Source organism: Kaistella polysaccharea (assembly GCF_020410745.1).
GTDB lineage: Bacteria > Bacteroidota > Bacteroidia > Flavobacteriales > Weeksellaceae > Kaistella > Kaistella polysaccharea.
On the sequence record NZ_CP084528.1, the window covers coordinates 2,479,873 to 2,537,543 of the forward strand.

The 57,671-nt window shown below is 36.7% G+C and carries 55 protein-coding genes and 2 pseudogenes (2 of these 57 only partly in view); 38 read left to right on the plus strand and 19 right to left on the minus strand.

Features of this window, described 5'->3' with window-relative positions; all coding sequences use genetic code 11:
* From LC814_RS11480 to LC814_RS11505, 6 genes are all read right to left on the minus strand, one after another.
* Positions 1-550, minus strand: the 5' portion of a protein-coding gene (locus LC814_RS11480) for a tetratricopeptide repeat protein (RefSeq protein WP_226064063.1). 167 nt of this gene lie to the left of the window's left edge; the window shows 550 of its 717 coding nt (coding positions 1-550); the start codon lies at positions 548-550; its stop codon lies off the left edge, out of view.
* A 118-nt stretch (positions 551-668) separates the two neighbouring features.
* The gene (locus LC814_RS11485) at positions 669-1,676 is read right to left on the minus strand and encodes a vWA domain-containing protein (RefSeq protein WP_226064064.1); all 1,008 of its coding nucleotides are present in this window, start codon (positions 1,674-1,676) and stop codon (positions 669-671) included.
* 221 nt (positions 1,677-1,897) lie between these two features.
* Positions 1,898-2,902 (minus strand): vWA domain-containing protein, encoded by a 1,005-nt coding sequence (locus LC814_RS11490; protein WP_226064065.1) that lies wholly within the window; start codon positions 2,900-2,902, stop codon positions 1,898-1,900.
* 10 nt (positions 2,903-2,912) lie between these two features.
* A complete protein-coding gene (locus LC814_RS11495; protein ID WP_375373409.1) occupies positions 2,913-3,812 on the minus strand; it encodes a BatD family protein in 900 nt (299 codons plus the stop codon).
* Positions 3,813-4,676, minus strand: coding sequence for a DUF58 domain-containing protein (locus LC814_RS11500; RefSeq protein ID WP_226064068.1), 864 nt, complete (start codon positions 4,674-4,676; stop codon positions 3,813-3,815).
* Positions 4,677-4,693: 17 nt separating this feature from the next.
* Entirely contained in the window at positions 4,694-5,698 is a 1,005-nt protein-coding gene (locus LC814_RS11505) for an AAA family ATPase (RefSeq protein WP_226064069.1), read from the minus strand.
* A 288-nt stretch (positions 5,699-5,986) separates the two neighbouring features.
* On the opposite strand from LC814_RS11505, the gene LC814_RS11510 reads away from it, so the two are divergent.
* From LC814_RS11510 to LC814_RS11525, 4 genes are all read left to right on the plus strand, one after another.
* The gene (locus LC814_RS11510; RefSeq protein WP_226064070.1) at positions 5,987-6,457 is read left to right on the plus strand and encodes a DinB family protein; all 471 of its coding nucleotides are present in this window, start codon (positions 5,987-5,989) and stop codon (positions 6,455-6,457) included.
* 63 nt (positions 6,458-6,520) lie between these two features.
* On the plus strand, positions 6,521-7,264 hold the full coding sequence (gene rlmB, locus LC814_RS11515) for a 23S rRNA (guanosine(2251)-2'-O)-methyltransferase RlmB (RefSeq protein ID WP_226064071.1): 744 nt from the start codon (positions 6,521-6,523) through the stop codon (positions 7,262-7,264).
* A gap of 89 nt (positions 7,265-7,353) precedes the next feature.
* A complete protein-coding gene (locus tag LC814_RS11520; RefSeq protein WP_226064072.1) occupies positions 7,354-7,803 on the plus strand; it encodes a hypothetical protein in 450 nt (149 codons plus the stop codon).
* 22 nt (positions 7,804-7,825) lie between these two features.
* A complete protein-coding gene (locus LC814_RS11525) occupies positions 7,826-8,344 on the plus strand; it encodes a nitroreductase family protein (RefSeq protein WP_226064073.1) in 519 nt (172 codons plus the stop codon).
* Positions 8,345-8,428: 84 nt separating this feature from the next.
* Here the strand turns inward: LC814_RS11525 and hemB are convergent, their stop codons facing one another.
* Positions 8,429-9,421, minus strand: coding sequence for a porphobilinogen synthase (gene hemB / locus LC814_RS11530; RefSeq protein ID WP_226064074.1), 993 nt, complete (start codon positions 9,419-9,421; stop codon positions 8,429-8,431).
* A gap of 122 nt (positions 9,422-9,543) precedes the next feature.
* Between hemB and LC814_RS11535 the strand changes: the two genes are divergently transcribed.
* The 7 genes from LC814_RS11535 (at position 9,544) to LC814_RS11565 (ending at position 17,351) form a co-directional block, all read left to right on the plus strand.
* Entirely contained in the window at positions 9,544-9,897 is a 354-nt protein-coding gene (locus LC814_RS11535; RefSeq protein ID WP_226064075.1) for a T9SS type A sorting domain-containing protein, read from the plus strand.
* Between the two features lie 98 nt (positions 9,898-9,995).
* Positions 9,996-11,258, plus strand: coding sequence for an NAD(P)/FAD-dependent oxidoreductase (locus tag LC814_RS11540; protein WP_226064076.1), 1,263 nt, complete (start codon positions 9,996-9,998; stop codon positions 11,256-11,258).
* Positions 11,255-11,935, plus strand: coding sequence for a tRNA (guanosine(37)-N1)-methyltransferase TrmD (trmD, locus tag LC814_RS11545; RefSeq protein WP_226064077.1), 681 nt, complete (start codon positions 11,255-11,257; stop codon positions 11,933-11,935). Before LC814_RS11540 ends, trmD begins: the two co-directional genes overlap by 4 nt.
* A gap of 62 nt (positions 11,936-11,997) precedes the next feature.
* Positions 11,998-12,942 carry an endonuclease/exonuclease/phosphatase family protein gene (locus LC814_RS11550; protein ID WP_226064078.1) on the plus strand — a complete coding sequence of 315 codons (945 nt, stop codon included), beginning with the start codon at positions 11,998-12,000 and terminating at the stop codon, positions 12,940-12,942.
* Positions 12,943-12,981: 39 nt separating this feature from the next.
* Entirely contained in the window at positions 12,982-13,452 is a 471-nt protein-coding gene (locus LC814_RS11555) for an Lrp/AsnC ligand binding domain-containing protein (RefSeq protein WP_039343443.1), read from the plus strand.
* Between the two features lie 141 nt (positions 13,453-13,593).
* Positions 13,594-14,592 carry a deoxyribose-phosphate aldolase gene (gene deoC / locus LC814_RS11560; RefSeq protein ID WP_226064079.1) on the plus strand — a complete coding sequence of 333 codons (999 nt, stop codon included), beginning with the start codon at positions 13,594-13,596 and terminating at the stop codon, positions 14,590-14,592.
* A 365-nt stretch (positions 14,593-14,957) separates the two neighbouring features.
* On the plus strand, positions 14,958-17,351 hold the full coding sequence (locus tag LC814_RS11565; RefSeq protein WP_226064080.1) for an aldehyde dehydrogenase family protein: 2,394 nt from the start codon (positions 14,958-14,960) through the stop codon (positions 17,349-17,351).
* A gap of 65 nt (positions 17,352-17,416) precedes the next feature.
* On the opposite strand, the gene LC814_RS11570 is transcribed toward LC814_RS11565, so the two are convergent.
* A complete protein-coding gene (locus LC814_RS11570) occupies positions 17,417-17,746 on the minus strand; it encodes a hypothetical protein (protein WP_226064081.1) in 330 nt (109 codons plus the stop codon).
* A gap of 120 nt (positions 17,747-17,866) precedes the next feature.
* Between LC814_RS11570 and LC814_RS11575 the strand changes: the two genes are divergently transcribed.
* Positions 17,867-18,730: a glycoside hydrolase family 25 protein gene (locus LC814_RS11575; protein WP_226064082.1), complete on the plus strand. Its 864-nt coding sequence runs from the start codon at positions 17,867-17,869 to the stop codon at positions 18,728-18,730.
* A gap of 50 nt (positions 18,731-18,780) precedes the next feature.
* Here the strand turns inward: LC814_RS11575 and LC814_RS11580 are convergent, their stop codons facing one another.
* Positions 18,781-19,959: a thioredoxin family protein gene (locus tag LC814_RS11580; RefSeq protein WP_226064083.1), complete on the minus strand. Its 1,179-nt coding sequence runs from the start codon at positions 19,957-19,959 to the stop codon at positions 18,781-18,783.
* A 186-nt stretch (positions 19,960-20,145) separates the two neighbouring features.
* Complete coding sequence (locus LC814_RS11585; RefSeq protein ID WP_226064085.1) at positions 20,146-20,589, minus strand: ferritin-like domain-containing protein; 444 nt, start codon at positions 20,587-20,589, stop codon at positions 20,146-20,148.
* A 224-nt stretch (positions 20,590-20,813) separates the two neighbouring features.
* Between LC814_RS11585 and LC814_RS11590 the strand changes: the two genes are divergently transcribed.
* The 8 genes and pseudogenes from LC814_RS11590 (at position 20,814) to rpoN (ending at position 32,190) form a co-directional block, all read left to right on the plus strand.
* Positions 20,814-22,691, plus strand: coding sequence for an ABC-F family ATP-binding cassette domain-containing protein (locus LC814_RS11590; protein WP_226064087.1), 1,878 nt, complete (start codon positions 20,814-20,816; stop codon positions 22,689-22,691).
* Between the two features lie 16 nt (positions 22,692-22,707).
* Positions 22,708-24,084: an APC family permease gene (locus LC814_RS11595; protein ID WP_226064089.1), complete on the plus strand. Its 1,377-nt coding sequence runs from the start codon at positions 22,708-22,710 to the stop codon at positions 24,082-24,084.
* A gap of 146 nt (positions 24,085-24,230) precedes the next feature.
* On the plus strand, positions 24,231-26,468 hold the full coding sequence (locus LC814_RS11600; RefSeq protein ID WP_226064091.1) for a TonB-dependent siderophore receptor: 2,238 nt from the start codon (positions 24,231-24,233) through the stop codon (positions 26,466-26,468).
* Between the two features lie 96 nt (positions 26,469-26,564).
* Entirely contained in the window at positions 26,565-27,083 is a 519-nt protein-coding gene (locus LC814_RS11605) for a hypothetical protein (RefSeq protein ID WP_226064093.1), read from the plus strand.
* 288 nt (positions 27,084-27,371) lie between these two features.
* Positions 27,372-27,914: pseudogene (locus LC814_RS11610) on the plus strand (30S ribosomal protein S16); the annotation flags it as partial.
* 313 nt (positions 27,915-28,227) lie between these two features.
* Positions 28,228-28,770 (plus strand): ribosome maturation factor RimM, encoded by a 543-nt coding sequence (gene rimM / locus LC814_RS11615; RefSeq protein WP_226064096.1) that lies wholly within the window; start codon positions 28,228-28,230, stop codon positions 28,768-28,770.
* 430 nt (positions 28,771-29,200) lie between these two features.
* The gene (asnS, locus tag LC814_RS11620) at positions 29,201-30,646 is read left to right on the plus strand and encodes an asparagine--tRNA ligase (RefSeq protein WP_226064097.1); all 1,446 of its coding nucleotides are present in this window, start codon (positions 29,201-29,203) and stop codon (positions 30,644-30,646) included.
* Between the two features lie 68 nt (positions 30,647-30,714).
* Positions 30,715-32,190: an RNA polymerase factor sigma-54 gene (rpoN, locus tag LC814_RS11625; RefSeq protein ID WP_226064099.1), complete on the plus strand. Its 1,476-nt coding sequence runs from the start codon at positions 30,715-30,717 to the stop codon at positions 32,188-32,190.
* Positions 32,191-32,230: 40 nt separating this feature from the next.
* Here rpoN and LC814_RS11630 read toward each other — a convergent pair whose 3' ends face one another.
* Both LC814_RS11630 and LC814_RS11635 read right to left on the minus strand, forming a co-directional pair.
* Positions 32,231-32,902, minus strand: coding sequence for a DUF8845 family protein (locus LC814_RS11630; protein ID WP_226064100.1), 672 nt, complete (start codon positions 32,900-32,902; stop codon positions 32,231-32,233).
* Positions 32,895-33,389 (minus strand): RNA polymerase sigma factor, encoded by a 495-nt coding sequence (locus tag LC814_RS11635; protein WP_226064101.1) that lies wholly within the window; start codon positions 33,387-33,389, stop codon positions 32,895-32,897. Before LC814_RS11635 ends, LC814_RS11630 begins: the two co-directional genes overlap by 8 nt.
* 138 nt (positions 33,390-33,527) lie before the next feature.
* On the opposite strand from LC814_RS11635, the pseudogene lptB reads away from it, so the two are divergent.
* The 5 genes and pseudogenes from lptB to LC814_RS11660 all read left to right on the plus strand — a co-directional run.
* Positions 33,528-34,253: pseudogene (gene lptB, locus LC814_RS11640) on the plus strand (LPS export ABC transporter ATP-binding protein); the annotation flags it as partial.
* 513 nt (positions 34,254-34,766) lie between these two features.
* On the plus strand, positions 34,767-36,494 hold the full coding sequence (locus LC814_RS11645; protein ID WP_226065822.1) for an ABC transporter ATP-binding protein: 1,728 nt from the start codon (positions 34,767-34,769) through the stop codon (positions 36,492-36,494).
* Positions 36,495-36,511: 17 nt separating this feature from the next.
* Positions 36,512-37,096, plus strand: a complete 585-nt coding sequence (locus LC814_RS11650) for a hypothetical protein (protein ID WP_226064103.1) — start codon at positions 36,512-36,514, stop codon at positions 37,094-37,096.
* A 6-nt stretch (positions 37,097-37,102) separates the two neighbouring features.
* Positions 37,103-37,750, plus strand: coding sequence for an HD domain-containing protein (locus tag LC814_RS11655; RefSeq protein WP_226064104.1), 648 nt, complete (start codon positions 37,103-37,105; stop codon positions 37,748-37,750).
* A gap of 56 nt (positions 37,751-37,806) precedes the next feature.
* Positions 37,807-38,436, plus strand: coding sequence for a hypothetical protein (locus tag LC814_RS11660; RefSeq protein WP_226064105.1), 630 nt, complete (start codon positions 37,807-37,809; stop codon positions 38,434-38,436).
* 1 nt (position 38,437) lies between these two features.
* Here the strand turns inward: LC814_RS11660 and LC814_RS11665 are convergent, their stop codons facing one another.
* The 4 genes from LC814_RS11665 to LC814_RS11680 all read right to left on the minus strand — a co-directional run bounded on the left by LC814_RS11665 (position 38,438) and on the right by LC814_RS11680 (position 43,020).
* Positions 38,438-39,634, minus strand: coding sequence for an efflux RND transporter periplasmic adaptor subunit (locus LC814_RS11665; RefSeq protein WP_226064106.1), 1,197 nt, complete (start codon positions 39,632-39,634; stop codon positions 38,438-38,440).
* A 29-nt stretch (positions 39,635-39,663) separates the two neighbouring features.
* Positions 39,664-40,935, minus strand: a complete 1,272-nt coding sequence (locus tag LC814_RS11670; protein ID WP_226064108.1) for an ABC transporter permease — start codon at positions 40,933-40,935, stop codon at positions 39,664-39,666.
* Positions 40,936-41,047: 112 nt separating this feature from the next.
* Positions 41,048-42,277, minus strand: coding sequence for an ABC transporter permease (locus LC814_RS11675; RefSeq protein ID WP_226064109.1), 1,230 nt, complete (start codon positions 42,275-42,277; stop codon positions 41,048-41,050).
* A gap of 50 nt (positions 42,278-42,327) precedes the next feature.
* Complete coding sequence (locus tag LC814_RS11680; RefSeq protein WP_226064111.1) at positions 42,328-43,020, minus strand: ABC transporter ATP-binding protein; 693 nt, start codon at positions 43,018-43,020, stop codon at positions 42,328-42,330.
* Positions 43,021-43,649: 629 nt separating this feature from the next.
* Here LC814_RS11680 and LC814_RS11685 point away from each other — a divergent pair.
* The 10 genes from LC814_RS11685 (at position 43,650) to LC814_RS11730 (ending at position 54,033) form a co-directional block, all read left to right on the plus strand.
* Positions 43,650-44,981 (plus strand): phage tail-like protein, encoded by a 1,332-nt coding sequence (locus LC814_RS11685; RefSeq protein WP_226064112.1) that lies wholly within the window; start codon positions 43,650-43,652, stop codon positions 44,979-44,981.
* A gap of 24 nt (positions 44,982-45,005) precedes the next feature.
* Complete coding sequence (locus LC814_RS11690; protein WP_226064114.1) at positions 45,006-45,557, plus strand: phage tail-like protein; 552 nt, start codon at positions 45,006-45,008, stop codon at positions 45,555-45,557.
* Between the two features lie 423 nt (positions 45,558-45,980).
* A complete protein-coding gene (locus LC814_RS11695) occupies positions 45,981-46,955 on the plus strand; it encodes a ribonucleotide-diphosphate reductase subunit beta (protein ID WP_226064115.1) in 975 nt (324 codons plus the stop codon).
* A 357-nt stretch (positions 46,956-47,312) separates the two neighbouring features.
* Positions 47,313-48,968 (plus strand): ribonucleoside-diphosphate reductase subunit alpha, encoded by a 1,656-nt coding sequence (locus LC814_RS11700; RefSeq protein ID WP_226064116.1) that lies wholly within the window; start codon positions 47,313-47,315, stop codon positions 48,966-48,968.
* Between the two features lie 133 nt (positions 48,969-49,101).
* Entirely contained in the window at positions 49,102-49,968 is an 867-nt protein-coding gene (locus LC814_RS11705; protein WP_226064117.1) for a DUF72 domain-containing protein, read from the plus strand.
* 97 nt (positions 49,969-50,065) lie between these two features.
* Positions 50,066-50,500, plus strand: coding sequence for an RrF2 family transcriptional regulator (locus LC814_RS11710; protein ID WP_226064118.1), 435 nt, complete (start codon positions 50,066-50,068; stop codon positions 50,498-50,500).
* Between the two features lie 47 nt (positions 50,501-50,547).
* Positions 50,548-52,299 (plus strand): cbb3-type cytochrome c oxidase subunit I, encoded by a 1,752-nt coding sequence (locus LC814_RS11715; protein ID WP_226064119.1) that lies wholly within the window; start codon positions 50,548-50,550, stop codon positions 52,297-52,299.
* Between the two features lie 9 nt (positions 52,300-52,308).
* Complete coding sequence (locus tag LC814_RS11720) at positions 52,309-53,301, plus strand: cbb3-type cytochrome c oxidase subunit II (protein WP_226064120.1); 993 nt, start codon at positions 52,309-52,311, stop codon at positions 53,299-53,301.
* Between the two features lie 34 nt (positions 53,302-53,335).
* Positions 53,336-53,596 carry a hypothetical protein gene (locus LC814_RS11725; RefSeq protein ID WP_226064121.1) on the plus strand — a complete coding sequence of 87 codons (261 nt, stop codon included), beginning with the start codon at positions 53,336-53,338 and terminating at the stop codon, positions 53,594-53,596.
* Between the two features lie 17 nt (positions 53,597-53,613).
* Positions 53,614-54,033, plus strand: coding sequence for a cytochrome C (locus LC814_RS11730; protein ID WP_226064122.1), 420 nt, complete (start codon positions 53,614-53,616; stop codon positions 54,031-54,033).
* 62 nt (positions 54,034-54,095) lie between these two features.
* On the opposite strand, the gene LC814_RS11735 is transcribed toward LC814_RS11730, so the two are convergent.
* On the minus strand, positions 54,096-54,392 hold the full coding sequence (locus tag LC814_RS11735) for a hypothetical protein (RefSeq protein WP_226064123.1): 297 nt from the start codon (positions 54,390-54,392) through the stop codon (positions 54,096-54,098).
* Positions 54,393-54,500: 108 nt separating this feature from the next.
* Between LC814_RS11735 and LC814_RS11740 the strand changes: the two genes are divergently transcribed.
* From LC814_RS11740 to LC814_RS11750, 3 genes are all read left to right on the plus strand, one after another.
* Positions 54,501-55,058 (plus strand): RNA polymerase sigma factor, encoded by a 558-nt coding sequence (locus LC814_RS11740; protein WP_226064125.1) that lies wholly within the window; start codon positions 54,501-54,503, stop codon positions 55,056-55,058.
* Positions 55,059-55,106: 48 nt separating this feature from the next.
* Entirely contained in the window at positions 55,107-55,973 is an 867-nt protein-coding gene (lipA, locus tag LC814_RS11745; protein ID WP_226064126.1) for a lipoyl synthase, read from the plus strand.
* A 101-nt stretch (positions 55,974-56,074) separates the two neighbouring features.
* Positions 56,075-56,914 carry a dienelactone hydrolase family protein gene (locus tag LC814_RS11750; protein WP_226064127.1) on the plus strand — a complete coding sequence of 280 codons (840 nt, stop codon included), beginning with the start codon at positions 56,075-56,077 and terminating at the stop codon, positions 56,912-56,914.
* Positions 56,915-56,982: 68 nt separating this feature from the next.
* Here LC814_RS11750 and LC814_RS11755 read toward each other — a convergent pair whose 3' ends face one another.
* Together LC814_RS11755 and LC814_RS11760 are read right to left on the minus strand one after the other, a co-directional pair.
* The gene (locus LC814_RS11755; protein WP_226064128.1) at positions 56,983-57,459 is read right to left on the minus strand and encodes a Dps family protein; all 477 of its coding nucleotides are present in this window, start codon (positions 57,457-57,459) and stop codon (positions 56,983-56,985) included.
* Positions 57,460-57,482: 23 nt separating this feature from the next.
* On the minus strand, positions 57,483-57,671 hold the end of the coding sequence (locus LC814_RS11760) for a pyridoxamine 5'-phosphate oxidase family protein (RefSeq protein ID WP_226064129.1). It continues 318 nt past the right edge of the window; the window shows 189 of its 507 coding nt (coding positions 319-507); the start codon falls outside the window, past its right edge — the gene reads right to left on this strand; the stop codon is at positions 57,483-57,485.

Below are 57,671 nucleotides of genomic sequence, written 5' to 3' on the forward strand. Positions count from 1 at the left end.
CTTCACCTTCACCTTTTCCCTGTTGGCCCGCACCATCTTGTTTTTCGGGCTGATCACCTTTTTCGTTGCCCTTATTTTTATCTTTGTTTTGGTCGTCGCCACCGCCGCCGCCAGAATTATTTTTCTCTTTTTTCTGCTGCTCCTTTTCTTTTTCTTTCAACATCGCAATTTCGTAGTTTTTACGAATTGATTCGTTATAAGGATCTTGTTTAAGGGATTGTTTATAAAGTTCTGCAGCTTTTTTTGAATCTTGCTGCTGCATGTAAGCGTTTCCTAAATTATAAAGGGCGGCACTTTTGTCGGGTAAGGTTGAGGCAATCTTCTCTGCTTTTTCAAATTCTGCTTTTGCTTCGTCATACATCTCTCTTTTGTAAAGTGCATTCCCAAGATTATAGTGCGCAGTGAACTCTTTCTCATTCAACTTTGCTGCTTCCATGTATTTTGAGGAGGCAGATTCATAGTTTTTTTGATCGAATTCCTGATTGCCTTTGAATACGAGCGTTTTATAATTTTCCTGTGCTGATAAAAATGCAGCACCGAAAGTTATCATTAATGTTGAAAAAAGTAAATTTAGATTCATCACTGCAAAAATATTCCTTTATATGTTAAAGTCTATGGAGTGAATTGTTAAAGTTGGGTTAAAATATGACAAATCAGGGTGTTTCGTCCTACATATTGAATTCTCGGCGGGGATTTAATAGGAAAATCAGGAGAAAAAAGAATATAGAAATTGCCAGAAAATATTGATAATAGTGAATTGCATTATTTGATTTTACGACACTTTCTGAGGACGATGCTGCCATTTTCAAACCATCAATAATTTGCGAGGTTGAACTCTCCAGATTATTTCCGTCTACATAAGAGCCGCCAGTTTCATTTGCGATGTTTTTCAGGGCTAAAGTTTGACGTTTCGAAATTACCGTTTGGCCGTTGCTATCGGTTTTATATCCCATCAGTTGACCGAAAACGTATTCTGGTATTGGTGCTCCTTCCTCGGATCCAATTCCGACAGTAATTACTGAAATTCCTTCTTTTTTAGCCAATTTAACCGCAGATTTCTCATTGCCTTCATTATCTTCTCCATCGCTCAAAAGAATTACTTTTCGGGCACCTGGCGGAATATTTTTAAATTTCTCTACTACCGTTTGCATTCCTTTTAAAAAGTCGGTTCCCTGCGTTTTCACAATACTGGTTTCCACACCTCCGAGGTAAGTTTCAACCGCCGTAAAATCTGTAGTTAAAGGCATGATTGAGGTTGCATCGCCTGCGAAAACAACAATGCCGACTTTATCGTTGGTCATTTTACTCATGGTGTTGATGATGATATTTTTCGCTTCGTCTAAACGGTTTGGCGCAATATCCTGCGCATTCATAGAATTAGAAACATCCAGCATGAAAATAACATTATTCATTTTCTGCTTGCTTTTCACTTCTTCGGAACCGCTGAGAATATCAACAATCGAGAGAATCAGAAAGAGCGTACCCAACAAATACAAGATAGGTAAAAACTTCGAAAATGATGATTTTTTGGTAAATAAATCGTCTTGAAATCTTATTTCTGCGAAGATTGATTTTCTGCTATTTTTCCATTTTACATATTGAAACATTATCATTCCGAGCAACGGCAAAAGCAGTAGCAAAAGTAAATACCAGTTATTTCCTAAAGACCAATTCATTTTTTTTATTTTAAGAATTATTGCAATTCCTAAAGTTTTTTCCCATTTATTTCAATTAAAATCTAAATCTCATTTCTGCGGGAAACAAAATTTCTTTTATTTTAGCCCCGATTGCAGCGGCATCCCCCGCACCCGATTTTTCGGGAAGGGGATAAAGCGGAAAGCGGGACGGCCTTCCGAAGAAGTCAAGATGATATTGCTCCTAAAATTGATCATTTTTTTTAACTTAAAAATTTGTAAAAAACCCATCGCATCAGGGCGTCTAATAGTAACGTTACCAAAGCAATCCAGAGGAAAACCCGGAAATATTCCTGATAATTATAGAGTTTCGTCATCTTCAAATCAGATTTTTCAAGCTGATTAATTTCATTGTACACTTCTTCTAAGCTTTCATTGGAAGTCGCTCGGAAGTATTTTCCGCCTGTTGTTTGTGCAATTTCCCGCAAAACGGGTTCATCGATTTTCACTTCAGCTTCTGTAAAAACAAGATCGCCAAAGGGATCAGTTCCAGTCGGCATTAGAGCGTAACCGTTGGTCCCAATTCCTATGGAATACACTTTTATATCATTGCTTCTCGCCAGCTCCGACCCAACTTGCGTTGGCATCGCATTTTCGATGGTATTTACGCCATCTGTCATTAAAATGATAATTTTCGATTTTGCTTTGCTGTTTTTTAAATGCGTTACTGCTACAGAAAGTCCTTCGCCAATCGCAGTTCCTGGTTGAAGTTCGAGCGGATTGAGTTGATCTAATTCCTCCAAAACCACTGCGTGATCGGAAGTTACGGGAACTTTCGTAAAAGCTTCGCCGGAATAAATAACCAAGCCAATTCCGTCGCCGGGGCGTTGATTAACAAACTTTTTAGCAATTGTTTTCAGCGCAGTTAGGCGGTCAGGTTCTAAATCTTTGGCAAGCATACTTAAAGAAACATCGACGGATAACATAATATCGATTCCCTGATTTTCGTCTTGATTTTGGGAAATCGTGAAGGAGCGTGGGCGCGCCATGGCAATAATAAGCGCTGAAAGAATAATGTATTTTGAAATTATAAGAAGAAATAAAACAAAAACGATCCCTTTGTTTTCCTGCATGTTTTGCGTGGATGGAACGGTAATTCCTGTTGGCGCTTTTTTGCGCCAATCTTTGATGAAGAGTGGGATAAAAACTGCAAAAAGCAGCAAAAACCACGGACTGTAAAATTCAAAATTTAAAAAATCAAAAGTCATATTCTTCTTTTTACACGCCGTTTCTTAAATTCTCGGCTTCCAAATCTTTGGAAGATGTTTTTACAAAACTTTTTAAACGGTCAAAATCCTGTGTCATATTTTGCTGGTCAGGGAAAATTTTTGCAAATTTCACCAAATCACCGCGGGAGAAAATATCTTCTATTATTTTTTCATTTTCAGGAGATATTGCATTGTTTATTTTAAGTACATCGATTAAATCATCGGTTAAAAGTACATCTGCGGGAATTTGATATTGTTTGGTGATAAAGTTTCTTGAAATATCCAGAAGTTCTACATAAAAAAGTCTGTAGTTGCCGGTTTCTATATAATTTTTTTTCTTCAGTTGTTCAAGTTGTTTCAAAGTTTGATTGGTCATGACCACCGGCGATGATTTTTTACGTTTCGCATACTTTATCAATTGATAAATTACGAATAATAACGCGATCAGAATCAGCGCTCCCAGAATATACCATTTATACAATTGCCAGTAGTCGCGAACATCTAGAGTAACTTCTTTGTTTTTCATGATGTCGTTAATAACATCGCCTTTCTGCGCGGTGTTAATCACTTCGATATCATAAGGAATGGTGTGGTAAAGCTTTCCACCAATTTTAAAATCAAGTGCGGGAATTGTAAATTTACCTTCTTCAAAAACTGCAAATTCTATGATTCTTTCGTAAGAATCAACTTTCTTATCAATACTGTCATTGATTTCCTCAAAATGGAAAGGCAGAAGTTCATTTTGTGCTGCGGCCTGCACATCTTTTGCTTGCAGATTAGTAATTTGTATGCGCAAAGTGCCTGGTTCGCCCAAAGCCAAAGTTTCTTTGTCAAGCTTTGAACTGAGGGTTTGTGAAAAGGCAAATACGCTGCTCAGTAAAAACAGGATGATTTGTAATTTTTTCAAAATCTATCTTTTTCTAAAATATTTGTACAGTGATTGTGCATAATCATCTCCTGTATTAATATTTATTAAACCAGCCGAAGAACTTTCGAAATCTTCGGTCAATTGTTTTAATTTTTGTTTTTTATTTTCGGCAAATTCGTAGCGCCATCTCGCACTGGCAGTATTTGCCCAAATTTGTTTCCCCGTTTCAGCATCTTTAAAAAGAGCATAACCAACATCGGGAATTTCATTGTCTTTTGAATCGAAAACCCGTAATCCCAACATTTGATGTTTTCTGGAAGCGACGCGCAACATTTTTAAATCATATTCATCTTCAAAATCGGAAAATAAAAAGATAAGTGATTTTCTCTTGAAAATAGTCATCATGTAGGTAAGCGCAGTTTCAATTTTAGCCACGGCTGGAACATAATCCACGGTGAGTAGCGTACTTATAATTGCTAAAATATGTTTTCGTCCTTTCTGGGGTGGAATTACTTTATACACCTTATCTGCGAACAAAATCAATCCAACTTTATCATTGTTTCCTGCTGCTGAAAAACCCAGACTAGCAGCGATTTCAGCGACGAATTCTCTTTTCAGCTGCGTTTGAGTTCCGTAATCCATCGATGCAGAAATATCAACCAAAAGCATCATTGTTAATTCCCGTTCTTCTTCCATTACTTTTACAAATGGTTCCCGGAAACGCGCGGTTTTATTCCAGTCGATTCTGCGGATTTCATCGCCAAACTGGTAAGGACGAACTTCTGAGAAAGTCATTCCCTGACCTTTGAACGCGCTGTGATATTGACCCATCAAAGTTGCTTCGGACTTTTTCTTAGTCCGAATTTCAATCTGTTTTACTTTTTTGATGATGTCTTTGATCTGCATTACCAGAATTTAATAGTTTAAGGCGCCTGAATTTTACCCAGTATTTTTTCAATAATATCATCAGAGGTTATTTCTTCAGCTTCCGCTTCGAAACTTAAACCGATACGATGACGCAAAACATCTTTTGCAATTTCTTTTACATCTTCAGGGATTACGAAAGCTCGGTTTTTCAAAAATGCCATTGCTCTCGCTGCAATTGATAAGTTGATCGAAGCACGAGGCGACGCCCCAAAACTGATGTAATTTTTTAATTCTGATAAACCATATTTATCTGGAAAACGCGTTGCGAAAACCATATCAAGAATATATTTTTCTATTTTTTCATCCAGGTAAATTTGGTTGATAAGTTTTTTCGCTTCGGTTATATTTTCTAAAGAAATGACAGGTTTTATTTCAGGTTGATGGGAACTTGCCACCATTTTCATGATTTGTCTTTCTGCTTCAAAATCAGGGTAGGTGATGGTACATTTCAGCATGAACCGGTCACTTTGTGCTTCCGGAAGCATATAAGTTCCTTCCTGATCAATCGGGTTTTGGGTGGCTAATACGAGAAAGGGTTTTGGCAGATTCATTGTTTCATCGCCAATCGTTACCTGTTTTTCCTGCATCGCTTCTAACAGCGCAGACTGTACTTTTGAAGGTGCCCGGTTGATCTCATCAGCCAGAACAAAATTAGCGAAAATAGGTCCTCTTTTTATAGAGAAATCATTGTCTTTAATGCTGTAAATCTGTGTTCCGACGACATCAGCGGGTAATAAATCAGGTGTGAATTGTATTCTGGAAAAATGACCTTGCACCGCGTCGGCTAAAGTTTTAATTGCCAAGGTTTTTGCCAAGCCCGGAACTCCTTCCAGCAAGACGTGACCATTTCCCAGTAAACCTATTAATAAACGGTCTACCATATATTCCTGTCCGATAATTGCTTTGTTGATTTCTTGTCTTAAAAGGGAAAAAAAGTAATTCTGTTCTCTTACTTTTTCTGTTAGTTGTCTTATATCTTCTGCTTGATTGATTTCTGACATAGGTTTGTAGAATTTTAAAGTGTAAATTTCCAATAAATACGCACACCAATCAACACAATTAATGCCAATGCAAAGTTAAAGTTTGTTAATGTTCCCTGATAATGAGTACTTCGATGAGTTGGCCAAAAAAAAATCATCAATATTTTTAAAGATTTACAAAAAGGTTTTCATTAAAAAATTTAAGATTTTTCCATTAAAAGTTGAGGAGGTGAAATATGATAAATAATTGAAAAGCTTGTCATTTTCAGTTAATTACTCTAATTTTGAGAACCTAAAACAACTGCACAAATGAATTACCACTTTCAGGCACACCGGCAAGTTCGTTTGAATCTGCTGGAGATTTTACGGGAAACCTCGCAACGTGACCTCGTTTTAATTCCTGATGGCTTTAATAATAATATGTACTGGAATATTGCACACGTTGTTGCGACGCAACAGCTGCTCTGCTATTACCTGAGTGGAAACCCTTTCCGCATTGATAAATATTGGATTGAAACTTATAAAAAAGGAACATTACCCAACCTTAATGTTCAACAGTCTGAAGTCGATGATTTGGCATATCTATTAACTGAAACCTCTAAAATTTTAATTAAGGATTACGATGCTGATTTCTTTTCAGATTATACGCCGTACACCACAAGTTTTGGATTGGATTTGAAAAACATTCAGGATGCCATCATCTTTAATAATATGCACGAAACCCAGCATTTAGGATATGTAATGGCGCAAAAAAGGGCGATTTTGGGAGAGCAGTTTTAGAATTGTAAATTTGCCGAAAATTAGGGACAAATAAATGTGGCCCTTCCACCAACAATTAAATTAATGAAAGAAGATTTTATATTTGGGTTAAGACCTGTAATAGAAGCCCTGGAAGCAGGGAAAACAGTAGATAAGGTATTTCTGCAAAATGCTTTGCAAGGACCGATTTATGCAGAACTGAAAGCGTTATTGAGTGAGCATAAAATTCGTCCTAATTTTGTGCCGATTGAAAAATTAAATCGCTTTACCCGAAAGAATCATCAAGGTGTGGTTGCCTTCATATCGGATGTTCCTTTTCATAAAATAGAGAATGTGTTACCTGAAATTTTTGAAACAGGTAGAACACCCTTTCTCTTAATTTTAGATCGCTTAACTGATGTTAGGAATTTTGGTGCAATTTGCCGAACCGCAGAATGTGTGGGTGTAGATGCTGTCATAATTCCAGAAAAAGGTGGTGCGCCGTTAAACTCTGATGCGATCAAAACTTCTGCAGGAGCCATTTATAATCTTAAAATTTGTAAGGAAAAAAATCTTGCACATGCAGTAGATTTTCTTCAGCAATCTGGCGTTCAGGTTTTTTCTGCGACAGAAAAAGCACAGAAATTGGTTTATGATTTAGATTATACACAACCTTGCGCAATCGTTATGGGTAATGAAGAAACTGGAATTTCAAAAGATGTTCTTCATCATTCAGATGAAAAAATAAAACTACCGATTGCGGGAAAAACACAGTCACTGAATGTCTCAGTTGCTTGTGGTGCTATTCTGTACGAAGCGATGCGACAAAGAATGATTCCTGTAATTTAGAAATAACCCGCTTTATTTTTTTAGGTCTTAAATTTGTAGACAGCTCTATTTCAAAAGAATTTTTATCTTTAATTAAAATATGAAGCGGTATGCAGAAAAGTACCATTGTAAAAAGCGATGTTCGCAGTCACATTAGAAATTTAATTGTTCAGAAAATTGAAAAGCTAGAACGCTTTATGGAGTTTACTTTAGAGGCAAGCCGCGAGGTTAAAAAAACGCCAAAATATGATTCTATAAGAGAAGAAATACAGGAGGAAATTTACCATCTTCAAAAACAGATGGTGGCGCTAAAACTTCTGCTCCGAAATTTGGGAAAAGTTTTAAATAGTCCTACGGAAAGAGTACAGGTTGGTTCAATTGTTTTCACCAATAAAGCACGGTTTTATATTTCAGTTTCATTAGGCGAATTCTTTTTTGAAGGCGATCGTTTTTATGCTATTTCTGAAGAAAGTCCCATGGCAAAAACCATGTTTGGTAAAAAGCCAGGTGATGAATTTATTCTCAATAATATCAGCCAAGTTATTGAACAGATTTGGTAAAGTATTTATTTTAAAATTTTAAATGAAAGATTCGCAGGTTTTAAGAACCATTATTGAAAGTAGGAAAAGTACTTTTCCGAAATCCTATAATCAAGGTCCGATTGATAAAGATGTTCTAGAAGAAATCCTAACTTCCGCGAAGTTTGCGCCCAATCATAAACGAACAAAGCCGTGGCGTTTTAGAGTTTTTGAAGGGAAAGAAAAAGCTGAACTTGGGGAAAAATTAGCAGAGATTTATAAGGAAATTACGCCCGCCTCCAATTTTTTAGAAAAAAAGTATCTGGATATTACGCATAAAATTGAGCTTGCCAGTGCGGTTGTAACGCTGAACGTAAACTTCAGCATACTGGTACCGGAATGGGAAGAGGTCGCCGCTGCAGCAATGGGAGTGCAGAATATGTACTTGACCGCAACTGCTCTGGATATCGGATGTTACTGGAGTACACCAAATATGATTCACCATCTCGCCGACTATCTTGGTCTGGAAGAAAATCAAAAATGTTTGGGACTTTTTTACTTAGGGAATATTCAACACAATTAGCTGAAGGTCAGTGGTACAGTTTAAAATTATTAAAAATGTAAAGAGCTTCTAGTTACAGAAGCTCTTTACATTTTTTAACGAAACCTAATTATTTAGAAGGATTGCAGCTTCTTTTGCAGCGTACGTAAATATCATATCTGCGCCCGCGCGTTTGATGCACGTTAAGCTTTCGATAATTGCTTTATCATTATCTAACCAACCGTTTTGTGCGGCGGCTTTTAGCATGGCGTATTCGCCGCTCACATTGTAAACCGCAATTGGTAAATCAATCATATCTCGCACTTTCGAAACGATATCCAAATAGGGCATTCCGGGTTTTATCATGATAATGTCTGCTCCTTCAGCAACATCTTTTAAAACTTCATCCAAAGCTTCGCGGGAATTGTGAAAATCCATTTGATAGGTTTTTTTATCTTTCGGAATTTCAGCATCGTCTTTCGGCGCGGAATCCAGAGCAGTTCGGAAAGGTCCGTAAAATGAACTTGCGTACTTTGCAGCATAGCTTAGAATTCCTACATCGGTGAATCCATTTTCCTCTAATCCTTTACGGATTGCGCCGACACGGCCGTCCATCATGTCGCTTGGTGCCATAATATCTGCTCCCGCTTCTGCAAGAGAGATTGACATTTTTACCAATGCATCATTGGTCGCATCATTATCTATTTTTCCTTTTGTGATAATACCGTCGTGTCCGTACATGGAGTAAGGATCTAAGGCGATATCTGGCATAATTACCATCTCTGGAACGGCATCTTTTATGGCTTTAATGGTATTTTGCATTAATCCGTTCTGATTCCAGGATTCTTTGCCGGTATTATCCTTCAAATTTTCCGAAACCTTCATGTATAAATTAACTCCCTTTACTCCTAAAGAAAATAATTCTTCGCATTCTTTTACAGTGAGATCAATCGACCGCCTGAAAATCCCGGGCATTGCCGAAATTGCTTCTTTATTCTGCGATCCTTCCATTACAAAAATGGGCATCACCAAGTCGTTGGTTGTAAGTACAGTTTCCTGAACAAGAGCTCTTAAAGCAGGTGTTGTTCGTAGGCGTCTATTTCTTGAGTAGATAATCATGTTGTTGGAATAATATTTGATTTATCGAGTGCAAATTTAACTATACTTTAATGAAAAACTATTGAATTATAACTTGAATTTCATACTTTTGTATAATAAATAGATCAAAAAAAAATTTATAAGTGAAAAAATTTTTATCTTTTATAATGTTTATAGGCTTTTTAACAGTGGGTACAAATACAGTTTGTGCGCAATCTGCTGAACGAAGCTTTGCAACTCATCAGAAAATCGATGAAGGGATGTTGGTTGTTTATCCAAATCCTGCCCGCGATTTTATGATGCTTAAATCTAAAGATTCATCTTTAAGAATAAAATCAGTAACCTTTTATTCTATTTTAGGAATGCAGGTTGCCGAATTTCAAATTAATAAGACTTCCGAGGAGATTAGACTGGACCGTTTGCGACCTGGAAAGTATCTCATGAGATATGTACTGAGTGATAATACACAGAAAGTAATGCAAATCGTGAAACAATAAAATTAAATCCTTGGAAAATATTTCAAGGATTTTTTTTTCTTTTCAGTTTAGTTATTTAGAATTAATATAGATTGTAAAAAATTCGTATTTTTGTAAGTATGGAAGCAAGAGAAAAAATAGTAATTGTGGGCGGTGGTTTTGCGGGACTACAATTGGCAAAAGCTCTTAATAATAAGAGAAAAAAAGTGATGGTCATCGATAAGGTAAACCATCACATGTTTCAGCCTCTTTTCTATCAGGTTGCGTGCGGACGAATTGAACCCAGCAACATCTCCTTTCCTTTCCGGAAAATATTTCAACGCTCACACAACATACAGTTCCGACTTACCGATGTGCAGAAAATCCTTCCCGAACAGAATAAAATCATTACCACTGAATCTGAATTTACCTATGATAAATTGGTGATTGCAACAGGTTGTAAAACAAATTTTTTCGGAAATGAAAAAATGGAAAGTTTAACTTACGGGATGAAAACCACACAAGAAGCAATTTCAATTCGTAATAATGTGCTTCTTACTTTTGAAAAATTAATTAGTGAACGCCGGCGAACCGACGATGGAAACTGGAATATTGTTATTGTAGGAAGCGGACCAACCGGAGTTGAACTCGCTGGAGCATTTGCAGAAATGAAAAAAGATATTCTGCCGCGCGATTATCCGCATATGAATTTCAATGATTTAAAAATTATTCTGATCAGTTCTACCGAAACTCCTTTACAAACAATGAGTGAAGAAGCACAGGCAAAATCTGATCAATATCTTCACGAGTTGGGAGTAGAGTTTTTGAGAGGGGAAATGGTAACGGATTATAACGGTGACATTGTCTCGATGCAGAGTGGAAAGACTATTCCAACGAACAATGTGATCTGGGCTGCTGGAGTTACCGGAAATATTATTGACGGATTGAATCCTAAAAATATTATCAGAAACCGTTTTGTGACAGACCGTTATAACCGTGTAAAGGGATACGAAAATATTTTTGCGATTGGCGATATTGCCCACATGGAAACTCCAAATTATCCGACGGGGCATCCGCAGGTTGCGAATGTTGCTATTAATCAGGGTAAAAATTTAGGAAGTAATATTCTTAAGAAATTATTAAAAGATTGGAAAGAATATGAATACGTGGATCGTGGCAGTATGGCGACCATCGGTAAACATCGTGCAGTGGTAGATCTTCCAAATCTTAAATTTCAGGGTTTAATTGCCTGGTATTTCTGGATGTTTTTACATTTAATGCTCATTCTGAGTGTGCGAAATAAAATAGCAATTTTCTTCAACTGGATGTGGAGTTACATTAATAAAGATTCCTCGCTACGTTTGATTATTATTCCTACTAAAAAGAACAATACCGAGCAATGAGAATAGATATTGTAAGTGTATTGCCGGAGCTGATGCAGAGTCCGTTCGAAACTTCTATACTTAAAAGAGCAGTTGATAAAGGTTTGGTTGAAATTCATTTCCATCATATACGAGAATGGGGGATTGGAAAACACCGACAGATCGACGATGAGCCATATGGTGGCGGTGCTGGAATGGTCATGTTAATTGAACCTTTGGATAAATGTTTGTCTGAATTGAAATCGCAACGCATTTACGATGAAGTTATTTATTTAACGCCGGACGGGGATACGCTTACACAACGAATTTCGAATACTTTATCCATTCAAAAAAATCTTATCTTTCTTTGTGGACATTATAAAGGAATTGATCAGCGCGTGCGCGATCTTCATATCACCAAAGAGATTTCTATTGGTGATTACGTTCTTACTGGTGGTGAACTGGCAGCTTGCGTCTTAGCGGATTCTGTAATTAGATTACTGCCCGGTGTTCTGAACGATGAGCAATCTGCACTGACAGACAGTTTTCAAGATGATTTATTATCTCCACCTATTTATACCAGACCAGCAGAATATAAAGGATTAAAAGTCCCAGATATATTACTGAGTGGAAATTCGAAAAAAATCGAAGAATGGCATTATGAAGAAGCTTTGCGTATAACCCGAGAAAAACGACCTGATCTTCTGGGTGAGCAGTAATTACTCCTCAGTTACTGCTGTACTTCCCAACACACAATACGAAACAAATGACGTCGAATAAAATGAATAGAGAGATTATCTCCTTCTATAATGTGGAAAATTTGTTTACGCCCGATCCACCACCCAAACATAAACTTGATCCTACTGAGTCTGGACTTCAGAATTGGGATGAAAGAAAATATCAAAATAAAATTTTTAAAATTGCCAGTGTTTTTCATTTAATTGAAGAGCGCGAAGGCATATTGCCGATGATGATTGGCTTGTCGGAAATTCAGGGCCGGAAACCCTTGGAAGATTTGATAGCGCTTGAACCCTTTAATTCAAATTACGGAATTGTTCACTACAACTCAATGGACGAACGGGGCGTAGATGTGGCGCTTATTTACGACAAAGAAAAAATTGAAGTCATTTCCTCCGAACCATTATCTTATTTTTTCACGGTAGAGAAATCTGATTATGAATATTACGATACCACGAGAGACGTTTTGTTTTGTAGAGTGAAGTTTCAAAATACGATTATTAATGTTTTCGTGCTTCACCTACCGTCAAAAAGAGAGAAAGACGTTAATAAATCAAAAAGAGAATATATTCTGAGCGATCTAAAAGTAAAAATAGATGAAATTATTAAAGAATCTTCCGAACCAGTTCTCATCTTTGGCGATTTTAATGAAAACCCAGATGAGGAAATGATCTCTAATTTTATTTATGATAAAGATTTCAACAAAATATTAATAAATCCATTTGCTGAATTATTTCAAAACGAAAAATTTTCTACATATCATTACAAAAGTGGCTTACTTTTTGACCAAATGATGCTGACCCATGATTTTATAGATGAAAACTTCCCTTTAACAATAAATGAAGCAAAAGTTTTTAACCACGAAAAATTACAGAATTGGGATCAGAAATTTTCGGGTAGACCATTTAGAACGTTTGCAGGTACAAGATATTTAGGAGGATATAGTGATCACTTTCCGATTTTAATTATCTTTAACACGAAAATGTAATGAGTAGAAATTTTCAATTATGAAGCAAAAATTTAAAAAATGAAGAACGCAGTTAGCACCCAATATCATTTAGACAACATTGACAAAGAAATCATCTATATGTTGATGGACAATGCGAAAACTTCTCTTGCGCATATTTCTAAAAATGTAGGAATTTCTACGACTGCGGTTCACCAGCGTATCAAAAAACTGGAGCAGGCGGGCGTTATAGAGAATTCTATTTCTTTTTTAAATCCTCGCAAAATAGGGTTTAATGTAGTTTCTTACATTGGTGTTTTTCTAGAACAACCCAGTCATTATCACGATGCAGTAAAAGCGTTGCAGGACGTGAACGAAGTTGTAGAGGCACATTACACCACAGGAAATTACACCATTTTTCTTAAAGTGCTTTGTCGCGATAATGATCATTTGATGCAGATTTTAAATAAACTTCAAAAACTGAAAGGCGTAACCCGAACAGAGACCTTTATCTCTCTGGAACAGAGTATCAGCCGGCAATTAAGAGTTTAAAAAACAATAATTCTAATTTTAAAGTATGCTTTTTCAGAGGCATACTTTTTTGATTAAAAGACTTCAATTCAATTAAAGATAAATGGTTAATTTTGCCATATATAATCACCTAAATATATTTTCTAATCAAATCTAAATTTCATGCAAAAGACATTAGAAAAAAATCATATCAATACGATGCAGATGAGCACGCTGAAAAGGAATGAAGGATTGCCTTTTAATACCAAATATTTCGACGCAATAAATATTAACCGAAGTGCAATCGACCGCCGTGTTTCTACATTAGGTGGAAGACGCAGTGTGAAGAAAGAATTTCAGGCCGCCTGGCTTTTGAAAGCGATTTCTATGATCGACCTTACGACTTTGGCGGGAGACGATACGCGAGGTAATGTTTTGCGTTTGTGCGAGAAAGCCAAGAATCCTGTTCGTCAGGATATTTTGCGAGTTTTAGAAATGCAAGATGCGAACCTTACGACCGGTGCAGTATGCGTTTATCACAATCTAATTCCATACGCTAAAGAAGCTTTGAAAGGAACTTCGATTCCTATTGCTGCAGTTTCTACGGGTTTTCCCGCTGGTAAAATTTCGCTTGAAGATAAAATTACAGAGATTAAAAAATCGGTTGCAGCCGGCGCTTCCGAAATAGATATCGTTATCTCCCGTGACTTGGTTTTAGAATCAAAATGGCAGGAATTATATAACGAAATTAGACTGTGTCGCGAAGCTTGTGGCGATGCGCACATGAAAACTATTTTGGCGACGGGCGAAATTCCCACATATACCAAAGTAGCAAAAGCTTCTTGGGTGGCCATGATGGCGGGTTCAGATTTCATCAAAACATCAACTGGGAAAGAGTCGGTTAACGCAACTTTATCGGTGAGTTTGGTCATGATTCGTTGCATTCGCGATTATTACGAATTAACCGGAATAAAAATCGGATATAAGCCTGCAGGCGGAATTCAAAAAGCAAAACAAGCCTTGGATTATTTAATTTTAATCAAAGAAGAATTAGGAACCGACTGGTTAACGCCCGAACTATTTCGTTTTGGCGCCAGTTCACTTTTGGGCGATATCGAACGGCAGTTGGAGCATTTTGTAACAGGACGATACAGCGCAGGATTCAGACATCCGATGGCATAATTTTGTGCTAAGTCTATCGAAGTGCGATTACTGAGCCTGTCGAAATACGGTTACTGAGCTTGTCGAAGTACGGTTACTGAGCTTGTCGAAGTACGGTTACAGAGCTTGTCGAAGTAGGGCGCACATTTCCGTCTTCCACTCCCGCTTTTTTGTTCCACTTCGTTACACAAAAAGAGCTCCGTTCAAGCCGGGGCGCAGGTAAAACAAAAAATAAGACAGTATTATAAAAAGAAAAAGTTAGATTTTTAACAGAGCAAAATAACTTCTCTTTTTTGCTTTTTTGAAAAACTTAAAAAATAAAAACTTTTGTGACTTTTGTGGTTCATTAACATATCACGAAATCATCACATCAACACCTCATCAAAATGGAAATCAAAGAAATATACGACACCATGGTTTACGGTCCCGCTCCGGAAAGCGCAGCTTCTGCTGTGGAATTTTTAGAAAATCATAACAGAAATTTCGACTTGTTCATTGGCGGAGAATGGGTAAAACCGCATTCAAAAAAATATATGGATTCAAATAATCCATCAAATAAAGAGTTTTTAGCAAAAATTGCGGAAGCTGATGAAACTGATGTTGACAAAGCCGTTATGGCTGCAAATAGCGCACTATCCGAATGGGTTGCGATTGGTGGATTCGAACGCGCGAAATATTTATATGCTATTGCAAGACAAATTCAGAAACATTCTAGATTGTTTGCTGTTTTGGAAACTTTAGACAATGGAAAGCCAATTCGCGAAACCAGAGATATCGATATTCCGATCGTTGCCAGACATTTTTATCACCATGCGGGTTGGGCGAAATTAATGGATAGCGAATTCAGAGATTACCAGGAAGTTGGGGTTGTCGGACAAATCATTCCGTGGAACTTTCCCTTAATGATGCTTTCCTGGAAAGTCGCTCCAGCTTTAGCAATGGGAAATACCATTGTTTTAAAACCAGCTGAATACACTTCTTTAACCGCTTTGCTTTTTGCAGAGATTTGTGAAAAAGTTGGGCTTCCAAAAGGAGTTGTAAATATCGTAACAGGTCGTGGAACGGTTGCCGGAAATGCTTTGGTAAATCATAAAGACATTCAGAAAGTGGCGTTCACAGGTTCTACGAAAGTGGGCAAAACCTTACGAACAAATATTGCGGGAACAGGAAAGAAAATTTCCTTAGAATTGGGCGGAAAATCTCCATTCATCGTTTTCGAAGATGCTGATTTAGATTCTGCTGTTGAAGGAATTGTTGATGCGATCTGGTTCAATCAAGGACAGGTTTGTTGTGCAGGTTCAAGACTTTTAATTCAGGAATCAGTTTCAGAGGTTTTCTACAAAAAACTTCGCGCAAGAATGGAAACTTTGCGCATCGGCGATCCCATGGACAAAGCAGTAGATATGGGTTCCATTGTTGATCCAATTCAATTGAAAACAATTAAAGAAATGGTGCAAATCGGCATCGACGAAGGTTGTACGATTTACCAACCGAAAAACGGACTTCCAGAAAATGGCTGGTTTTATCCACCCACATTATTTACCGATGTTCCGACAAGCGCAGTAATTGCACAGGAAGAAATCTTCGGACCGGTTTTAGTGGCAATGACTTTCCGTTCACATTCTGAAGCGGTGGCTTTGGCAAACAATACAAGATACGGTTTAGCTTCAAGTGTCTGGACCGAAAATATTAATCTAGCTTTAGATATTGCACCGAAAATTAAAGCCGGAAGTGTTTGGGTAAACTGTACGAATCAATTTGATGCAGCTGCAGGATTTGGTGGTTACAGAGAATCTGGTTTTGGTAGAGAAGGTGGAAAAGAAGGTTTGTATGAATACATGAAACCGAAGGTAGAGGCAGAATTTACTTCAAAACCAATTTTACCCAAAACTGAGAAACCGAAAGAGGATAAAAAACCAAAAAATAGTTTAGCAGAAATCGACCGTACTACAAAAATGTATATCGGTGGAAAACAAGCTCGTCCAGATGGAGGTTACAGTATGGAAATTAAAAATGCTTTTGGGGAATATATCGGTGAAGTTTCAGAAGGGAACAGAAAAGATATTCGAAATGCCGTTGAAGCAGCACACGCAGAAAAATCTTGGGGCGGAATGACCGGTCATTCCAGAGCGCAAGTTTTATATTATATAGCTGAAAATTTAGCAATCCGTTCTGAAGAATTTGCTGAAAGGATTGTCGAAATGACCAATCAATCTTTAGAATCTGCACAGGATGAGGTTGAAAAATCAATCGAAAGAATTTACACTTACGCCGCTTACGCTGATAAATATGATGGCGCAGCACATTCTACCGTTCAGCGCATGATTACTTTAGCAATGCCTGAGGCAATCGGAGTTATGGCAATTATTTGTCCGGATGAAAATCCTCTTTTAGGTTTTATCTCTACTGTAATTCCGGCAATTGCGATGGGAAATAGAGTAGTGGTTATTCCATCTGAAAAACATCCGTTCTCTGCGACCGATTTCTATCAAATTTTGGAAACGTCAGATGTTCCTGCGGGAACCGTAAATATAGTAACCGGATCAAAAGAAGAATTAGCCAGTGAACTCGCGAAACATTATAATGTCGAAGGAATTTGGTATTTCGGAACTGCGGAAGGAAGTAAAAATATCGAACTATTATCCACCGATTCTATGAAGCGTTCTTGGGTAAATTTCGGTAAATACAGAAACTGGTTGAATTCAGCGCACGGAGAAGGTCAGGAATTCTTAAGACACGCCACAGAAATTAAAAACATCTGGATTCCGTACGGAGCTTAATTTTTTAAGACAAAAAATGAAAAACCATGCATTTTGCATGGTTTTTTTGTTAAACGGATGTAAAGCTATTTCGTTTCTTTTTTGACATAATCTTTAGTGTCTTCAAAACCTTCCTTCACTGCTTTTCCACCTTTTTTAGCGGTTTTACCAGTCCACTTTGTTGCTCTTTTTACGCCTTTCTTAGTTGCCTTCGCACCTTTTTTTGCCGTTTTACTCGTCCATTTAACTCCATCTTTCGCTGTTTCACCACTCCATTTTGCGCCATCTTCAACCGCATTTCCTACCGCCTTTGTATCTTTTTTAAACTCTTGTTTTACAGTAGGTTTTGTTTTTTGCGCCGAAACCGTCACTGCAAATAAAACGATGGGTACTAAAAATAATAACTTCGCTTTCATCTTGATTCATTTAATTGTTAAGTTATTTAAAATTCTCATATATCAAGCCAATGACCATTTAAATATATTTTTAACTAGAAATTAACGCGTTCGATTTTAAAAGAATATTTTTGCAAATCCATGGCGAAGAGAACTATCAAAAGAAAAACAACCCGAAAAATTCATAAAAATCGTAAAAGACATTTTCTTTTGCGACGGGAAATTCTATTGTTATTTTTATCGCTGGCTTTATTCGGAACTGGCTTTTATTTGAAGGAAAAAATCTCTTTTTATTACGCCATGTATTTCAATAAGTTTGAGCATAAAAAACTTTCAAACTCCGAAAAAGAAGAAAATAGGATCAATCGTATTATTGGTGATTATGCTGATAAAACTTTCGGGTTGGATGTTTCTCATTACCAACGGAAAGAAGATATAAAATGGGATAGTTTAAGCATTGGAAACCGCTCCATCCCAATTAAATTTGTTGTATTGCGCGCGACTATGGGAAATAGATCAGCGGACAAACATTTCGATGAGTTCTGGCAACTTTCGAAAAAACACGAACTCATACGTGGTGCTTATCATTTTTACAGAGCCGACGAAGATCCAGTTTTGCAGGCAAATAATTTCCTTGAAAATGTAAAATTAGAGTCGGGAGATTTACCGCCGATTCTAGATATTGAGAAAATTCCCAGGCGAAAATCTACTAAAAAATTAATTGAAGATTTAAAAATTTGGTGCCGGATTGTAGAAGAAGCTTACGGCGTAAAACCAATTATTTATTCGTATTACCACTATCACAAAGATTTTCTAAAAGGCGAGTTTGATGATTATCCGCTTTGGTTGGCAAACTACAATGATGTACCGCAACCTACGCCCGACAGCGATTGGGAAATTTGGCAGTTTACCGAAAACGGAATCGTTTACGGGATCAACACCAAAGTTGATCTAAATGTCTTCAATGGAAATATGTGGTCTCTAAAAAGACTCACTTTAGATTAACAAAAAAAGGATGCTGTTGAGCATCCTTTTTTATATATTTCGTTTTGAATTTATTTAACCTTATCCAGTAAAGCCTGCGTTTCCGCAAATTCTTCACCTTCCTTTTTTGCCAATTCAACTGCTTTCGTTGCCCAGATTTTGGTGTTCGCCTTATCTCCTAATTTAAAATAAAGGTTAGCAACGGTATCTGTATTTGCATATCCTTCTTTCAGTTTTACCGATTGTTTTGCCCATAGCAACGCTTTTTCCAAAGCTGATTTATCGGTAGCATTTTCAAAAAAGTTCCAGGAAATAGAATTAAGCTCATCCGAGGAAAATCCAGGTGCTGTTCCATCTTTGTAATATTCCATTGACAATTTTTGGTACTGATCTTTGTCTTTGTTAAGGGATGCAACTCTAATCTTTGATTTTAGGAGTAATGGTTTCACTTCTGCCTCAGACATTGTTTTTCTGGCTTCTGTAACATACTTTTTCTCATCAAGAATTTTTGTTGTTTTATCGTAAGAATTATTGAACAAAGCATTTAACTGAAAATTCTTCAATGTTTTATTGTAATTATCTTCCGGCATCACTTTTACCATTTCGTCTTTGCGGTTAACAAATACTGGATAAAGCGGAGAATTACTGTCTTTTGTTAATGAAAAAAGAATTGAAAAATCTTCTGGAGTCAAAGGTTCCGCTTTTTTTCCTGCAAAGTAAGTTGCAGCAGCTTTCACCGCCAAGTCGGGATCGGCAAAAGAAAATACTTTAATAAAACTTTTCAGAAATTCCGGGTCTTTATCGCCAGCTTCAAATTTTTTCTTAAGTGCTCCCATTTGCTTCGCAGGATCAACGGCGTCTTTTCCAACTTCGATGAATTCTGGCGCATCATAATAAGAAGTTACGCGGTGAATTAACTCACCATCGCCGTTGATGAATAGATAGGTAGGATAGGCTCTAACATTATACTTTTTTGCCAAGTCGATGCCTTCGCCTTTTTCCATATCAATTTTGGAGTTGATGAAATTAGCGTTATAAAACTCACCTACTTTCGGTTGGGGAAACACGTTTTTCGCCATCATTTTACAGGGTCCACACCAAGTCGTATAAGCGTCGACAAAAAGTAATTTATTCTCTTTCTTAGCAATAGCCAGAAGATCGTTGAAGGTTTTATTTTCCTCAAATTTCATTCCCTGTGCAAAGGTGATGATGCTGAAAAGCATTAATAATAGCAATGATATTTTTTTCATTTATTAAATTTTATTTGGTTCACAAAACTAATCAATTCTGTTAGAAGATAATTGAATTTTTACAGATAGCAAAGTTTCTTCGGTAACGGATTAGTATTGTTTCATAGATTAGTAGTATCAAGTAATTCGTCAAAATAAAAGTCGCTTCCGTGTGAAGAAGCGACCTTACCATTGCATTTGCTATTATTAAGAAGAAAAATCTTCCATTGATTTAAGTGACATCAGTGCTTTATCTACTGATTCTTTCTGTTTTCTGACCATGTCTTTTACATCTTGCGGTATAACTGTATCGTTGAGTACTTCGCCGTATTCTTCAGAAAATGCTTTCTCACCTCTAATACATTCATCATAAATTGCCTGATCGCCAGTTGCAAAAGCATCTCTAATTGCAATCCAGGTTCGGTGCAAATCGCCGACGATGCTCGTTCCTTTGTCAGGTTCTCCACCATATTTTGAAATCAGTGCTTTTATTTCGTGGCCGAAATCGTAACGATTCTGAGCTTGATTTTCGAAATACGATTTTAAAGCGGTATGTTCAATTTTCTCTGCCGCTTCCTTATATCCTTTTTCCGCATCGTAATTTTTAGTTAATAAATCATTCAATACACTTACTACTTTGTCGTTTTCCATTGTAAATATTTTTTAATGTTAATGGTTATGTAGTAACAGAAAACATTCCAATAATTAGAAAATGGTAAGATTTAACACAGTTTAACTTTAAAAATTTTTTACAAAAATAAAATAGCTGCTTTTTTATTCTGCCAAATTTTGAAATGTCTTTTAAATCTTCTTCATAAATCTCTCATCAATTTTCAGTACTTTTGCACCTTCAAAAATCACTCTTTCAATATATAATGAATTACATTTCAGCCGAAAACCTTACGAAATCTTACGGAGTTAAAACCCTTTTCAAAGACATCACTTTCCATATCAATGAAGGTGATAAAATTGCGATTGTTGCAAAAAATGGCTCCGGAAAATCAACTTTGCTAAAAATATTAATGGGTAAAGAAATTGCCGATTCAGGCACGGTTGTCATTAATAAAGATATTCAAGTCGTTTTATTTGATCAGGAAATTGATTTTGAAGGTGAGCTGAATGTGGAAGAATTTATGATGACTTTAGATTCTGCGCCCATTATGGCGTTGAAAAATTATCACCATGCACTCTTGTCTGAAGATCCTGATGATATGGATAAGGCGCTAAATGAAATGGAAATTCACGAAGCCTGGGATTTGGAAAACGAAATGAGTCAGATTTTATCTCAACTAAAAATCACCGATCTGACTTCTAAAATGAAAACGCTTTCCGGCGGTCAGATTAAAAGAGTTGCGCTTGCAAAACTATTGGTAGAAACGCGCGCCCAGCATCGTCATACTTTGTTGATTATGGATGAGCCAACCAATCACCTCGATGTTGATATGGTAGAGTGGCTGGAAAATTATCTTTCTAAAGCAATGGTGACTTTGCTTCTTGTAACGCACGACCGGTATTTTCTGGATGCGGTTTGCGATATCATCTGGGAGATTGAAGATTATACTTTATATGTTCATAACGGAAGTTATGGCACTTATCTGGAAAATAAAATCATTCGGGAAGACAATATGAATTCTACGATTGATAAAGCGCAAAACCTTTACCGCAAGGAATTGGAATGGATGCGCCGTCAACCCAAAGCGCGTACGACGAAATCGAAATCACGACAGGATGATTTTTATGAAACTGAAAAAGTAGCAAAAACTGATACCAGAAAAGAGAAACTTGAACTGGATTTTGAGATGAAACGGTTGGGTCAAAAAATTCTTGAACTTCATCACATCAGCAAAAGTTTCGGTGATAATTTATTACTTAAAGATTTTTCATATCAGTTTCAGCGTGGTGAAAAGGTCGGAATTGTCGGAAAAAATGGAGCCGGAAAATCAACACTTTTAAACATAATTCAAGGTTTAGAACCTTATGATAAAGGTGAGATCGAAACTGGAGAAACCATTAAATTCGGTTACTTTTCTCAAAAAGGATTAAAATATAAAGAAGATCAGCGGGTAATTGACTTTATCAAAGATATTTCAGAAAATTTCCCTTTGGCCAACGGAAGAACAATTTCTGCTTCACAGTTTTTACGATTGTTCTTGTTTGATGACCAAACGCAATATGCACCGATTTCAAAACTTTCTGGTGGTGAGAAACGTCGTCTTCATTTAATGCACGTATTGTATCAGAATCCCAATTTCTTAATTTTCGATGAGCCGACCAATGATTTGGATTTACCAACTTTAACGGTTCTAGAAAATTTCCTTTTGCAGTTTCAGGGAAGTTTAATTATTGTTTCTCACGATAGATATTTCATGGATCGTATTGTAGATCACGTTCTGGCTTTTGAAGGCGATGGCGTGATTAAAGATTTTGTAGGTAATTTCTCCGAATACCGTGAAAAGAAATCTCAGGATCAAAGTAAAAAGGTCGCAGCTCCAATAGTCGAAGCTCCGAAAAAAGTTGCAGCTGGGAAAACGGTAGACGTTGCTCCTGCAAAAAAACTTTCTTTTAAAGAGCAACAAGAATTAAAGGAGATTGATAAAGAAATGCCGAAACTGGAAAAAAACCGCGCGGAAATTTTGGAAAAGCTGAATAATGAAACTGATTACGAAAAAATTGCCGAGTTTTCTAAAAATTTAGAAACAATTGCGGATCAACTGCAGAATTTAGAAATGCGTTGGTTAGAACTTCAGGACTAAATATTTTTCTGTAAAAATGAGCAACGATCAGAAATTAGAAGCCAAGTACGGATTATTTACAGCCATTTCTATGGTGATCGGCCAAGTGATTGGTTCCGGTATTTTCTTTAAAGTTGATGACGTGCTTCTTGCGACACAGGGAAATATATTGGCCGGACTTTTAGGTTTTATCATTGTTGGGATCAGTGTGGTCTTTGCAGGAATTTCAATGGCCAATTATGCGGAAATATTACCAAAAGAGGGCGGAATTCTAAGTTACGTAAATTATAGATTCGGTGATACAGCAGCTTATTTTGTAGGCTGGATGTACATGAGTTTATTTTATCCCGCACTAACTGCCGTATTATTTACAGTTTCCGGAATTTATATCGCGCACTTATTGGCTGAGTTTATGAATTTTTCGCCTACAGCTTTACACTTTGGTCTCATCGGTTTTGTGAATTTAGTAATCTTTTTCTTTGTTAATATTTTACGGCCCAGAAGCAGTGGAATTTTTCAGCAGATGACAACGGTGCTTAAAGTTTTGCCTTTAATTTTCATCGCTTCTTTAGGTATTTTAAGTTTAATTAAAGGCGATGTAAGTGAAGTAAACACTTTCTCCCAAGTTGGTAGCGGAATGCAGAATCAATCTTTTATCCTTTTGGTTGCCGCGAGTTTTATACCGATTTCATTTGCCTTTGATGGTTGGTATATTGCCACCCAGATTTCTGGTGAGATTAAAAATTCCAGTAAAAACCTACCGAAAGCATTAATTATAGGGACAATTTCCGTGATGGTGATTTACATTTCTTATTATTTAGGAATTGTTTTTCGCATGAGCGGCGAAGAAATCATTCAACTGAAAGATACCTACATCACCGAATTTGCGAGAAAAATTGCGTCAAATTCGGGCGCATTACTCATGCAGTTATTTATTATTATCTCTGTTTTAGGTACGTCGAATGGTTTACTTCTAGCGACGATACGGGTTCCGTATCAATTTTCAAATCTAGAAAAATCAAAGAAATTTCTTAATCTCCATAAAGTGAATGAAAAAACCAAAATGCCTGTTAACAGTGCAATATTTGGTACAGTTATTATCATTTTTTATCTCATCATTTATTACTTTACGAATTCAATTTCATTTTTTACAGAGAGGAATTTTGACATTTCTGCAATTCCTATTATTTTTATTTATCTGGTTAATGGTGCTTTGTTCCTGGGTCTATTTCAGCTTTTTCGAAAAAAAATATTTTCCCGCAATTCATTTCTAAAAAAAGTGATGGCCATCATTGCGGTGTTAGGAATAGTCATCGTTTTGTTTGGGACTGCGAGTACGCCAAATGGAATTGCTTATTTTCTAATCAATATTATTTTCCTCCTTACGGGCTTTCTGCTCATGAAAAAAAAGTGATAAATATCACCTCTTTCAAATTTACTTCATTCTCAGTGAATTAAACCCTTGTTTTTATTTAGAATAGTTCAAAATAATTTGTTCACCTTGTTGATAATATTTATTTTTGCACCGTTATTTTAATTCAGTCTAAATAAAAACGTCCCATGAAAAAACAGAAAATTTCTCTTGGTGTTTTAATGATTGCTGCGTCTATGAACGCGCAGATGAAATTTGAGCCCGAGACTGACACTATCAGAATTCAACAAATTGAAGATATTAATCTTCACAAAACAGGTAATCCAAATAAGGCACGTTTGCTGTCTTCCAAATCGAATTTAACGATTATGGAAAATCCGCAACCTGTAGCCATCGTAACGCACGAAATTATCGAGCAGCAACAAGCGAAACAATTGAGTGACGTCTTGCAAAATGTAAACGGTCTTTATATTACCTCTTCCCGAGGAAATTCTCAGGACACCTTTGGTGGTCGTGGATTTATTTTCGGAAATGATAATATTTTCAAAAATGGTTCCCGCGTAAATAGCGGTGTTTTCCCCGAAGTTTCTGGCTTGGAAAGAGTAGAAGTTCTGAAAGGTGGAAATGCTATGCTCTATGGAAATGTAGGAGCAGGTGGCGTAGTTAATTTAATTACGAAAAAGCCTAAATTCGAGGCTGGCGGAACGGTAGGTTTTAGCGCAGGAAGCTGGAACAGTTATAAACCTACAGTTGATTTTTACGGACCTTTGTCGGAGAATATTGCTTTTAGAGTTAACGGCGCTTACGAAACAGCGCAGAGTTTCCGAGATGTTGTAGAATCCCAGAAATACTATTTTAATCCGTCTTTTGTCTTTAATATTGGAGATAATTCCCAGCTTTTAGTGGAGGCTGATTATCTGAAAAATGATTTTACGCCAGATTTTGGTATTGGCTCTATTACGAATAAAGATGGCTCTTACGCTCTGAATAATTTATTGTCCAGAAATGCCTTCGTAGGAACTGACTGGCAATATCAAAATGTTGAACAGGCGACAACAGGAATTACTTTTAACCATCAGTTTAACGATTTTTGGACCGTAAATGCAATTGCCTCTTATCAGAATTACACCAAAGACTATTTTTCTACCGAAAGAGTGCAGTGGGAATACGATGACGCAAACAGGATTAAATGGGACAGACCTATGGGTAAAAGTTACGCGGAACAAAATTATACAGCCTTGCAGATTAACCTGAACGGAGAACTTAATACCGGAGCTGTAAAACATAAAATTTTGGTAGGAACTGATGGTGATTATGGCACCAACGATTCTTACACGTTTTTGGATAAAGCAACTGGAAAACAATTTAACCGAACTGCCTATCATGGGACGAATGGAGATCCGAAAGGAACTTTATATTTAGATGATCCCTCAACTTGGGCGTCGGGAGTCATGCCGGAAACTGAAAAATATGACCGTAACCGAATTCCTACTCAAAGATTTGGAATTTACGCGCAGGATTTTATCGAGCTTTCAGATAAGTTTAAAGTATTGGCAGGTTTAAGATGGTCTTATATTGAAAATAAAGATTCGGAGAAAAAAACGTTTGCGACGAATAAAATTTCTACCGCTGAAGGAACTGTAGATCGCGCTTTTTCCCCGAAAGCAGGTTTGGTTTATATGCCAAATGATCATTTGTCCCTATTTGCGACGTATACCAATTCCTTCTCTGCAAATACAGGACGTGATATTAACGATAATTCCCTTAAACCTTCATTAATTGACCAGTTTGAAGTTGGAATGAAACATAATTTCTGGAATAATGCAGTTGCATTAAACTTGTCCGTTTATCAAATTGAAAATAAAAACTATTATCAGACTGCAGAATTCAAAGCAGATGGAAGTTTAAATTCTGATTCCAGCATTAAAGATTTTGCTGGAAAAATGCGCAGTCGTGGAGTAGAACTTGATATAACTGGAAATCCTTATCCGAATCTTTCTATTATTGCAGGTGCTTCTTACAATCACTCCGTTTATTTAGATACACCAGCAGATTTTGGGTATGTTGAAAATCAAAGATTGGTTCGCACGCCGGCTACAACAGCGAATGCGTCGGTTTTCTATACCTTTAACCAGTATGTTAAAGGATTGAAAGTTGGAGCCAGCGCTTATTTTGTAGGCGATAGAATCGCAGGATGGAATGATACAAAAGAAACATTGGAAGATCGAAGTGGAGCTTCCCGATTATTAAATGTTGATGATTATGTAACTGCAGCTTTGTCAATTGGCTATGACTGGGAGAGATTTTCTATCCTCGGAAAAGTGGGTAACCTCTTCGATACTGTAAACTATAATTACCATGAAAATTACTCGGTTAATCCAATTATGCCGAGGAATTATTACCTGACTTTAACCTATAAACTGTAATCATCTTCTAGGAGATTACACCTTAAAATAATTAACAGTGGAGACGAAAGTTTCCACTGTTGTGATTAGAAGAAAAACAGAAAAAGAACAGAATTTATGGCAGCAATTAAAGATACCAAATCATTTATGCGGATTATGCACCGTTACCTGGGATATTTCGCGGCGGGAATTATGGCGGTTTATGCCCTTAGTGGGGTACTGCTCATTTATAGAGATACCAATTTTCTGAAAAAAGAAAATAAAACGGAAATCGTTCTAAAACCGAACATGACGGAAAAAGAACTGGCGAAAGAAATCAAAATGAAAAATATTGAATTTAAACCCAATGAAGGCGATTTAAAAATATTCGAACAGGGCACTTATAATTCGAAAACCGGGGAAGCAAAATACACGAAAATGCAATTGCCTTTTGTTTTGGAGAAATTTAATCAGCTGCATAAATCTACGTCTACACATCGTTATGCTTCTTTAAATACGGTCTTCGGTTTTGTTTTGTTTTTCTTTGTTATTTCTTCTTTTTGGATGTTTAATTTTAAATCGAAAGCGTTTCGTCGCGGCATGATTTACGCGGGAATTGGATTTGTTTTGGCATTGATCATGGTTTTCTTCCAGTAGTTATTGTAGAGAATGATGGTTTTTGAATAAATTTAAAATCTAGAATTTAAAATCTATTGTTGTAAGAAAAAAGGATTCTCTAGCCCTGATTGAACGGCGTGTTTGAGCTCTCCCTCGCGAGGGAAAAGGGAAGGCGGGAAGCGAGTAGTGAAAGCAGGTTCCCGGCTCCTGAAAAAGATTGATAAGAACCACCAAATAATTATATTACCTGATTGTTGAATTCATAAATTTGATTATCTTTGCACCCTTATAATTAATCGGGACGAGTTCCCACAAATTCAAACATTTATGTCAGTAAAAATTAGATTACAAAGACACGGTAAAAAAGGAAAACCTTTTTTCCACATCGTAGTTGCCGATGCAAGAGCAAGTAGAGATGGTAAATTCATCGAAAAAATCGGTACTTACAATCCTGTAGTTAACCCAGCTGTTATTGAACTTAACGTAGATGCTGCTGTAAAATGGTTAAACAACGGAGCGCAACCAACTGATACTGCTCGTGCGATTCTTTCTTACAAAGGAGTGCTTTACAAAAAACACTTACTGGGTGGAGTAGCGAAAGGTGCTTTCGATCAAGATGAAGCGGATAAAAAATTCGCCACTTGGTTAGAAGGAAAAGAACAACAAGTTCTTGGTAAAAAAGATGGTTTGAGCAAAGCGAAAGACGATGCTAAAAAAGCAGCGTTGGAAGCTGAAACAAAAGTAAACCAAGGTAGATTAGATGCTGCTGCGAAAGTAGAAGCAGATGCTAAAGCTGAAGCAGATGCTAAATTAGCTGAAGAAAAAGCTGCTGAAGACGCGAAAGCTGCTGAAGCTCAAGAAAAAGAAGATGCTAAAATTGCTGAAGCAAAAGCTGCTGAAGAAGCTGCAAATGCACCAGCAGAAGAAGTAAAAGAAGAAGAAAAAACAGCAGTAGAAAATGTTGCAGAAACTTTAGGCGGAGCCGCAGCTGCAGTAGCAGGTGCAGTTGAAAGCGTAAAAGAAACTGTAGCAAACGTTACTGAAAAATTAACTGGAAGCGACGAAGCAGCTACTGAAGAAGGTGCTGACGAAGCGAAGGCTTAATAAAATTTCTTTTTGTAAGAATTATAGAGACGTCATTTTTTGACGTCTCTCTTATTTTAAAACCATTTATATTTGCATCATGAAAAAAGAAGATTGCTATTTTTTAGGAAAAATTACCCGCCGACACGGATTGCATGGAAATGTATTCCTGAAACTGGATACCGACCAACCTGAAATGTATTCTAAATTAGATACGGTATTCGTTGATATCAACGGATTACTGGTGCCTTTTTTCATTGCCAAACAAGCTTGGAGCAAAGGTGAAACGCTCATTGTTTCTTTCAAAAACTCTACGGAAGCTTTGGTAGATCAAGTGGTGGGAAAAGATGTTTATCTGCCCCTTTCTGGCTTACCAAAATTAACAGGAAATAAATTCTATTATCACGAAGTTGTAGGTTTTGAAATCCGCGAAGAAGATGGGAAATCATGTGGCGTAATTGAATCGATTAATGATCAAACCGGTCAGCATTATTTCCTTCTTAATTTAGCGGGGAAACAAATTGTAATTCCAATTATCAGAGATTGGATTCTGGAATTAAACCGCGAAGAAAAATATTTGAAAATGTCTTTACCGGAAGGTTTGATGGATGTTTTCTTAGTGCCATCGAAGAAGGACGAGTAATTTATAATATCTTTTTGAGCGACTTCATCTGCCTGATTTTATCCTGCGTTTATTAAAGGTATTCCCGCTTTTTTATTGCACTATTTTCTATAAAAATAGCTCCACTAAAGTAATTTCTCTGCTGCGATTTTACATTAATTTCGTTATTAAATTGTAAAAATACTGGCATAGAAGGTATTCGGTGGGTTTTTATTGTTTTTTAGTCTGCATTATTCTACGGAAAGAAAAACGTAAAAAAGTGTAGATGTCAAAGGCCGGAACAGGTCCAAGAATTGAATCAAAATCGCTTGATAAAAAGCGATTTTTTTTGTGATAATTTCCGCCTAAGAGCAAATTTTACGCCAATTTTTTAGTAAGTTTGCAAGTATTCATTATTCCTACGGCGACGCGCAAAGCAAGAGTAGAACAACTAAAAAATGACTTTCAGCAAATGAGAACGACTATCAAAGAATTATTAGGAAATTATAAAAAACAACTTCATCACGATATCACGATCCAAGGTTGGGTTCGCGCATTTCGTTCCAATCGGTTCATTGCTTTAAATGACGGATCTACGATCAACAATCTTCAGATTGTGGTCGACTTTGAAAATTTTGATGAAAATATTCTTAAAAATATTACCAATGCTGCGTCTCTAAAGATTGTCGGCGAAGTAGTGGAAAGTCAGGGAGCTGGACAAAGCATTGAAATTATCGCGAAAAAAATTATCATCTTAGGAGATAATTTTACTGAAGAAAGAGATAAAACCATCCTTCAACCGAAGAAACATTCGCTAGAAATTTTGCGTGAGCAAGCGCATTTGCGTTTCCGGACGAATCTTTTCAGTGCAGTTTTCAGAGTGAGAAGTTCGGTGAGTTTTGCGATTCATCAGTTCTTTAATCAAAACCAGTTTTTCTACATGAATACGCCGATTATTACGGGCGCAGATGCAGAAGGAGCTGGTGAAATGTTTAGTGTAACTAATTTTGATTTGAATGAAATTCCGCGAACTGAAAACGGTGATATCGATTTTGAACAGGATTTTTTCGGCAAGAAAACGAACCTTACCGTTTCCGGTCAGCTTAGTGTAGAAACTGCGATGATGGGATTGGGAAGAGTTTATACTTTCGGCCCCACCTTTCGTGCGGAAAACTCAAATACAACACGTCATCTCGCGGAATTCTGGATGGTGGAACCTGAAGTTGCGTTTAATAATTTAGAAGATAATATTGATCTTGCAGAAGATTTCTTAAAATATGTCATCAATTATGTTTTAGAAAACTGTAAAGATGATTTGGAGTTTTTAGATAAACGATTTGCAGATGAACAAAAGCAGAAACCTGAAAAAGACAGAGCATCAGAAGGTTTAATTGAGAAATTACAAAACGTAATTCAGAAAAGATTCAAGAGAGTTTCTTATACAGAAGCGATTGATATTCTGAAAAATTCCAAAGAAAATAAAAAAGGAAAATTCCAGTTTCCTATTGAAGAATGGGGTGCAGATCTACAAAGTGAGCACGAGCGTTTTCTTGTAGAAAAGCATTTCGAATGTCCGGTTGTACTTTTTGATTATCCGAAAGACATCAAGGCTTTCTATATGAAACTGAATGAAGATGGTAAAACCGTGGCCGCAATGGATGTTTTATTCCCAGGAATCGGGGAAATTATCGGTGGATCGCAGCGTGAAGACCAGCTTAGCATTCTTCAAAATAAGATGAAAGATATGAATGTGGATGAAGAAGAATTGTGGTGGTATTTAGATACGAGAAAATTCGGATCGGTGCCGCATGCAGGTTTTGGTTTGGGTCTGGAAAGATTGGTTCTTTTCGTAACCGGAATGACCAACATCAGAGATGTAATTCCTTTCCCGAGAACACCGAACAATGCGGAGTTTTAATAAAAATTCAGTAAGTTTAAAGTCCGATTACAAAAAACACAAAAAAATAGAGAAAATAGCATCTTAATATGTTAAAGCAAAATCTTCAAATGCGACTTGGCCAGAAATTGGCCCCCCAACAAATTCAGTTAATGAAGCTTATTCAGCTTCATACATTGGAGTTTGAGGAAGAACTTGAGCGCGAGCTGGAAGAAAATCCAGCTTTGGAAAAAGTACAGGAAGAAAATAAAGAAGAAGAATTTTCACCTGAGGAAAGTTTTGAAGAAGAGGGAACCGAAACTATCGATACAGATTTCGATGTAAATGATTATATTTTCGACGACGAACCGGCCTATAAAACGACGGCAAGCAACTACTCGGCAGACGACGAAGAGTTTGATAATCAATCGTTACTTACCGAAGGTCAGTCTTTGTACGATTATCTTTTAGAACAGATTCGATTATCAAGTATTGAAAATCAAGATCTTCAAATCGCGGAATATATCATTGGCAATTTAGATAATGATGGCTATCTTCGTCGTGAAATCAAGCAATTAGTAGATGATTTGGCATTTTCCCAGGGAATTTTTACCACGGTAGAAAATGTTCAGGAAATTCTGGAAAATTATGTACAGAAATTAGATCCGCCAGGAGTTGGAGCGAGAAGTTTGCAGGAATGTTTATTACTTCAAATTGAGAAAAAAATAAGCGCTGATAAAGCGGTAAGCTTGGCTGGAAATATATTGCGTAATCAATTTGATGCTTTGACGAATAAGCATTACAACAAGATTATTCAGAAATATGATATTGAAGAGGAAGATCTTAAAGATGCGTTGGAAGTCATATCTAAACTTTCGCCAAAAGTGGGCGGAAATTTCGATACACAGACTATTACCATTAATAATGAAATTATCCCCGATTTCCTGATCACCGTTAAAGATAATGGTGCAAAAGGAGTGGAAGTAATTCCTTCGCTAAATAGTAAAAATGCGCCTTCACTGCGTGTATCAGATGAATACAAGGATATTTTAACGACTTATTCGCACGATAAAAAATCGGCGGAACACAAACAGGCTGCGCTTTTTATTAAGCAAAAATTAGATGCTGCGAAATGGTATATTGATGCGATTAATCAAAGACAAAATACTTTGCTACAAACAATTTCCGCGATCGTGAAATTGCAGAAAGAATATTTCATTACGGCTGATGATAAATCGTTGAAACCGATGATTTTAAAAGATGTTGCCGATATTACAGGATTCGACATTTCTACGATTTCGCGTGTTGTAAAAAGTAAATACGCTGATACGCCGAATGGAATTGTGTATTTGAAAAGTCTGTTTTCCGATTCCTTGACGAACGACGACGGCGAAGAAGTTTCCACAAAAGAAATTAAAACGCACCTTATGGATGTCATCGACGCTGAAAATAAAAGAAAACCACTTACCGATGATGCTTTGGTAGGACTTTTAAAAGAAAAGGGCTATAATATTGCGCGTCGTACGATTGCGAAATACCGTGAGCAGCTGAGTATTCCGGTAGCGCGCTTAAGAAAAGAATTGTAAAAATTACTTTGAGAAATATAGAAGAAGAGGGGAGTTTTAATTAATTTCCCTCTTCTATATTTTGGAGTTGTTCCAGATTTTTCCCCAATCTTTTTAAGATAAACCCGTATACAATTCGGTAATATAACCAAATCAAGACAACGCTAATTCCCATTGTTAAAAGTAATCCAGTGATAAATCCAATTAAAGTTGGGTTGGTTAATTCGATGTTTTGTTGAGCTAAAACCGAGAAAGTAAATATTCCTAAAATCAGCGTAAATAGAATGACCAAAGAGATATTTGCCAATATAAAAAGTTGAACTGTTTTTTTGAATTTAATAATTTGCAGAATTAGTTTTTTGAGATTAGATTCTACATTAATTTTCCGGTAATTTTCATAAAACAAGTAAACAAAAATGGCCGTAAGTCCCAAGCTCACCATTTTTAAGACGAGATAAAGACTATCAATTGTGTTTTCAAATTGGTTTGAATTATCGATACCCAGCTTGCCCAAAACACTCATTAAATCGGTAGTGTCTTCCCCAAAAAACGTATAATATACATTGGCGGCAAGAATCAAAATAAATTCAATAAGACTGATCCACAAAATATACTTCACATAATTACGTGAAGATTTATTCAGCATCAATTCTATTTCGCTGGTGTCGTATTTTGGCTGAGCAGGCTCTTGCTGCCAGCTTTTTTTGAAATCGTCTAAATCAAATTCAGGCATGCTTTTCCATTAGTTGTTTTAAAGTTTTCTTTAATCTGTTCATTTTTACCCGCGCATTAACCTCTGTGATCCCTAAATTTTCCGCAATGTCACGATAGGGCAAATCATCCAGATACATGGTGACAATCGCACGTTCTACATTGGGTAGCATTTTTATGACTTTATAAAGCGTAGTAATATGTTGGTGTTTTTCATCGTCAATTTCCACAAAATCACTGTGATGATAATCCATCAGTTCATCGGTCTGGGGAGATTTTGTTTTCTTTCTGAATAGCGTAATAGCAGTATTTAAGGCGACTCGATACATCCAGGTAGAGATTTTCGATTGTCCTTTGAATGAGTCGTAGGAACGCCAAAGTTGTAACACAATTTCCTGAAAAAGATCTTGTTCGTCCTCCAAAGTATTGGTGTAAAGCCGGGAAACCTTTATAATCAAGCCCTGATTATCTTTAATAAGTTTCGCGAATTCTTTCTCTTTAAGGCTCAAGGTCTTTCAATTTAGGAAAGAGCGAAGTTAATTTTTTTTCGTTGAAAAGTAAAGTAATTAAGCACTTATCATTCTTTTAATTAAAAGCCTAGCGAAGCATTTATCCCAATCTTACATCTAATTTATTATATTTGCTGCATGATTCTACGCGGAGAAAATTTAATTAAAGAGTATGGTCCCAAAAAAGTTGTAAAAGGCGTTTCAGTGGAAGTTGCACAAGGCGAAATCGTAGGATTACTCGGTCCAAACGGTGCCGGAAAAACCACAAGTTTCTACATGATTGTGGGACTTGTAAAACCAACTTCGGGTAAGATTTTCTTGAACGATAAAGAAATTACAAACGATGCCATGTACCGTCGTGCGCAGAAAGGAATCGGCTATTTAGCACAGGAAGCATCGGTATTCCGCAAACTTTCCGTAGAAGATAATATTCTGGGCGTATTGCAATTAACAAATCTTTCGCGGCGAGAACAGCAGATGAAATGTGATGAATTGATTGAAGAATTTTCCCTGCAGCACGTGCGTAAAAACCGTGGAGACTTATTGTCAGGTGGAGAAAGAAGAAGAACTGAAATCGCACGTTGTTTGGCGACAAGTCCAAATTTTATTTTGCTTGATGAACCTTTCGCCGGCGTTGATCCAATTGCGGTAGAAGATATCCAGAAAATTGTTCGCAGTTTGGTTGATAAAAATATCGGAATATTAATCACCGATCACAATGTACAGCAGACTCTAGCGATTACCCATAAAACCTACATTATGTTTGAAGGTAGGATTTTAAAAGAAGGTCTTCCGCATGATTTGGCTAATGATCCGCAAGTTCGCGAGGCTTATCTGGGAGAAAATTTTGTGTATCAGGATATTTTAAATAAACCGAAAAAAAGAGCCTTTGTTTATAATATCTGGGCCGGAAATTTTGATTCGAAAAACCAGTTCCAGAGTTTTGTAGATGAAAAATTCGCAAATGAAGAAAATCTGCGTTTAATGTACGGCTTTGAAGACATCAGTTTTGCATCGCTTGCAAACTCAGAAATCGAACATATATTTACTGAAGTGGTTGATAAGACAGCGAACAATTCTTACCTTTTTCAGAAGAAAGAAATTACATCTATGTATCCTTTTGAACAGGCTGAATCTGACTCTAAAGTAAGCAGCACATCAGAATTACATTATCTCACGAGCTTTCTCTTCCAGTCTTAATTTTTCAGCTAAATATTTTAAGGTCAGAATATTTATTTCCACAAAAGGTGATCAGATTTTTGTTTCCTAAGAGTTTTGTGAATTTTTCTTTTTATTATGCCGAAACCTTTTAACAGAACCATTACCCTTTATCATATTTATCAGCAATTATTGCCGTTCATCAAACCTTATCGGGTGATGATGTATGGTACGCTTTTTCTCACATTTATTGGCGCATTGTTGGCGCAGGTAAATCCGCTTGTTTTAAAATACACGGTTGATGAAGTTACTTCATTAACACAACTGCCCGATCCGATGTCCGAAGGCGTTCATGTTTTGGTCATCATTTCAGCGATTTTATTGGGTAAAGAACTTTTAAACATCTTTATTCAATTTGGCCAAAAATTTTATGGCGAGAAAATCAGAATCAGCACCAGTTCAGTTTTAGCGCAAACTGCGATTGATAAGATTCTAACATACAGCGTTGGTTTCTACACCAATGAAAATCACGAAACCGGAAAGCTTCAACAAAGAATTGATCGGGGAATTGAAAGTTTAACGAAGCTGGTTCAGAATTTTTTTATTGATATTTTACCGCTCTTCTCTAATGCGATTATAGCTTTGATAATCATGTATATGCAGAACGTTTACGTTGGTCTGGTTTCTACCATCGTTGTTCCTATTTACTTTACCATCAGTTCTTTACAAGCAAAAAAATTATCTGGTGTTCGTCGCCAGTTAAGAAATCAAAGGGAAAAGAAAACGTCCGGACTTTTGAATCTTATTAATTCGATCATGGTAATTAAAAGTTTCGTTCGGGAAAAATTTGAAGGCAAAAAACAATACGATTTGCAGATGCAATTGATGGAAAGCCAGTTGTTTACCCGAAGAACGAACTTTATTTATGATGGATTAAAAACTTTTATTGAGCAATTTGGCGTTGTTTTAATAATCCTTCTAACAGTTTATCTCGTTTTAGATGAACAGATGACGATTGGTGCAATTATGTTGCATATTCTTCTCTTTAATAATGTTTCTGCGCCTATTCGTCAGCTTCACCGTATTTATGATGACATGAATGACGCCATGATTTATGCTGAAGGTTATTTCGATATCTTGAACGCCGACGATCAAACAGAACCGACCGGAACTTATATTGAAGAAAACATCAAAGGTAAATTTGATTTGCAAAATATAGATTTTACTTATCCGAACGGGACGAAAGCACTTCACAATGTTTCGCTGACCATAGAAAACGGAAAAACCACGGCGCTCGTCGGATTAAGTGGCGCGGGAAAATCTACGGTCATTAATCTTCTTTGCAAATTCTATCTACCAGATTCTGGAAATATATTGTTGGATGATGTTAATTTAAACGATTTCGATAATACTGCTTTACGAAATGATATTGGTTTGGTGCTTCAAAAAAATCATATATTCCAGGGAAGTATTGAAGATAATATTCGGTATGGAAATATGAACGCGACCTTTGAAGAAATAGAAACTGCCGCAAAAAAAGCCTATCTCCACGATCAGATTATCGAGCTTCCTCAAAAATACGAGCACGATGCGACGCTACTTTCGGGCGGTCAACAACAGCGAATTGCAATTGCACGATTGTTTTTAAAAGATCCGCCAATCATCTTTTTAGACGAGCCAACCGCAAGTTTAGATGCGATCGCAACGGAACAAATTAAAAACTCCTTAGACGCCATAAAAGAAGGCCGAACTGTGGTTATTATTTCCCATTCGTTGTCGCAGATTTTAGATTCAGATAAAATTTATGTCATGAAAAAGGGCGCTGTTGTAGAAAGTGGAACACATGACGAATTGGTAAGTTTGCACGGCACTTATCGCGAAATATTTGATGCCTCGGCGCGAAGTCTAAATCTAGATAAACTCATGAGTTCTTTTAGTGAAAATTAAAATATAAAAATAAGTCAATGAAAAAATACCTGCTCCTTGCCCTAAGTACCGCCTTCATCATTTCATGTACAAAAGTTGAAGAGAAAATCAGTCAGGAAATAACGAAAACAAGCGATCATATTAATGAAACTGCACAAAATGCAGTGAAAGAAACGTTGCACGAAACCTTGAACAATTCAATTTCATCACTTGCAAATGCCGAAAACGCAGAATTCAAAGAAGTGTTTCCTACTGGCGATCCAACCATGATTTCTGAATTTAAAGGTAAGAAATTTACCTTTCCAAATGGCTCACCGGCTTTTCTGTTTAAATATAAAGCGGAAAAAGAAACTCTGCTTCCTTTTTTAGAAAGTCAGGAAACTTCAGATATTGGAAAATCTGATGAAACTGCCCGAAAAATTGATGGTCAGAGTTTTATTGATAAACTGAGTTTTGTGGAAAAATTTCTGCCGGAAAACACGATTGATATGTCTTTTTTACAAGACATTAAAAATGACAAGAGCATTGAATATTATAAATTAAAAAGATATCCGAATAAAAGTACCCTGATTTATAATCCAAAGACGCAGCAGGTTTATCAGTTTGTAGAAGTCTCAAAATAAGTCCAAATGTCAGAAAATCTAATTCAAAAAACCGTAGAATTTGTCAAAGATAAATTGCACGGTGCCGAAGCTGGTCATGATTGGTTTCATATTGAGAGAGTCTGGAAACTTTCCAAAAAAATTGCACAAACTGAGAATTGTAATGCAGTAGTTGTAGAGCTTGGTGCTTTATTGCATGATATTGCTGACCCGAAATTTCATGATGGTGATGAAGAATTGGCTCTAAATATTTCCCGCCAGTTTCTGGAAAATGAAAATGTTTCTGAAGAAATAATAGCGCAGGTTTTACTGATTATTAAAAATATATCCTTCAAAAACCGAAGTGAAGTTTCAGAAATTCCATCGATTGAATTACAAATTGTACAGGATGCAGATCGCCTTGATGCTATTGGCGCCATTGGTATTGCAAGGACTTTTAATTTTGGCGGCTTTAAAAATAACCTCATGTATCATCCCGATATTCCACCCGTACTCGACCAAAGTAAAGAAGAATATAAAAAATCCACTGGCACCACTATCAACCATTTTTATGAAAAGTTGTTGCTTCTAAAAGAGTTAATGAATACAGAAACCGGGCGAAAAATGGCTGAAGAACGCCATCTTTTTATGCTTTCTTTTCTGGAGCAGTTTTATAAAGAGTGGAATGCAGTGTAATTCTCTGACAAACTAAATTTTACAAGCGTAATCCTAATTTTATTTATCTTTGCGCCATGTTTTATCTCTTTGTTCTTTTGGCGATATTGCTTTCTGTAGCGTTGCTGTTTTCCCTCATCAAATCGGGACCTTTCAGTTCTTGGGCAAAAGCTTTTAGAATTGTTATGGTTGCAATAGGAACAGGAATTTTCACTTATCTTTTTATTCATAAAAGTCTGGATCAGTTTCGGGAGAATTCCCTTACGGTGCAACTTGTGAATAAATTGCCTTTTCCTTTGGATTTTTATATCATTAAAATTAATGATACGCCAGACGAAGAATTAAAATACGAAACAAATCACCTTGGTAAAATCAGAAATAATTTTTACCGGATCGAATATTTACAGATGGAAAAGTCAAATGAATTTTGGATCGGCGGATATATGGGAAAAAAGAATCTGGTTTATTTTTCCCAACATTCGGTGCCGAACAAAAATGAAGATCAGATTATTGAAGTGCGCAATTACATTGTTCAAAGTTCAAAACTCGCAGAAATTGCGAAGAGTAGAATAGATGACCTGAAATTCGAAAACATAAAAACTGCCATTTGGATGACTTTAAATATGCTCTTGCTGTTTTTAAATTTAGCCCTTCTCCTGCGCAAACCGAAACAAAAAATTCCGACTGCATTAGCCGGAATCTCCTGATTTATTTTGCTTTCTTTTCTTTCAAAGCTTCCTTATCTTTATCGGAAGGATTCCAGACTTTTATTTCGTCATTTTTAGTAATACCAGATAAAATCTGAACATTAATGCCATCGCTGGCGCCCAGTTTTACATTTACTTTTTTGAATTTCCCATCGGGTTGTTTTACTTCCACGAAAGAATTATCACGACCATTCACCTTTTCATATTGAATCAGGGATTCGTCTAAAAGCAAGGCATTTTTCTGAGAACTTAAAATGATTTCACCGTTTGCGGAAAAACCTGCACGAATGTATTCATTGGTTTTATTGAAAACATCACCTTCAATCGGGAATTTGATGGTTCCGGCTTCCTCAGTTCCTTTAGGTGCGATCATGGTAACGCGACCAGGGAAAGATTTATTCTGCAGAGCGCCAATTACAATATTCATATCCATGCCTTCTTTTAATTTTCCGGCTTGCGCTTCATCAATTGTACCTTCGAAAATTAGAGAATTCAAATCGGCGATGGAGCAGATCGTACTTCCAGCGTTAAAGGAGTTGGCTTCAATTACCTGGCTTCCTACTTTTACGGGAACTTCAAGTACGGTACCGTTGGCTTTCGAACGAATTTGTGTCGTTGCCAATCCGGCCAGTTCAGGAGTTGCTCCAGTTTTTGCGATCTGTAGGTTTTTTTGTGCCGTTTGTCTTTGCTGCTGAGCATTGCGAAGAACCTGTTGCGTAGACTGCAATTGCTGTTGGGCGGCAATATATTCCTGTTTAGAAATTACACCTTGCGAATACAACTGCTGTTGCATTGCAAATTGTTTTTGCTGTTGCGACACGTTAATTTGTGCATTGCTGATCTGCAAATTTGCATTGTTGATTTCCTGTGTAGCCGCGTTTACATTTTGAATGCTCGGTACAATTCGGATGGTTGCTACCAATTGCCCCGCGGTAACTTTGTCACCTTCGGTAACAAGAATTTTATCAATGATTCCCGAAATATTGGGCTTGATTTCAATTTCCTCCCGCGGCACAATTTTTCCGGTCGCCAAAACCTTATCATCCATATTTTGAACGAAAGCTTTTTTGGTAAGAAACTGTTCACTTTTTTCTGAATTCGAATTAACGAGGTAGCCGATTCCTTTCGCAAGTGCAAATAAAAATACCAATCCGAGAACGATGTAAATTATTTTTTTTGCTGTGAATTTCTTCTTCATATGATGAGTTCTATAGGTTTTATTAAATTTTATTCTGATCGTAAAGCTTCGATGGGTTTTATTTTTACGGCTCGCTGTGCGGGAATCATACCGATGATAAGTCCCAGAAATACCATTACCGCCATGGCTGCGAAAACTTCGCCATAATTTACAGTTGGATTATAGAACGGAAATTCATCTTGACCCTCTGTAACTGTATTTAAAATCATGAGTAGAAAAATACCGAATATAAATCCGAGCAATCCCGACGTAATCGTAATGACGACGCTTTCTAATAATATTTGATTTCTAACTTCGGCTGGTTTTGCGCCTAAAGCCCGCCGAATTCCAATTTCCTTCGTGCGCTCTTTTACGGTAATAAGTAATATATTTGAGATGGCAATTACACCCGCTAAAATGGTCAATGTTCCCACAACTATGGTCAGCAGCTGCATTCCTGTAAGAAAACCCGTTAATTTTCCGAATAATTTTCCCAGGTTAAAACTGCCGAAAGCATTTGTATCATCTGGAGAAACATTATATTTTGCCTTAAGCTCAGTTTTCACGGCTTCTTCCAGCACATTCAAATCAGCGTTATCTTTCCCTACGATGGCAAAAAAGCCTACTTTGTCACCATTATTATACATTTTGGTAAATGTGGTAAAAGGAATGTAGGCAGAATCGTCGCTTCCCATATTTCCGCCTTGTTGCTGAACTCTGAAAACACCAATAACATTAAAAAATAATCCTTTTACGGTAACCGATTTGCCGATAGGATTTTCATTTTTCTTGGCGTCGAAGAAGTTTTTATAAATTTCTTCTCCGATTACAATTACATTTTTATTGCCGCTGATATCTGCATCATTAATGTAGCGCCCATAAATTAATTTCTTTTCGGAAATTTTATTACCAACCGGGAAATCGCCATTTAAAGTGTAGGTTTCATTTTTTCCGTCTTTTGAAAAAAGCTCTCCGGGACTTCCAAAATTTCCGCGGGAACTTTGGGGCGAAATATAATCGATTTCGTGTATTCTTTGCTGTAGAACCTCAATATCTGGCAAATGCAAATCCATTTTTCTGCCTTTTGGAAAACCGTCGTAAGGAATAGTTGTATTCTGTGCCCAAAGAAAAATAGAATTGGTGGCGAAACCTGCGAATGCTTTGTCAAAACCGTTTTCCATTCCTTTAGCAGCTCCCAAAAGTGCTACGAAAAGGAACATGCCCCAGCCGACACCGATCATGGTGAGAAAAGTTCGAAGTTTATTATTCCGTAAAGAATGATAAATTTCTTGCCAGGTGTCTAATTTAAATATGATGTTCATATTCGGTTTTTAGGTAATGGTTTTTTGATTACTATTTTAAAAATTGGGTTTACGATTTTCAATTTTTAGAAATAGATTGTTCCGTAACAAATTATTAATTCCATTTAAATTTCTATTCCGATCTCAACGCTTCTATCGGTTTTATTCTACTTGCTTTAAAGGCGGGAACAAATCCTGAAATTAAACCAGCGATGATCAAACAAACAAAAGCGACTATAATCAAACCCCAACCAACGCTAGGATCTTTGATGAAGTATTTTTCTAAACGATCTCCAATTAAGGTTAATGTTAAGATGCCCATACCAACTCCTATAATTCCTGAGATTACTGTAATAACAACACTTTCCTGAATAATTAGAGCTACAATTGCTTTGGGTTTTGCACCGATTGCTTTTCGAACGCCGATTTCTTTGGTACGTTCTTTTACGATATAGACCATGATATTGCTAATGCCAATAATTCCTGCCAATAAAGTTCCTAAACCGATAAAACCAACAATTAAGGTAATGATTAATAAAAATTGAAAGGTTTTTTCCAGATTTTTAGCATTGTTATTTACGCGCAGTGCATTTTCATCGTCGGGTGATATTTTCAGATCTTTTTTGAGTTGTTTCTCTAAATTATCACTGTAAGCAACTGCATCTTTTGGGGACATTGTGGGATCGTAGGTAATGAATATCCGGCTTAAAGTATCTGATCCTTTTTTTAATTGCTGCAACGTTGAAAGTGGAATGCTTATCATTCTTTCGTCCATATCGCCGCCGTCATCAGAAAAAACGCCGATCACCTTAAACATGGTTCCATTTAGATTTAAATCTTGTCCAACCGGTGAACCATTTTTAATTAAATCCCGCTGTACCATCCGGCCAATTACAGCCACCTTCTGCTTTAATGCTACGTCGCGTGAATTGATGAATCTTCCGTCTAAAACACTTCGATTTTCGATAAAAGGTTCTGCAGGATCTGAGCCGTTCACTTGATACGAACCGCTTTCCCTGCCATATTTCACCAACATATTTGTGGTATATCTGGCAGAAGCATGCTCTATTTTTTTAGGATCTTCAGCAGTAATATCGTCATAGTTCTGATTTTGCAGAACGACTTTTCTGTTGGTTTGTAAACCATCAAATGCGATGGTTGTTTTTCCGGTGGAGATTGAAATTAAATTGGTGGCATCACGTGCAAAACCTTCTGTAAAGGCATTTTTTAAACCATTTCCAATACCAAATAATACAATGAAAATATATAATCCCAACGCTACCGTAAAGCCAGATAGTACCGTACGCAGAACATTACTGCGAATCGATTCAAATATTTCTCTCCAACGGTCAAGGTCAAACATATTTTTTTACTGTAATTTTAAATATTTATTTTAATAAAAAGCAAATTCTTTTAGGCTAAAACTCTTTGGGTGATGAATTCGTCACTTTCAATAATTCCGTCTTTCAGAATTACATTTCTTTTGGTTTCCGCTGCCACATCAGGTTCATGAGTTACTACGATTACTGTTTTTCCTCCGCGGTTAATTTCCTGCAAAAGTTTCATAATATCGTAGGTGGTTTTAGAATCTAATGCACCCGTGGGTTCATCGGCAAGAATTATTTTGGGGTCGGTAATTAAAGCTCTCGCAATAGCAACACGCTGTTTTTGTCCCCCAGAAAGCTCGTTCGGTAAATGGGTAGCCCAATCGGCTAATCCTACCTTATCTAAATATTCCATGGCGCGCTGGTTTCTTTCTTTTCTGGCAACATTTTGATAGTATAGCGGAAGCGCCACATTCTCTAAGGCGTTTTTATAACCGATAAGATTGAAGGACTGAAAGATAAAGCCTAAAAATCGGCTGCGGTAATCTGCGGCTTTTACTTCCGAAAGATGCTCAATCGGTATACCGTCTAACTCATAAGTGCCCGAATCTTTCTCATCTAATATCCCGATGATATTTAATAAAGTTGATTTTCCGGAGCCCGAACTTCCCATGATCGATACAAATTCACCTTCATCAATGCTCAGGTTAATACCTTTGAGTACGTGTAATTTACTTTTACCGGTGTCGTATGATTTATTGAGATCCTTTATTACTAACATTAAGTGGGCGGGATTTTATTAATATAATGAGTATCGAGTTTCTTTTTTTTGTTACAGCTGAAGGGAGCATTATTTTTGGCAGCTCTATATTTAATGTTTGTGTAATTTAAATTATGATATAACCATTTGAAAAATGAAAATGATCTTTCCACTAAACGGGCAGCAAGTCTAAAGCAATGTCCTCGTCAATTCTACCGAGGATGAGTGAATGCAAAATGTAGCTAACCTATTCAACATGTTCACCTTCAAATGATTATTATGTTTTCATAATAATAGATTTTTACAACTTTCCTAATGCGTAAATCTTGAATATAAAGGAAAAAGCATCTAAAAATTTTTATAACTAATGGAGATGTATAAGAATATATTTATTTTGTTTTAAGTCAATGGTTTAAAATATACATGTAATAAGATGGTTTGTAGATATTTCTGATTTTTTGTTTAAACTATTTATTTACTTCTAATTTAGCATGTTAATTAATTTTGGCAGAAAAAACACCCATTCTGATTTTTTTTGTTTCACAATATATATTATATTTACCGCGTCAAACTATATTTCAGATAGAATGACGACTTACATACAAATGATGAAATCAAAAAATTAACTTCTAATTTAAAAACACACACTTATGAAATTTAGATTTTTATTCTTTCTAATTTTAGCGATGGTCGGCTTTGGTTATGCCCAGTCCGTTGCTCCAGCGCCACAAATTGGCGATTTTAGATCCATAGCCAGTGGCGAGTGGACGAATCCTTCAACTTGGCAGATTTTTAACGGATCAAGCTGGGATAATGCGACTACAGAGTATCCCGGAAAAGATACTACGTCTTCGTCACAAGCAACTTACAGAGTTTTTGTAGAACCAGGTACTGATGTTTCTGTGTCTACCGAACAAGTATATTATTTTGGTAACCTCTATATTTTGGCCGATCCAATTCCTACGCCTTTAAATGCGCTTACTGTTTCTTATGGGAAAGTAACTCTATTGAAAAATGGATCTGATAGGGGGCATTTGAGTTTATTGGGAAATAATCAGGATGTGGTTATTTTGGGTGGTATTTTAAATTTCGATGGCGAAATGACGGAATTAAAACTCAAATTGGGCGCAAGACTTGTTCTAAAATATTACAACGGTGCTGTTTGTGATACTGGAACAAATTTATTACAGCCCGAAAGAGCCGGAGCTACTGGGAACAAATTGATCAAATTTGTAGATGGCACAACTGAATACAATTACGCCGTTAGTGGTGGAGCTGGCAGTGCAGAATATACTTTTGCAGAGTTAAACTGCAAAGGTGGTTCACTTGGCGTAGTTCCAACTGCGACTCTTAATCCTGTTTGTTCAGGGAAAACAACTATTCTTAGTGCTACTCTCGCAGGGTTTGTCTCTGTAGCAGATACAGCAATTCCAAAACTTTTTGTTTGGAGTTTAATAAGTGGTCCAACCGGATACACCTTTCCAGACACAACTGCTAGTACATTAGCGGATTTGAGTCTCACCCTTACAACACCAGGAACGTACGTTTTCAATGTTAAAGTAGCATATCTCTCAGTTTTAGGGTACACAATTTCCGCGAATCAGACCATTACTATTGAAGTTTTGGCAGCTGATAATCCGCTATGTGGCGGAGGATGTTTCAAAGATCCTGTTCTCGATACTGTTAAGCATCCGTCAAATCACGGAATTACCTCTCTGAAAAGAGCAGGTGCAGATAATCCAGACAACTGGCCAATGGTTAGAGAGAGTGCTTATACCGTGCTTGAATCCAATACCAAAGGATTTGTTATTAATAGATTATCGACTACTCAACTTAATGCTATTGCTACCGCTGGAAACGGTGTTGATGGAATGATGGCATATGACACTACGGTAAAATGTCTTAAAATTTACGTAGTAGATGCTGATCCTGCTAAAACTGGCTGGTTCTGTTTCACAACTCCTGCATGTCCAACTTTATAGCAACTAACTTTAAACACAATCATTATGAATAAATTATTCACATCAATTTTGATGACCGCCATACCAGTTCTCGTCTTTTCTCAGGTCGTAATTGCGCCGAGACCAGGTCAGACTGCTCCAACAAATTCTTCGGTTTCCCTTGAATTTGGAAATGATCAAATGAAAGGAATTGTAGTTCCCTATGTAAAAGCTTCTTCTGCACAAACACCTGTACCAGACGGTACTTTCATTATGGATCCTTCAGATAACATTCTTAAATTCCGCCAAAATGAAATGTGGAGAGATCTTACAGGTCCGGCAACGAAAACAAATGCTGTAGATACTTCGATACAAAACGGCAAAATGGGAAATGTAAGAGCAAAAACTGTTATTGGCGTAAATAATCAAACCGATATTACACCAGGAATTTTAATTCTTTCAGATACTGATAAAGCTATGATCCTACCGAAAGTTGCTCTTCCGCATTTGATGATCAAAAATCCAGCTGCCGGAATGATGGCGTACGATACCGTAAATAAACAATTGGCTGTATTTAACGGAACTCAGTGGAGTTTCTGGAAAGCTACACGTCCATAAAAACATCAATATTTCTTCGGTTAGTTTTTTATAATTGACTCAGAAGAAACATCATATTTAGAATCCCAATCTTTGATTGGGATTTTTTTATTAAGAGCTTGTTTAGCTCTTAAAGCTTATTTAGAGGTAGACTTTTTAAAACTGTTTAAATAATAAAGCCGATAATAGGTCATCTGTTTTCTGGAAAGTGATAGAATGCTTTGGTAGGGCGCAGTCTGTGTGATTGTGGAAAACTTTTAAGGCTTATACTCAGTTAATTAATCTTTCGGGCTTTCTATATCAGTTTTCATTTTCTATTTTTGTAAAGATCACAGGGTTCATCTGGCGAAACACTTTTTTGCCGCGTTTCTGTATTAAATCATTATCAATCACGAATTTACAGCCACCGTTTTTAAAAGAAACGGAAATAAAAAAAACGATATTATGGGAATTTTTGACAAGAGAGTAGGATATAAGCCATTTGAGTATCCAGAGATTCTACAATTTGTAGAAGCGATTAATAAATCCTTCTGGGTTCATTCTGAAGTAGATTTCACAGCAGACGTTCAGGATTTCCAATCTCAACTGGAGCCTCACGAAAAAAATGCGATTAAGAACGCTCTTTTGGCCATCGCTCAAATCGAAGTTTCTGTAAAAACGTTTTGGGGAAATCTCTACAATCACATGCCGAAACCGGAATTGAATGGATTGGGCGCTACCTTTGCAGAATGTGAGTTTCGTCATTCCGAGGCGTATTCCCGTTTATTAGAAGTCTTGGGTTACAACGATTCTTTCAGTCAAGTGGTGGAAATTCCAGCGATCAAAAAGAGAATCGATTTTCTATCTAATGTTTTGAAACACGCCAATTCTACAACTCCGAAAGAATATGTTTCTTCGCTTTTGTTGTTCAGTATTCTGATAGAGAATGTTTCGCTCTTCTCTCAGTTTGCGATTATCTTGTCTTTTACCCGTTTTAAAGGCTATATGAAGAACGTTTCGAACATTATCGCATGGACTTCAGTTGATGAGCAGATTCACGCCAACGCGGGTATTTATTTGATCAATAAAATCCGCCAGGAACAGCCCGATTTATTAACCGATTCAGATATTGAAGATATTTATACTTTGGTCGACCATTCCATCGATGTGGAAGAAGAAATCTTGGACTGGATTTTCGAAATGGGTGAAATCGATAATGTGAGCAAAGAGAATTTGTTGAACTTCATGAAATTCCGTGTGGATGACAGTTTGAAGAAAATCAATATGAAAACCCGTTACAACATTTCGCCGGAACAATACCGTCCGATGGTTTGGTTTGAGGAAGAAGTTTTCGCCAATTCAATGGATGATTTCTTCGCCAAAAGACCGGTGGATTATACCAAACACGACAAGAGTATTACTTCGAACGATTTGTTCTAGTTTTATTTGGGCGCCTTTTTCCGCCTTCTACTCCCTCCCGATTTTAGATCGGGATTCACTCAAGTCGGGGCGTAGGTGGGAGTGTAGAATATAATTGGGATTTTAAACGAAAGAATTTACAGAAGTAGCAAAATTAACCTTGACAAGGTTTTAAACCGAATTAGAAAATCTTCGAAAGAAAAAAGGCAGAAATTAATAGCCCCGATTGAAACGACATCCTTTTTATTTTTTTTCAGAAAAATAAAAAGATAGAGTGGAAAGCGGGACAGAAATATAAAAGAAGCGAACAATTCAAGCTTCTAAAAAAACTAAAACCAATTGTACGATGTACAATAAAATGATTACCGAAAAAAAATTATGGAAGAACAATCAAAAATCTGGTGGCTGAACGAAGAGTCTGAGCAAATGCTGAACCGCGGTTATTTGCTAAAAGGCGAAACCGTAGAAGGTGCGATCCAAAGAATTACGACTGCTGCTGCGAAAAGATTATATAAACCCGAATTACAGCCTGCTTTTGAGGAAATGATTACCAAAGGCTGGATCAGTTTTTCCTCACCCGTTTGGGCGAATATGGGAACAGAAAGAGGTTTGCCGATTTCTTGTTTCAATGTTCATGTTCCGGATAATATTGAAGGAATTACGCACAAATTAGGGGAAGTAATTATGCAGACTAAGATTGGGGGCGGAACTTCCGGGTATTTTGGAGAGCTGAGAAATAGGGGAACAGCGGTTACGGATAACGGAAAATCTTCGGGCGCAGTTTCGTTTATGAAATTGTATGATACTGCAATGGATGTGGTTTCGCAAGGTGGCGTTCGTCGTGGTGCTTTTGCCGCGTATTTAGATGTTGACCACGGAGATATCGAAGAGTTTTTATCCATTAAAGATATTGGAAGTCCGATTCAGAATTTGTTTACCGGAATCTGTGTACCCGATTATTGGATGCAAGACATGATCGATGGCGATATGGACAAACGTAAAATTTGGGCAAGAGTTTTAGAAAGCCGTGCACAAAAAGGTTTGCCTTATATTTTCTTCACCGATAATGTGAACCGTAATAAACCACAAGTTTACAAAGATTTAGGAATGACCGTAAATGCAAGTAACTTGTGTTCGGAAATTATGTTGCCTTCCAGCGCCGAAGAATCCTTTATTTGCTGTCTTTCTTCAATGAACTTAGAGTTATATGACGAGTGGAAAGATACGGACGCTGTGAAGTTGGCGATTTATTTCTTGGACGCAGTTTTATCTGAATTTATTGAAAAAACAGAAGGGAATTATTACCTGACCGGCGCGCGCAATTTTGCTTTGCGTCACAGAGCTTTAGGTTTGGGCGTTCTTGGTTATCATTCTTACCTTCAGAAAAACATGATTCCATTTGAAAGTTTTGAGGCTACACAATTCAACGCAAAAGCTTTCCGCCAAATTAAAGAACAGTCAGTTATTGCGTCTCAGGAACTGGCAAATATTTATGGCGAACCCGAATTGTTAAAAGGATATGGCTTGCGAAATACAACGACTATGGCAATCGCGCCGACTACTTCTAGTTCTGCGATTCTTGGACAAACTTCGCCAGGAATTGAGCCATTTGCATCGAATTATTATAAAGCAGGTTTGGCGAAAGGGAACTTTATGCGTAAAAATAAATACTTGGCGATCTTATTAAAAGAAAAAGGAATCGACAATGAAGATACGTGGAGAACTATTATGTTGAATCATGGTTCTGTTCAGAATATTCCAGAATTATCTGAAGAAGAAAAAGCAGTTTTTAAAACATTTAGAGAGATTTCTCCCATGGAAATTATTTCTCAAGCTGCACAAAGACAACAATATATTGATCAGGCACAATCACTAAACTTGCAAATTCCATCGACAATGCCGGTGAAAGATGTGAATTACCTTTATATTGAGGCTTGGAAAAAAGGCGTGAAATCTTTGTATTATCAAAGAAGTTCGTCTGTTTCTAAGGAATTGATGGTGAACTTTGTGACGTGTTCAAGTTGTGAAGCGTAAGAATCAGAGAAAAGAATAAAGAACACAGACATTAGTGCAAACCGCAGAATTTTTCTGCGGTTTTTTATTATAAAAAGTTTAATCTTTAGGTAAAATCAAAATTTCCTAACTTTATAAGTCAAATCACCCTCTTATGAAATTCGGAAAAGTTGAAGATCCGTCGCAGATCGATTTTAAATTGCCAAAAGATCACCCAAAAACCGAGAAAGTTTTAAAGAAGAATAAGTCGAAAGAATTTAATGTTTTTATTGGTTCCGCAAATTGGAATAAAAAAGATTTGAAAGGATTTTATCCACGCGGGACGAAAGATGAGTTGTCCTATTATTCAACCCAGTTTAATTCCATTGAGTTGAATGCAACGTTCTACAAAATGCCTTCACCTGAACAGATTCTCACCTGGAAAGAAAAAACACCCGCAGATTTTAAATTTTTCCCAAAGGTTCCAAGTACGGTTTCTCATTACCGAAGATTACTCAACATCACTGAGGCAGTGACCAAATTTGCGACTGCGGTCTTAAATTTCGACGAACAATTAGGAATGGCTTTTCTACAACTTCGCGACAGTTTTAAACCTAAAGATTTCGAAAGATTAGAAAAGTTCGTACAGGATTGGCCGCAAGAAGTTCCACTTGCGATCGAGCTTAGAAATGCCGAGTGGTTTGAGGATCAAGATATCTTTAAAAAAACAACGGAGCTTTTTGAAAAATATCACATTACCAATATTATTGTAGATACCGCGGGCCGTCGGGATATGCTTCATATGAGATTGACTACTTCTACAGCTTTCATCCGTTATGTAGGCGCTAATGCTGCGAGCGATTATACAAGATTAGACGATTGGTTGGTTCGAATAAAAAGCTGGAAGAAACAAGGTTTAAAAAACGTTTATTTTTTCGTTCATCAAAATATAGAAAAAGCATCTCCGCTCTTGTCTGCTTACTTTATTGAAGCCGTAAATAAAGAATTCAAACTGAAAATTCATGTTCCTGTGATGGCCTGAGCGATCCTATTTTCTTTTAATTATTTTTAAAAAATAGTAAAGGACTGTATTGTCTTTTATTATATTTTTATTTACATTTGTTCTTAGGAAAAGGAATATGTTTTCAAAATCATGTGAGTACGGGATTCGAGCGTCTATTTACGTCGCAAAAAATTCCCTTAAAAATCGGAAAGTAAGCTTGAAAGAAGTTGCGAAACACACCGATTCACCACCTGCATTTATGGCAAAAATATTACAGAAATTAACCAGGACCGAAATTTTATCTTCCTTCAAAGGTCCAACCGGTGGTTTTTCGGTAGCCTTAGATAATTTAGAAAAAATATCACTTTTGAGTATCGTTTTGGCAATGGATGGAAATGGAATTTTTGAAGACTGCACTTTAGGTCTTAGAAAATGTGATGTTGAAAAACCCTGTCCTTTGCATTTTAAATTTATACAAATTCGGGATGAAATGCGGGAAACCTTAGAATCTACATCATTACGATCTTTGGCTGAACAGGTTTCAGATGGAGTAACCTTTTTAAAACGTTAGTTTTTTTTACAATAATAAAGGACAATTTTATCTTTTAATAATTCTATATGAATAATTCAATTTTTGGTGAATCGGGGATTCAGATTACACTAGTGCTTATTTTGCTTCCGGTCTTGGTGGGTCTGCTGATTGCCATCGTTAAGACCTACGGAACGTATAAGGATTTAAAAGCACGCCGTAAACTGGGCGAATTTCAAAAGAAAATTCAGAGCATGTCTCCGGATGAACTGCAGATTTACGAACGCCAGGAAAAGGCACAATCCTACCAAGTTCCGGATAACGAATTATCTGGGACCCAACCGCCTTCTGATGAAAAAGGAATTATTTATAATGTAAACAGAGTTGAAGAACTGCGTGTAATTCCTTCCAAAAAAAGTTTTGTTCCCCAAAAATACATCTCACCACAACTTGCCAATTTAATTTTGTATTTTATTGGATTTTCCATCTTCTGGCTATTATTCGGAACCACCGTGGGCGAATATTTGGGAATTAAATTTGTAGCGCCTGATGCCGATCATGTAAGTTGGCTGAGTTTCGGGCGGCTTCGTCCTGTTCATACCAATATGGTTTTTTGGGGTTGGGCCTCATTTGCAATGGTTGGACTGGCTTATTATGTAATCCCGCGTGTAAGCAATGTAGGAATACACAATCTGAAAATTGGGTACTATTCATTAATATTAATGAATTCTGCAGTGCTGTTGGGAACAATTTCCCTTATGGCTGGGATTAATAATGGCGGAGGTGAATACAGAGAATATATCTGGCCGATCATGGCACTTTTTGCTGTTGGTATTGTGCTGTCACTCTACAATTTTTTAATGACTGTTGCAAAACGAGCGACAAAAGAAATTTATGTTTCGAACTGGTATATTATTTCTGCGATGATGTATGTAGTGGTGATTTTAGTTGTCGCTTACATTCCTTTCTGGCAAGATGGTCTTGCGGAAACAATCATTCAGGGATACTACATGCACCAAGGAGTTGGGATGTGGTTTATGTTCCTTTGTCTGGGTTTGATGTATTATTTCCTGCCGCAACAATTAAACAAACCAATTTATTCCTACAGTTTAGGAATCTTAGCTTTTTGGACTCAAATTTTATTTTATACTTTAATCGGTAGTCATCACTTTATTTTTAGCGCCATTCCTTGGTGGATGCAAACTGTTGCGATCGTTGCCAGTGTTGGGATGGTAATTCCTGTTGTTGCTGGTACGGCAAATTTCCTTTTAACATTTAATGGTGCCTGGTATCAGCTGAAAACAAGTTATACTTTACCGTTTTATCTCATCTCTATTATTTTCTATTTCACGGGCTCAATGCAGGGCACGGTAGAAGCATTTCGATTTACCAATTTAATTTGGCACTTCACCGATTTTACCGTTGCGCATTCCCACTTAACCATGTATGGAATTATCACCTTCATGTTGTGGGCCTTTATTTATACGTTGGTTCCAAGAATCACAGGAAAAGAACCACCAAAACTTTCCGTCGGAATTCATTTCTGGATGGCTTTAATTGGATTGATCTTCTATACTTTCTCCTTGATGATTGGTTCTACACAACGCGGTTTGATGTGGATGGACAGTAAACCATTTATAGAAAGTGTGAAAATGATGGCGCCTTTCTGGCTTTGGAGAGCGATCGGTGGTACAATGATGTGGATTTCTCATTTTGTTTTTGCCTATAACTTCTACAAAATGATTAACAAGAGGAAAGAAGTGTTTATTCCTACAACGCCTGCCGAAATTTTAGAAGCAAAACGACAACTTAAAAACACGGAATATATTCCTACAAAATAAATTAGAATAATGGAATTTTATAACAATCATAAAGTCCTCTTCTGGACCGCCTTAGTTTTCTTTCTGTTTCTTACTTTACAGATTGCGATACTGCCGGCGTTTACCAATCAAACCGTGTATAAACCTTTGCCAGATGCGAAGCCACTTACCAAAGATGAGGCTGCAGGAAAAGCAATTTATGTAGAAAATGGGTGTATCGCCTGCCACACGCAACAGGTTCGTGAGGTAGAGATGGATAAAGTTTTCGGGTCACGGCCGAGTATTCCTGCGGATTATGCTCAAAATCATCGGATGGATGTTTGGCGTAACACTGCAAACCTATTGGGTTCCGAAAGAACTGGTCCAGATTTAACAGCGATTGGGGAAAGACAACCGAGTTCTGATTGGCATTTACTGCATTTGTATCAGCCGCGTGCTGTAGTAAAAGAATCTATAATGCCGTCTTATTCATTTCTTTTTGAAGAAAAAGATTACTTACAAAAAGGGGATATTGAAGTAAAAGTTCCACCTGAATTTTTAAAAGACAAATTCAAAAAAATTGTGCCGACTAGAAAAGCCCTTCAACTCGTGGCTTATTTACAGAGCTTAAAACAAACCAAATTACCTGAAGGCGTAAAACCACCAGATTTTCTCTATAAAAAAGAAATTAAGAAAACAGCAGGTGGTGGCGGAGCAGCAGATTTACCAGATGGTGGAGAACTCTACACCGCGAATTGCGCCAGCTGCCACCAGGCAAGTGGAGAAGGTTTACCAGGAGCATTCCCACCTTTGAAAGGGAGTCCAATTGTGGCGAGTGACGATATTGATGTATATGTGAATATCATCATGGGAGGTTACACTGGAAGACCTGGTTATGGGCCAATGCCGGCGGTGGGAAAAAATGCAAACTTCACCGCTGAAATTGTAACTGCAATCATGAATCACGAACGGTCATCTTGGGGAAATAATGCCAAACCAGTCAAACTGGAAGATGTAAAAGCAGTGATGGATAAAATTAAATAAAGAGGTCACCGGACAATTTATAAAATATATTGATATGAAAAATTTTAAAAATACCGCAATTATTTTCTTTCTCTTTGCTATGAATTTTGCCTTCGCTTGTGAGGCCTGCAAATTACAGCAACCTGCTGTTACGAGAGATTTCACGCATGGCGTTGGTCCTCGTGGGCAATTTGACTGGATAATTGTCGCGGTGATTGCCGTAATCACAGTTTATACATTAATTTATTCCGTTAAATATTTGGTGAAACCAGGGGAGACGGAAAAAGATCATGTTAAAAATTCTATTTTAAATTAACTTCTAAAAAAGTAAAGATGACTAAAGATAAAAGTTCTGTTTTTCTCTTCCTTGATGATGAAGTTACGCCTTTGGCAGAGCTTGAAACACCCATTGTTTTTGATTTCGATACATCGAAACTTACTGATGGTGAGCACATTTTGAAAATAATCAGTAAATCTACACTAGGCAGAGAAGGTATACGGAAAATACAGTTTACTGTAAAAAACGGACCTTCCATAAGTGTGGAAGGATTGAAAGAAAATGATATTGTAGATGGCGTTTTACCGTTGATGATTAACGCCTATGACAAAGGCAATCAGAAGAGTTTTGTGATCGAAGGAAGCGAAACTCCACAGACCATTCCCGTTTGGATCTGGATTATTATCATCTTGTTCGCGGGCTGGGCCGCATATTATGGCATTACTTACTTTTATAAGTTACCTGGAATAATGTAATATTTAGGGTCTTAAATAAAAAGCGGTTTTAATAATTTGAAACCGCTTTTGTTATTTTATTTCTAGGCAAGAAACTCAATTTCTTTGTCCTTGAAATCGCTGTTCTCCACCAATTCCTGCATACTTGCCATAATTTTCTTTCGGAGTTTTGCCAAATTTCTAATGTTATCGTCTTCACTATAATCGAAAATACTGTCTTCAAAAGAAAACGTATCGCCCTCTTTAAACTCAATTTTATTATCCTTGAATTCTTTAAGGAGCATTAAATTAGTCATCGTTTCCAAAATATCATATTCTGTTTTGGCTAATTTCTTCAGTGATTTTAAAACCTGTTTTTTATATTTCTTTTTAGTTTTCATATGTTGGGTCTATTATCGTGCAAGGTAAGATTTTATAATAAAATTTCAAATCAATTTCAGAACAATTCATCATCAGGATTTTTACAATTTGCTATCTTTGTTCTCTGCATGAAAAATAAAGATCTCTTTACACTCATTTCTTTCGCGGCCAATAAAAACCAGAAAGCACAAACCCAGTTAATTAATTTATTTTGGGTAGATGTTTTTAGTTTTGTGATGAAAAAAGTTCAGGATGAGCATGTTGCAGATGAAATTACGGTTTCAGTTTTTTCTAAAGTACTATCAAAACTTGATTTGTACGATCCTAATTTTCAGTTTAAAACCTGGATTTTAACCATCGCTCAAAACACAATTATCGACTATTGGCGTAAGAAATTCCGGGAAAACGAAGATTCTACCGATAATTTCGAAGGATTTAAAAATCAACTCGCGTTATCACCAGAGGAATTATTAATTTCCGAAGAAGATCAAAAACAGATTTTGGCAACCATCAAAAGTTTAGATGTTAACTATCAGGATATTATACAGCTGCGTTTCTTTGAAGAAAAAAGCATAAAAGAAATTGCAGAAGAATTAAATATCACGGTGGCCAACACTAAAATTAGAATTATGCGGGCAAAAAAATTGCTGGCTGCGCTGCTGAAAAATAATTCTTTTGAAGAATAGAACGAGACAATTTCTTAATTCGTAAATTTGCTTTTTACATTTCTAAAAATGATTGAAACTCCAACAGATACTACCACTCAAAAGCCAAAATGGATTCGTGTAAAACTTCCTACGGGAAAAAATTACCGTGAACTCCGAACGTTGGTTGATAAATATAAACTCAACACCATTTGCCAAAGCGGGAGTTGCCCAAATATGGGTGAATGCTGGGGTGAAGGAACCGCCACCTTTATGATTCTCGGAAACATCTGTACGAGAAGCTGTGGGTTTTGTGGCGTAAAAACAGGCAAGCCTTTAGATGTTAATTGGGAAGAACCAGAGAAAGTTGCGCGTTCGATCAAATTAATGAAAATTAAACATGCTGTATTAACTTCGGTTGATCGTGATGATTTGAAAGATATGGGCTCAATCCTTTGGGCAGAAACGGTACATGCTGTACGCAGAATCTCTCCTGGAACAACAATGGAAACATTAATCCCAGATTTTCAGGGAATTACAAAACATATTGACCGCTTGATAGAAGTTCATCCAGAAGTGATTTCCCACAATATGGAAACCGTGAAAAGACTGACGAGAGAAGTACGTATTCAGGCAAAATATGAAAGAAGTCTGGAAGTTCTTTCCTACTTAAAATCCGCTGGACAAAACCGCACAAAAACCGGATTGATGTTGGGATTAGGGGAAGAGACTTCGGAAGTTTTTCAAACGATTGAAGATATCAGAAATGCAAACGTAGATGTCATTACAATTGGTCAATATTTACAGCCAACCAAAAAGCATTTACCCGTGAAAAAATTTGTTACTCCTGAGGAATTTACCGCATTTGGTGACTTCGCCAGAAGCTTAGGTTTTCGACATGTAGAGAGTTCGCCTTTGGTGAGAAGCTCTTACCATGCAGAAAAACATATTCATTAAATTAGAAAATGAACATTACAATTAAACGCAGCCGTAGGTTGCGTTTTTTTATAATCGTTGAAAGAAATTCTTATCTTTAAAAATAATTTAAATTTTACGCCATGAAAATTATCAGTATAGCACTTCTTTCTTGTTCACTTCTTTTTGCTTTTTCCTGTCAGGAAGAAAAAAAGACAGACGATATCAGCAATTTAAAATCTGTAAAATCAACTTCTGGAAAAATGACAACGGAAGAAGTAAGTTATGATATCGATGGCAAAAACTTTAAGTCATTTGTTGCTTATACAGGTGCCGCCGATGAAGTAAAACCAGTCGTAATGGTATTGCCAGAATGGTGGGGAGTTACAGATTATGTGAAAGATCGCGCGAAGAAACTAGCTGAACTGGGATATTTTGCAATGGTTGTTGATTACTATGGTGAGGGAAAAACCGTTGATAACCCCGAACAAGCTACAAAACTCGCCGAACCCTTCTACAAAATTCCAATTAATGCGAAATTGATGTTCGACAAAGCGAAAGCGCAGCTTCTAAAATTTCCCAATGCCAATTATGAAAAAATTGCGGCCATTGGGTATTGTTTCGGTGGTGCACAAGCTTTAAATATGGCACGTCAGGAAGATGAATTGAAGGGCGTAGTTTCTTTCCACGGAAACTTAATGACTGGGATAAAACCAAAAAATAACGATGTTAAAATTTTAGTTTGTAATGGTGAAGCAGACACTTATGTTCCGGCGGAGGAAATTGCAGCCTTTAAAAAGCAAATGGATTCTGCGAAAATAGATTATAAGTTTATTAATTATTCGAACGCCCTGCATTCTTTTACAAATCCTGCGTCGACGGAAATCGGTAAAAAATATGACATGAAAGTGGCGTACAATAAGGAAGCAGATGAAAAATCATGGAACGAAATGAAGGTTTTTCTTGAAGATATTTTTAAGTAAATCAAAAACTGTTTTAACAAAAAATTCCCTCTCAATATTGAAAGGGAATTTTTGTATTTTGGAATGAATTAATCTTTTAAATATTTTCTAAGTTTCCAGGCCATTTTTTCGTGTTTCTGCATCAATCCGTTAAGGAAGTCAGAGGTACCTGCATCTTTATAATCTTCTTCACATTTATCTAAATCATCACGCAAAGATTTTACAATTGCTTCATGATCGGTAACCAATTCTTTCAACATTCCTTGAGTATCAGGAACTTTACCAGGAGTTTCTTTCAGTTGTGATTCTTTTGCAAATTCACTAGTTGTTCCAATTGCAATTCCGCCCAAAGTACTTATTCTTTCCGCCACAGCATCAACTGCTTCTGCAACTGCATCGTATTGATCTTCAAACAACAGATGCAATTCCATAAAATTGTCACCTGACAAATTCCAGTGGAATTTTCTCAGTTTGATGTAAAGTACGTTGCCATCGGCTAAGACTTTATTTAAAATTTTGTGAACTTCTGTTAAGTTTTTTTTCGTAATTCCTAAATCTGGTGTCATTTTTTTAAAATTTTAAATTATTATTAAACGTGTAAATTTCCTTCTCTTCCGTCATCATTATCAGACTTTGTTCCTGTAATCGCAGCAATTGCGAAATGTAACATCGATACAAATTTTCCTACTTTAGGTTCCCAGTAGTAAGTTTCATCTGGTGTTACTCGAATCACCGAAACGTCTGGATCTTCTTTACCATCAAACCAGGCATTTGCCAT

Excerpts from the sequence above, each read along its gene's own strand:
- trmD (WP_226064077.1), top strand. The coding sequence starts at position 11,255 with ATGAGAATAGATATTGTAAGTGTATTGCCGGAGCTGATGCAGAGTCCG.
- LC814_RS11550 (WP_226064078.1), top strand. The coding sequence starts at position 11,998 with ATGAATAGAGAGATTATCTCCTTCTATAATGTGGAAAATTTGTTTACG.
- LC814_RS11540 (WP_226064076.1), top strand. The coding sequence starts at position 9,996 with ATGGAAGCAAGAGAAAAAATAGTAATTGTGGGCGGTGGTTTTGCGGGA.
- LC814_RS11630 (WP_226064100.1), bottom strand. The coding sequence starts at position 32,902 with ATGCCTGAATTTGATTTAGACGATTTCAAAAAAAGCTGGCAGCAAGAG.
- lipA (WP_226064126.1), top strand. The coding sequence starts at position 55,107 with ATGATTGAAACTCCAACAGATACTACCACTCAAAAGCCAAAATGGATT.
- LC814_RS11750 (WP_226064127.1), top strand. The coding sequence starts at position 56,075 with ATGAAAATTATCAGTATAGCACTTCTTTCTTGTTCACTTCTTTTTGCT.
- LC814_RS11605 (WP_226064093.1), top strand. The coding sequence starts at position 26,565 with ATGGCAGCAATTAAAGATACCAAATCATTTATGCGGATTATGCACCGT.
- LC814_RS11490 (WP_226064065.1), bottom strand. The coding sequence starts at position 2,902 with ATGACTTTTGATTTTTTAAATTTTGAATTTTACAGTCCGTGGTTTTTG.
- LC814_RS11510 (WP_226064070.1), top strand. The coding sequence starts at position 5,987 with ATGAATTACCACTTTCAGGCACACCGGCAAGTTCGTTTGAATCTGCTG.
- LC814_RS11680 (WP_226064111.1), bottom strand. The coding sequence starts at position 43,020 with ATGTTAGTAATAAAGGATCTCAATAAATCATACGACACCGGTAAAAGT.
- hemB (WP_226064074.1), bottom strand. The coding sequence starts at position 9,421 with ATGATTATCTACTCAAGAAATAGACGCCTACGAACAACACCTGCTTTA.
- LC814_RS11585 (WP_226064085.1), bottom strand. The coding sequence starts at position 20,589 with ATGGAAAACGACAAAGTAGTAAGTGTATTGAATGATTTATTAACTAAA.
- LC814_RS11715 (WP_226064119.1), top strand. The coding sequence starts at position 50,548 with ATGAATAATTCAATTTTTGGTGAATCGGGGATTCAGATTACACTAGTG.
- LC814_RS11700 (WP_226064116.1), top strand. The coding sequence starts at position 47,313 with ATGGAAGAACAATCAAAAATCTGGTGGCTGAACGAAGAGTCTGAGCAA.
- LC814_RS11730 (WP_226064122.1), top strand. The coding sequence starts at position 53,614 with ATGACTAAAGATAAAAGTTCTGTTTTTCTCTTCCTTGATGATGAAGTT.
- LC814_RS11580 (WP_226064083.1), bottom strand. The coding sequence starts at position 19,959 with ATGAAAAAAATATCATTGCTATTATTAATGCTTTTCAGCATCATCACC.
- LC814_RS11655 (WP_226064104.1), top strand. The coding sequence starts at position 37,103 with ATGTCAGAAAATCTAATTCAAAAAACCGTAGAATTTGTCAAAGATAAA.
- LC814_RS11660 (WP_226064105.1), top strand. The coding sequence starts at position 37,807 with ATGTTTTATCTCTTTGTTCTTTTGGCGATATTGCTTTCTGTAGCGTTG.
- LC814_RS11525 (WP_226064073.1), top strand. The coding sequence starts at position 7,826 with ATGAAAGATTCGCAGGTTTTAAGAACCATTATTGAAAGTAGGAAAAGT.
- LC814_RS11665 (WP_226064106.1), bottom strand. The coding sequence starts at position 39,634 with ATGAAGAAGAAATTCACAGCAAAAAAAATAATTTACATCGTTCTCGGA.
- LC814_RS11520 (WP_226064072.1), top strand. The coding sequence starts at position 7,354 with ATGCAGAAAAGTACCATTGTAAAAAGCGATGTTCGCAGTCACATTAGA.
- LC814_RS11725 (WP_226064121.1), top strand. The coding sequence starts at position 53,336 with ATGAAAAATTTTAAAAATACCGCAATTATTTTCTTTCTCTTTGCTATG.
- LC814_RS11740 (WP_226064125.1), top strand. The coding sequence starts at position 54,501 with ATGAAAAATAAAGATCTCTTTACACTCATTTCTTTCGCGGCCAATAAA.
- LC814_RS11600 (WP_226064091.1), top strand. The coding sequence starts at position 24,231 with ATGAAAAAACAGAAAATTTCTCTTGGTGTTTTAATGATTGCTGCGTCT.
- LC814_RS11555 (WP_039343443.1), top strand. The coding sequence starts at position 12,982 with ATGAAGAACGCAGTTAGCACCCAATATCATTTAGACAACATTGACAAA.
- LC814_RS11645 (WP_226065822.1), top strand. The coding sequence starts at position 34,767 with ATGATGTATGGTACGCTTTTTCTCACATTTATTGGCGCATTGTTGGCG.
- LC814_RS11595 (WP_226064089.1), top strand. The coding sequence starts at position 22,708 with ATGAGCAACGATCAGAAATTAGAAGCCAAGTACGGATTATTTACAGCC.
- LC814_RS11720 (WP_226064120.1), top strand. The coding sequence starts at position 52,309 with ATGGAATTTTATAACAATCATAAAGTCCTCTTCTGGACCGCCTTAGTT.
- LC814_RS11695 (WP_226064115.1), top strand. The coding sequence starts at position 45,981 with ATGGGAATTTTTGACAAGAGAGTAGGATATAAGCCATTTGAGTATCCA.
- LC814_RS11735 (WP_226064123.1), bottom strand. The coding sequence starts at position 54,392 with ATGAAAACTAAAAAGAAATATAAAAAACAGGTTTTAAAATCACTGAAG.
- LC814_RS11505 (WP_226064069.1), bottom strand. The coding sequence starts at position 5,698 with ATGTCAGAAATCAATCAAGCAGAAGATATAAGACAACTAACAGAAAAA.
- LC814_RS11755 (WP_226064128.1), bottom strand. The coding sequence starts at position 57,459 with ATGACACCAGATTTAGGAATTACGAAAAAAAACTTAACAGAAGTTCAC.
- LC814_RS11705 (WP_226064117.1), top strand. The coding sequence starts at position 49,102 with ATGAAATTCGGAAAAGTTGAAGATCCGTCGCAGATCGATTTTAAATTG.
- asnS (WP_226064097.1), top strand. The coding sequence starts at position 29,201 with ATGAGAACGACTATCAAAGAATTATTAGGAAATTATAAAAAACAACTT.
- LC814_RS11570 (WP_226064081.1), bottom strand. The coding sequence starts at position 17,746 with ATGAAAGCGAAGTTATTATTTTTAGTACCCATCGTTTTATTTGCAGTG.
- LC814_RS11565 (WP_226064080.1), top strand. The coding sequence starts at position 14,958 with ATGGAAATCAAAGAAATATACGACACCATGGTTTACGGTCCCGCTCCG.
- rlmB (WP_226064071.1), top strand. The coding sequence starts at position 6,521 with ATGAAAGAAGATTTTATATTTGGGTTAAGACCTGTAATAGAAGCCCTG.
- LC814_RS11500 (WP_226064068.1), bottom strand. The coding sequence starts at position 4,676 with ATGCAGATCAAAGACATCATCAAAAAAGTAAAACAGATTGAAATTCGG.
- LC814_RS11690 (WP_226064114.1), top strand. The coding sequence starts at position 45,006 with ATGAATAAATTATTCACATCAATTTTGATGACCGCCATACCAGTTCTC.
- rpoN (WP_226064099.1), top strand. The coding sequence starts at position 30,715 with ATGTTAAAGCAAAATCTTCAAATGCGACTTGGCCAGAAATTGGCCCCC.
- rimM (WP_226064096.1), top strand. The coding sequence starts at position 28,228 with ATGAAAAAAGAAGATTGCTATTTTTTAGGAAAAATTACCCGCCGACAC.
- LC814_RS11675 (WP_226064109.1), bottom strand. The coding sequence starts at position 42,277 with ATGTTTGACCTTGACCGTTGGAGAGAAATATTTGAATCGATTCGCAGT.
- LC814_RS11590 (WP_226064087.1), top strand. The coding sequence starts at position 20,814 with ATGAATTACATTTCAGCCGAAAACCTTACGAAATCTTACGGAGTTAAA.
- LC814_RS11575 (WP_226064082.1), top strand. The coding sequence starts at position 17,867 with ATGGCGAAGAGAACTATCAAAAGAAAAACAACCCGAAAAATTCATAAA.
- deoC (WP_226064079.1), top strand. The coding sequence starts at position 13,594 with ATGCAAAAGACATTAGAAAAAAATCATATCAATACGATGCAGATGAGC.
- LC814_RS11650 (WP_226064103.1), top strand. The coding sequence starts at position 36,512 with ATGAAAAAATACCTGCTCCTTGCCCTAAGTACCGCCTTCATCATTTCA.
- LC814_RS11670 (WP_226064108.1), bottom strand. The coding sequence starts at position 40,935 with ATGAACATCATATTTAAATTAGACACCTGGCAAGAAATTTATCATTCT.
- LC814_RS11710 (WP_226064118.1), top strand. The coding sequence starts at position 50,066 with ATGTTTTCAAAATCATGTGAGTACGGGATTCGAGCGTCTATTTACGTC.
- LC814_RS11485 (WP_226064064.1), bottom strand. The coding sequence starts at position 1,676 with ATGAATTGGTCTTTAGGAAATAACTGGTATTTACTTTTGCTACTGCTT.
- LC814_RS11685 (WP_226064112.1), top strand. The coding sequence starts at position 43,650 with ATGAAATTTAGATTTTTATTCTTTCTAATTTTAGCGATGGTCGGCTTT.